This is a genomic window from Nonomuraea sp. NPDC003727 (assembly GCF_053586935.1).
Window position 1 is genome coordinate 1 of sequence record NZ_JBSFNE010000007.1, and the last position, 57153, is coordinate 57153.

General features: G+C 70.7%; 49 protein-coding genes and 1 riboswitch (1 of these 50 only partly in view). Of the genes, 30 read left to right on the forward strand and 19 right to left on the reverse strand.

The window, feature by feature from the left end; translation table 11 throughout:
• Nucleotides 1-335 precede the first annotated feature (335 nt).
• Together ACWDLG_RS18740 and mgrA are read left to right on the forward strand one after the other, a co-directional pair.
• Complete coding sequence (locus ACWDLG_RS18740) at nucleotides 336-2405, forward strand: S9 family peptidase (RefSeq protein WP_449921461.1); 2070 nt, start codon at nucleotides 336-338, stop codon at nucleotides 2403-2405.
• Nucleotides 2402-3397, forward strand: coding sequence for an L-glyceraldehyde 3-phosphate reductase (gene mgrA / locus ACWDLG_RS18745; RefSeq protein WP_449921464.1), 996 nt, complete (start codon nucleotides 2402-2404; stop codon nucleotides 3395-3397). Before ACWDLG_RS18740 ends, mgrA begins: the two co-directional genes overlap by 4 nt.
• A gap of 10 nt (nucleotides 3398-3407) precedes the next feature.
• Here the strand turns inward: mgrA and ACWDLG_RS18750 are convergent, their stop codons facing one another.
• Nucleotides 3408-5786, reverse strand: a complete 2379-nt coding sequence (locus ACWDLG_RS18750) for a flippase-like domain-containing protein (RefSeq protein ID WP_449921466.1) — start codon at nucleotides 5784-5786, stop codon at nucleotides 3408-3410.
• 210 nt (nucleotides 5787-5996) lie between these two features.
• Here ACWDLG_RS18750 and ACWDLG_RS18755 point away from each other — a divergent pair, with 210 nt between their 5' ends.
• The 4 genes from ACWDLG_RS18755 (at nucleotide 5997) to ACWDLG_RS18770 (ending at nucleotide 12685) form a co-directional block, all read left to right on the forward strand.
• Complete coding sequence (locus ACWDLG_RS18755; RefSeq protein ID WP_449921469.1) at nucleotides 5997-7304, forward strand: M28 family metallopeptidase; 1308 nt, start codon at nucleotides 5997-5999, stop codon at nucleotides 7302-7304.
• Nucleotides 7305-7409: 105 nt separating this feature from the next.
• On the forward strand, nucleotides 7410-8942 hold the full coding sequence (locus ACWDLG_RS18760) for a M28 family metallopeptidase (protein WP_449921472.1): 1533 nt from the start codon (nucleotides 7410-7412) through the stop codon (nucleotides 8940-8942).
• Nucleotides 8943-9022: 80 nt separating this feature from the next.
• On the forward strand, nucleotides 9023-10585 hold the full coding sequence (locus ACWDLG_RS18765) for a M28 family metallopeptidase (protein ID WP_449921474.1): 1563 nt from the start codon (nucleotides 9023-9025) through the stop codon (nucleotides 10583-10585).
• Between the two features lie 51 nt (nucleotides 10586-10636).
• Entirely contained in the window at nucleotides 10637-12685 is a 2049-nt protein-coding gene (locus ACWDLG_RS18770) for a molybdopterin-containing oxidoreductase family protein (RefSeq protein ID WP_449921477.1), read from the forward strand.
• Here the strand turns inward: ACWDLG_RS18770 and ACWDLG_RS18775 are convergent.
• Nucleotides 12653-13576, reverse strand: a complete 924-nt coding sequence (locus ACWDLG_RS18775; RefSeq protein ID WP_449921479.1) for an N-acetyltransferase family protein — start codon at nucleotides 13574-13576, stop codon at nucleotides 12653-12655. The two genes, ACWDLG_RS18770 and ACWDLG_RS18775, sit on opposite strands and share 33 nt — an antisense overlap.
• Before the next feature lie 87 nt (nucleotides 13577-13663).
• On the opposite strand from ACWDLG_RS18775, the gene ACWDLG_RS18780 reads away from it, so the two are divergent.
• Nucleotides 13664-14107 carry a hypothetical protein gene (locus tag ACWDLG_RS18780; RefSeq protein WP_354920034.1) on the forward strand — a complete coding sequence of 148 codons (444 nt, stop codon included), beginning with the start codon at nucleotides 13664-13666 and terminating at the stop codon, nucleotides 14105-14107.
• A gap of 70 nt (nucleotides 14108-14177) precedes the next feature.
• Here ACWDLG_RS18780 and ACWDLG_RS18785 read toward each other — a convergent pair whose 3' ends face one another.
• The 3 genes from ACWDLG_RS18785 to ACWDLG_RS18795 all read right to left on the reverse strand — a co-directional run bounded on the left by ACWDLG_RS18785 (nucleotide 14178) and on the right by ACWDLG_RS18795 (nucleotide 15799).
• Complete coding sequence (locus ACWDLG_RS18785; protein ID WP_449921481.1) at nucleotides 14178-14564, reverse strand: VOC family protein; 387 nt, start codon at nucleotides 14562-14564, stop codon at nucleotides 14178-14180.
• A gap of 9 nt (nucleotides 14565-14573) precedes the next feature.
• Nucleotides 14574-14897 carry a DMT family transporter gene (locus ACWDLG_RS18790; protein WP_354920028.1) on the reverse strand — a complete coding sequence of 108 codons (324 nt, stop codon included), beginning with the start codon at nucleotides 14895-14897 and terminating at the stop codon, nucleotides 14574-14576.
• Nucleotides 14898-14921: 24 nt separating this feature from the next.
• Nucleotides 14922-14982, reverse strand: a riboswitch (guanidine-III (ykkC-III) riboswitch).
• 10 nt (nucleotides 14983-14992) lie between these two features.
• Entirely contained in the window at nucleotides 14993-15799 is an 807-nt protein-coding gene (locus ACWDLG_RS18795) for a class I SAM-dependent methyltransferase (protein WP_449921484.1), read from the reverse strand.
• Nucleotides 15800-15898: 99 nt separating this feature from the next.
• Between ACWDLG_RS18795 and ACWDLG_RS18800 the strand changes: the two genes are divergently transcribed.
• The 5 genes from ACWDLG_RS18800 (at nucleotide 15899) to ACWDLG_RS18820 (ending at nucleotide 20590) form a co-directional block, all read left to right on the forward strand.
• Complete coding sequence (locus ACWDLG_RS18800) at nucleotides 15899-17704, forward strand: acyl-CoA dehydrogenase (RefSeq protein ID WP_449921486.1); 1806 nt, start codon at nucleotides 15899-15901, stop codon at nucleotides 17702-17704.
• Nucleotides 17705-17778: 74 nt separating this feature from the next.
• A complete protein-coding gene (locus tag ACWDLG_RS18805; protein WP_449921489.1) occupies nucleotides 17779-18675 on the forward strand; it encodes an MBL fold metallo-hydrolase in 897 nt (298 codons plus the stop codon).
• Nucleotides 18676-18741: 66 nt separating this feature from the next.
• Entirely contained in the window at nucleotides 18742-18966 is a 225-nt protein-coding gene (locus tag ACWDLG_RS18810; RefSeq protein WP_354920016.1) for a hypothetical protein, read from the forward strand.
• Between the two features lie 41 nt (nucleotides 18967-19007).
• Entirely contained in the window at nucleotides 19008-19511 is a 504-nt protein-coding gene (locus ACWDLG_RS18815; RefSeq protein ID WP_449921491.1) for an RNA polymerase sigma factor, read from the forward strand.
• Nucleotides 19508-20590, forward strand: coding sequence for a hypothetical protein (locus ACWDLG_RS18820; RefSeq protein ID WP_449921493.1), 1083 nt, complete (start codon nucleotides 19508-19510; stop codon nucleotides 20588-20590). The genes ACWDLG_RS18815 and ACWDLG_RS18820 overlap by 4 nt, the downstream gene beginning before the upstream one ends.
• Here ACWDLG_RS18820 and ACWDLG_RS18825 read toward each other — a convergent pair.
• The 4 genes from ACWDLG_RS18825 to pdhA form a co-directional block, all read right to left on the reverse strand.
• Entirely contained in the window at nucleotides 20587-20883 is a 297-nt protein-coding gene (locus ACWDLG_RS18825; RefSeq protein WP_449921495.1) for a Dabb family protein, read from the reverse strand. The two genes, ACWDLG_RS18820 and ACWDLG_RS18825, sit on opposite strands and share 4 nt — an antisense overlap.
• 62 nt (nucleotides 20884-20945) lie before the next feature.
• Nucleotides 20946-22469, reverse strand: a complete 1524-nt coding sequence (locus ACWDLG_RS18830) for a dihydrolipoamide acetyltransferase family protein (RefSeq protein ID WP_449921497.1) — start codon at nucleotides 22467-22469, stop codon at nucleotides 20946-20948.
• A gap of 14 nt (nucleotides 22470-22483) precedes the next feature.
• A complete protein-coding gene (locus tag ACWDLG_RS18835; RefSeq protein WP_449921498.1) occupies nucleotides 22484-23464 on the reverse strand; it encodes an alpha-ketoacid dehydrogenase subunit beta in 981 nt (326 codons plus the stop codon).
• Nucleotides 23461-24552 carry a pyruvate dehydrogenase (acetyl-transferring) E1 component subunit alpha gene (pdhA, locus tag ACWDLG_RS18840; RefSeq protein ID WP_449921500.1) on the reverse strand — a complete coding sequence of 364 codons (1092 nt, stop codon included), beginning with the start codon at nucleotides 24550-24552 and terminating at the stop codon, nucleotides 23461-23463. Before pdhA ends, ACWDLG_RS18835 begins: the two co-directional genes overlap by 4 nt.
• Nucleotides 24553-24948: 396 nt before the next feature.
• Here pdhA and purS point away from each other — a divergent pair, with 396 nt between their 5' ends.
• The 4 genes from purS to purL all read left to right on the forward strand — a co-directional run bounded on the left by purS (nucleotide 24949) and on the right by purL (nucleotide 28996).
• Nucleotides 24949-25194, forward strand: a complete 246-nt coding sequence (gene purS, locus ACWDLG_RS18845; RefSeq protein ID WP_449921503.1) for a phosphoribosylformylglycinamidine synthase subunit PurS — start codon at nucleotides 24949-24951, stop codon at nucleotides 25192-25194.
• A gap of 222 nt (nucleotides 25195-25416) precedes the next feature.
• Nucleotides 25417-25803 (forward strand): ATP-binding protein, encoded by a 387-nt coding sequence (locus ACWDLG_RS18850; protein ID WP_354920068.1) that lies wholly within the window; start codon nucleotides 25417-25419, stop codon nucleotides 25801-25803.
• Nucleotides 25804-26069: 266 nt separating this feature from the next.
• On the forward strand, nucleotides 26070-26753 hold the full coding sequence (gene purQ, locus ACWDLG_RS18855) for a phosphoribosylformylglycinamidine synthase subunit PurQ (RefSeq protein WP_449921505.1): 684 nt from the start codon (nucleotides 26070-26072) through the stop codon (nucleotides 26751-26753).
• On the forward strand, nucleotides 26750-28996 hold the full coding sequence (gene purL, locus ACWDLG_RS18860; RefSeq protein ID WP_449921507.1) for a phosphoribosylformylglycinamidine synthase subunit PurL: 2247 nt from the start codon (nucleotides 26750-26752) through the stop codon (nucleotides 28994-28996). Before purQ ends, purL begins: the two co-directional genes overlap by 4 nt.
• 102 nt (nucleotides 28997-29098) lie before the next feature.
• Here the strand turns inward: purL and ACWDLG_RS18865 are convergent, their stop codons facing one another.
• Nucleotides 29099-29998 (reverse strand): hypothetical protein, encoded by a 900-nt coding sequence (locus ACWDLG_RS18865; protein ID WP_449921510.1) that lies wholly within the window; start codon nucleotides 29996-29998, stop codon nucleotides 29099-29101.
• 262 nt (nucleotides 29999-30260) lie between these two features.
• Between ACWDLG_RS18865 and ACWDLG_RS18870 the strand changes: the two genes are divergently transcribed.
• The 4 genes from ACWDLG_RS18870 (at nucleotide 30261) to ACWDLG_RS18885 (ending at nucleotide 34873) form a co-directional block, all read left to right on the forward strand.
• Nucleotides 30261-32261, forward strand: a complete 2001-nt coding sequence (locus ACWDLG_RS18870; protein ID WP_449921513.1) for an adenylate/guanylate cyclase domain-containing protein — start codon at nucleotides 30261-30263, stop codon at nucleotides 32259-32261.
• The gene (locus ACWDLG_RS18875; protein ID WP_354919984.1) at nucleotides 32258-32920 is read left to right on the forward strand and encodes a Crp/Fnr family transcriptional regulator; all 663 of its coding nucleotides are present in this window, start codon (nucleotides 32258-32260) and stop codon (nucleotides 32918-32920) included. Before ACWDLG_RS18870 ends, ACWDLG_RS18875 begins: the two co-directional genes overlap by 4 nt.
• 73 nt (nucleotides 32921-32993) lie before the next feature.
• Entirely contained in the window at nucleotides 32994-34433 is a 1440-nt protein-coding gene (locus tag ACWDLG_RS18880) for an MFS transporter (protein WP_449921516.1), read from the forward strand.
• 62 nt (nucleotides 34434-34495) lie between these two features.
• Complete coding sequence (locus tag ACWDLG_RS18885) at nucleotides 34496-34873, forward strand: VOC family protein (protein ID WP_449921519.1); 378 nt, start codon at nucleotides 34496-34498, stop codon at nucleotides 34871-34873.
• 16 nt (nucleotides 34874-34889) lie between these two features.
• Here ACWDLG_RS18885 and ACWDLG_RS18890 read toward each other — a convergent pair whose 3' ends face one another.
• Together ACWDLG_RS18890 and ACWDLG_RS18895 are read right to left on the reverse strand one after the other, a co-directional pair.
• Nucleotides 34890-35636, reverse strand: coding sequence for a methylenetetrahydrofolate reductase (locus ACWDLG_RS18890; RefSeq protein WP_449921521.1), 747 nt, complete (start codon nucleotides 35634-35636; stop codon nucleotides 34890-34892).
• 10 nt (nucleotides 35637-35646) lie between these two features.
• On the reverse strand, nucleotides 35647-36300 hold the full coding sequence (locus ACWDLG_RS18895; RefSeq protein ID WP_449922137.1) for a TetR/AcrR family transcriptional regulator: 654 nt from the start codon (nucleotides 36298-36300) through the stop codon (nucleotides 35647-35649).
• A gap of 72 nt (nucleotides 36301-36372) precedes the next feature.
• On the opposite strand from ACWDLG_RS18895, the gene ACWDLG_RS18900 reads away from it, so the two are divergent.
• A complete protein-coding gene (locus ACWDLG_RS18900) occupies nucleotides 36373-37719 on the forward strand; it encodes an MFS transporter (RefSeq protein WP_449921524.1) in 1347 nt (448 codons plus the stop codon).
• On the opposite strand, the gene ACWDLG_RS18905 is transcribed toward ACWDLG_RS18900, so the two are convergent.
• Together ACWDLG_RS18905 and ACWDLG_RS18910 are read right to left on the reverse strand one after the other, a co-directional pair.
• Entirely contained in the window at nucleotides 37689-39563 is a 1875-nt protein-coding gene (locus tag ACWDLG_RS18905) for an ABC transporter ATP-binding protein (protein WP_449921526.1), read from the reverse strand. The genes ACWDLG_RS18900 and ACWDLG_RS18905 overlap by 31 nt on opposite strands.
• A gap of 144 nt (nucleotides 39564-39707) precedes the next feature.
• A complete protein-coding gene (locus tag ACWDLG_RS18910; protein WP_449921528.1) occupies nucleotides 39708-41753 on the reverse strand; it encodes a PhoX family protein in 2046 nt (681 codons plus the stop codon).
• Between the two features lie 112 nt (nucleotides 41754-41865).
• On the opposite strand from ACWDLG_RS18910, the gene ACWDLG_RS18915 reads away from it, so the two are divergent.
• Nucleotides 41866-42303 carry a sterol carrier family protein gene (locus ACWDLG_RS18915; RefSeq protein WP_354919965.1) on the forward strand — a complete coding sequence of 146 codons (438 nt, stop codon included), beginning with the start codon at nucleotides 41866-41868 and terminating at the stop codon, nucleotides 42301-42303.
• Here the strand turns inward: ACWDLG_RS18915 and ACWDLG_RS18920 are convergent.
• On the reverse strand, nucleotides 42300-44708 hold the full coding sequence (locus tag ACWDLG_RS18920; RefSeq protein WP_449921529.1) for a hypothetical protein: 2409 nt from the start codon (nucleotides 44706-44708) through the stop codon (nucleotides 42300-42302). The genes ACWDLG_RS18915 and ACWDLG_RS18920 overlap by 4 nt on opposite strands.
• Nucleotides 44709-45238: 530 nt before the next feature.
• Between ACWDLG_RS18920 and purF the strand changes: the two genes are divergently transcribed.
• Nucleotides 45239-46678 (forward strand): amidophosphoribosyltransferase, encoded by a 1440-nt coding sequence (gene purF, locus ACWDLG_RS18925; protein WP_354919959.1) that lies wholly within the window; start codon nucleotides 45239-45241, stop codon nucleotides 46676-46678.
• The gene (gene purM / locus ACWDLG_RS18930) at nucleotides 46675-47703 is read left to right on the forward strand and encodes a phosphoribosylformylglycinamidine cyclo-ligase (RefSeq protein ID WP_449921531.1); all 1029 of its coding nucleotides are present in this window, start codon (nucleotides 46675-46677) and stop codon (nucleotides 47701-47703) included. The genes purF and purM overlap by 4 nt, the downstream gene beginning before the upstream one ends.
• Nucleotides 47704-48166: 463 nt before the next feature.
• Here purM and ACWDLG_RS18935 read toward each other — a convergent pair whose 3' ends face one another.
• A complete protein-coding gene (locus ACWDLG_RS18935) occupies nucleotides 48167-48388 on the reverse strand; it encodes a DUF3073 domain-containing protein (RefSeq protein ID WP_354919953.1) in 222 nt (73 codons plus the stop codon).
• 148 nt (nucleotides 48389-48536) lie between these two features.
• Nucleotides 48537-49616: a Leu/Phe/Val dehydrogenase gene (locus tag ACWDLG_RS18940; RefSeq protein WP_354919950.1), complete on the reverse strand. Its 1080-nt coding sequence runs from the start codon at nucleotides 49614-49616 to the stop codon at nucleotides 48537-48539.
• Nucleotides 49617-49783: 167 nt separating this feature from the next.
• On the opposite strand from ACWDLG_RS18940, the gene ACWDLG_RS18945 reads away from it, so the two are divergent.
• Both ACWDLG_RS18945 and bldC read left to right on the forward strand, forming a co-directional pair.
• A complete protein-coding gene (locus ACWDLG_RS18945) occupies nucleotides 49784-50647 on the forward strand; it encodes a hypothetical protein (protein ID WP_354919947.1) in 864 nt (287 codons plus the stop codon).
• A 322-nt stretch (nucleotides 50648-50969) separates the two neighbouring features.
• The gene (bldC, locus tag ACWDLG_RS18950) at nucleotides 50970-51173 is read left to right on the forward strand and encodes a developmental transcriptional regulator BldC (protein ID WP_013133571.1); all 204 of its coding nucleotides are present in this window, start codon (nucleotides 50970-50972) and stop codon (nucleotides 51171-51173) included.
• Between the two features lie 247 nt (nucleotides 51174-51420).
• On the opposite strand, the gene ACWDLG_RS18955 is transcribed toward bldC, so the two are convergent.
• A complete protein-coding gene (locus tag ACWDLG_RS18955; RefSeq protein ID WP_354919944.1) occupies nucleotides 51421-52074 on the reverse strand; it encodes a TetR/AcrR family transcriptional regulator in 654 nt (217 codons plus the stop codon).
• Between the two features lie 110 nt (nucleotides 52075-52184).
• Between ACWDLG_RS18955 and ACWDLG_RS18960 the strand changes: the two genes are divergently transcribed.
• From ACWDLG_RS18960 to ACWDLG_RS18975, 4 genes are all read left to right on the forward strand, one after another.
• Nucleotides 52185-53225: a LacI family DNA-binding transcriptional regulator gene (locus ACWDLG_RS18960; RefSeq protein WP_354919941.1), complete on the forward strand. Its 1041-nt coding sequence runs from the start codon at nucleotides 52185-52187 to the stop codon at nucleotides 53223-53225.
• A gap of 83 nt (nucleotides 53226-53308) precedes the next feature.
• A complete protein-coding gene (locus ACWDLG_RS18965; protein WP_354919938.1) occupies nucleotides 53309-53557 on the forward strand; it encodes a hypothetical protein in 249 nt (82 codons plus the stop codon).
• 28 nt (nucleotides 53558-53585) lie between these two features.
• A complete protein-coding gene (locus ACWDLG_RS18970) occupies nucleotides 53586-54392 on the forward strand; it encodes an N-acetylmuramoyl-L-alanine amidase (protein ID WP_449921534.1) in 807 nt (268 codons plus the stop codon).
• A 13-nt stretch (nucleotides 54393-54405) separates the two neighbouring features.
• Complete coding sequence (locus ACWDLG_RS18975) at nucleotides 54406-56016, forward strand: beta-N-acetylhexosaminidase (protein ID WP_449921537.1); 1611 nt, start codon at nucleotides 54406-54408, stop codon at nucleotides 56014-56016.
• 75 nt (nucleotides 56017-56091) lie between these two features.
• On the opposite strand, the gene ACWDLG_RS18980 is transcribed toward ACWDLG_RS18975, so the two are convergent.
• Nucleotides 56092-57153 carry the 3' portion of an AMP-binding protein gene (locus ACWDLG_RS18980; RefSeq protein WP_449921539.1) on the reverse strand. 642 nt of this gene lie beyond the right edge of the window, so the window shows 1062 of its 1704 coding nt (coding positions 643-1704); the start codon falls outside the window, past its right edge; the stop codon is at nucleotides 56092-56094.

The following is a 57153-nucleotide window of genomic DNA, read 5'->3' on the forward strand; positions in this document are numbered from 1 at the left end:
TTAACACACTGTTGAGTTCTCAAGAAACGGACGCGTTCACCGTCAACCACCCGGCCGCACTCGCTTCGTTCGTTGTGTCTTAATTTTACCGTTTCGTCCGACTTGCTGTCAAACCGAGCGAACCGGCTACAATCTCGACCACCCCGCTTCCGGGGCAACCCCTCTAACTTACCAGCCCTCCGACCGTTTCACAAACCGATCTTCGGAACCGCTGCGTCAGTGGGGTTTGCCAGCCCTGGCGGTCTTGCCACTAGGTGGTTGCGCCGCGCCGCGCCGACTCCTCAAGATTAGCAGCGCTCCCGACCACTCGAGACGCGAAACGTAGACTCGGCGAGGTGAGCAGCCACATCCCGCCTCTGGCGAAGAAGGTTCCGAGCGAGCGCACCCATCACGGCGACACCGTGATCGACGAATACGCGTGGCTCACCAATAAGGAAGACCCTGACACGATCGCCTATCTCCAGCAGGAGAACGACTATCTCAAGCAGGAGACCACCCACCTCGACGAGCTCCAGGAGCAGGTCTTCCAGGAGATCAAGGGGCGCACGCAGGAGACCGACCTGTCGGTTCCCAGCCGCAAGGGCGCCTGGTGGTACTTCTCGCGCACCCAGGAGGGCAAGCAGTACGGCATCTCCTGCAGGGTGCCCGCCGACGGCGACACCCCTCCGGAGGTCACCACCGACGCCACGCTCCCCGGCGAGCAGGTCCTGCTGGACGGCAACGAGCTGGCGGGCGACAACGACTTCTTCTCGATCGGCACCAGCGCCGTCACTCCGGACGGCAAGCTCCTCGCCTACTCCACCGACTACAAGGGCGACGAGCGGTTCACGCTGACGTTCAAGGACCTGGAGACGGGTGAGAAGCTCGCCGACGAGATCAGCGGCGTCTTCTACGGCGGCGCCTGGTCGGCCGACGGCACCACGTTCTTCTACACCAGGGTGGACGACGCCTGGCGCCCCTACCAGGTCCACCGCCACGTCCTCGGCACCGACGCCGCCGACGACGTGCTGGTCTACGAGGAGTCCGACGAGCGCTTCTGGGTCGGCATCGGCCTGACGCGCAGCGAGAAGTACCTCGTCCTGGGTGCCGGCAGCAAGATCACCAGCGAGGTCCGGATCCTCGACGCCGAGGACCCGACCGGCGAGTTCAGGGTCGTGCGCCCCCGCGTCACGGGCGTCGAGTACGGCGTCGAGCACGCCGGCGACCGCTTCTTCGTCCTCCACAACGAGCACGCGGAGAACTTCGAGCTCGCCACCGCGCCGCTCGACGACCCCGGGTCGTGGACGCCGCTCATCCCGCACCGCGAGGACACCCGCCTGCTGGAGATCGACGCGTTCGCCACCCACGCCGTCGTCCACTTCCGCCGCAGCGGCCTGACCGGCATCCGCGTCCTGCCCTACCCCCTGGAGGGCGGGCAGAGCGAGCCCTACGAGATCGAGTTTCCCGAGCCCCTCTACGACGTGGCGCCCGCGGGCAACCCCGAGTTCGCCACCGAACGGCTGCGCCTCGGCTACACCAGCATGGTGACCCCGCCGAGCGTCTACGACTACGACCTCGAGACGCGGCGGCTCATCCTCCTCAAGCAGCGCCCCGTGCTCGGCGGCTACGACCCCTCCGACTACGAGCAGTTCAGGGAGTGGGCGACCGCGGACGACGGCACCAAGGTGCCGATCTCTATCGTGAAGCGGAAGGACGCCGCCAGGCCCGCCCCCACCCTCCTGTACGGCTACGGCAGCTACGAGACCTCGATGGACCCGAGCTTCTCCGTCGCCAGGCTCAGCCTCCTCGACCGCGGTTTCGCCTTCGCGATCGCGCACGTGAGGGGTGGCGGCGAGATGGGCCGCCGGTGGTACGAGGAGGGCAAGCTCACCAGGAAGAAGAACACCTTCACCGACTTCGTGGCCGCCGCGCGGCACCTCAAGGCGTCCGGCTGGAGCGAGCGGATCGTCGCCAGGGGCGGTTCGGCGGGTGGCCTGCTGATGGGCGCGGTGGCCAACCTGGCCCCGGAGGAGTTCGCCGGCGTGGTGGCCGAGGTGCCGTTCGTCGACGCGCTCAACACCATCCTCGACCCGTCGCTGCCTCTGACCGTCATCGAGTGGGACGAGTGGGGCGACCCGCTGCACAACGCCGACGTCTACGCCTACATGAAGGAGTACTCCCCCTACGAGAACGTCGCGGCGACGACCTACCCGCCGATCCTGGCGATCACCAGCCTGAACGACACCAGGGTGCTCTACCACGAGCCCGCCAAGTGGATCGCGCGGCTGCGGGCGACCGCGCAGGGCGGGCCGTTCCTGCTGAAGACGGAGATGGGCGCGGGTCACGGCGGCCGCAGCGGTCGCTACGACGCGTGGAAGGAGGAGGCGTTCGCGCTGTCCTGGATCATCGAGAGGGGAACCCGGTGAGCTACGCGGCGGCCGATGACCGCTACGAGAAGATGCCCTACGTCCGCAGCGGCCGTAGCGGGCTCAGGCTGCCCCAGGTCTCGCTCGGCCTGTGGCACAACTTCGGCGACGACCGGCCGATCGAGATCTCGCGTGCCATCCTGCGCAGCGCCTTCGACCGCGGGGTGACCCACTTCGACCTGGCCAACAACTACGGCGTGCCGTACGGCTCGGCGGAGCGCAACTTCGGTGCCGTCTTCGCCCAGGACTTCCGCTCCTACCGCGACGAGCTGGTCATCTCGACCAAGGCCGGCTACGACATGTGGCCGGGCCCCTACGGGGAGTGGGGATCGCGCAAGTACGTGCTGGCCAGTCTCGACCAGTCGCTGCGGCGGATGGGCCTGGAGTACGTCGACATCTTCTACAGCCACCGTCCCGATCCGGAGACGCCGCTGGAGGAGACGATGGGCGCGTTGGACACAGCGGTGCGCTCGGGCAGGGCGCTGTACGCGGGCATCTCCAACTACTCGGCCGAGCAGACCACGCAGGCGGCGCGGATCATGCGGGAGCTGGGCACGCCGCTGCTGATCCACCAGCCGTCGTACTCGATGATCAACAGGTGGATCGAGGACGGGCTGCTGGACACGCTGGAGGACGAGGGGATCGGCTGCATCGTCTACTCCCCGCTGGCCCAGGGGCTGCTGACCGACCGCTACCTGGAGGGCGTGCCGGCCGGTTCGCGGGCGGCGACGAGCAGGTTCCTGTCGGCGGACCGGATCGACCGCGAGCTGGCGCGCGACCTCAACGAGATCGCGAGCGCGCGCGGCCAGTCGCTGGCGCAGATGGCGCTGTCGTGGGTGCTGAGGGACCCGCGGGTGACCAGCGTGCTGATCGGGGCGAGCAGCGTGGGCCAGCTGGAGGCCAACCTGGCGGCGGTGGACGGGCCGGCGTTCACGGAGGACGAGCTCGAGCAGATCGACAAGATCACGGGCTTCGCCTCGACCGCGTCGTGACGACCCCCGATCACAGAGCCTCGTGCCGCTGGAGGTAGGTGAAGGCGGCCCAGCCGGGTAGCACCGGCAGCCAGAAGGTGAGCAGCCGGTAGAGGAGCACCGCGGAGGTCGCGTACTCCGCGGGCACTCCGGCCACCGTCAGGCCGACGGCGAGCGACGCCTCGACCGCGCCCAGACCGCCAGGGGTGGGCGCGGCCGAGCCGATCGCGTTGGCGGTGAGGTACACGACGGCGACGGTGGTGAAACTGGTGTCGCCGCCGAAGGCGCGCACGCAGCCGTAGAGGCAGACCACGAACGCCAGCGACAGGCAGATGATGCCGCCGAACCCTTCGGTGATCTTGCGGGGTGACTGGAGGACGTCGAGCAGGCGCGGCACGACGTTGGCGAACAGCGAGCGCAGCCGCTTGGTGATGATCCTGCGCAGGGGCGGCACGCCGAGCACGACCACCATGAGGACGGCGACGGCGAGCACGACGGCGAGCAGCCCCCGCGAGGGTGTGAACGACGTGGTCGCGCTCGACCCGGTGATGTAGGCGAACAGCAGCAGCAGCCCGATGTGGCTGGCCAGGCCGATGACCTGGGAGGCGCCGATGCTGGCGACCGCCAGCGCCGGCGGCACCCCGCGCTTCTGCAGGTAGCGCGTGTTGATCGCGACGCCGCCCACCGCGGGCGGGGTGACCAGCTTGACGAAGGACGAGGCGAACTGCACGAGCACGGTACGGCCGAGCGGCAGCGGCTCGGGCACGAACCCTCTGATCATGAGCGCGGCGGCGACGAAGCTGAGCCCGGCGGCGGCGAACGCGAGGACGCCCCACTCCCACTTGGCCGTGGTGATGACCTGGAGCAGGTTGACCTTGCTGAGCTGCGAGAGCAGGAAGTAGGCGGCCAGGGTGCTGGCGATGATGGTGACGAGGGTGCGCGGCCGGAACCGCTCCAGCCGTACTTCTTCGACCTCGGCCTGCGGCGTCAGCGCCTCGATCTGCTCCCTGATGGCCGGCAGCAGCTCCTTCTGCTTGTTCAGGGCGGCCCTGGTCGGCCTGGTCAGCGCGATGCGCTGGAGCAGGGGCAGCGCGCTGACGAGCGCGTCGTTGCCGAGCACGGAGGCGGCGGCCTTGACCGAGCGTTCGGGCCCGACGCGGAGCGCGAGGTAGGTCAGCAGCTGCGCGATGTCGATGCGGAGCAGCAGGTCGCCAGCCGCGACCTCGCCGCTGCGCGGGTCGGTGAGGACGACGCGGCCGTCGCGGTCGAGGTGGATGCTGTCGCCGGTGAGCCGCCGGTGGGCCAGGCGCTGCATGCGGAGCAGCAGCACCTGCTCCCAGATCTGGGCCAGCAGGTCGTCGTCGAGCTCGCTGTCCTTGACGTCGTCGAGGGGGCGGGTCTCCAGGTGCTCGTAGGCGAGGAGGGCGGCCTCGGTGCCGATCTCGCTGGTGCCGAGCAGGCGCGGGGTGTTGGCGCCCGCCGCCTGGGTCGCGTAGGCCATGAGCGCCTCGCGTTCGAGCTCGGCGCGGAGCGAGCGGATGGCCCGGCGCCTGGTCTCGGAGTGGAGCCTGATGCGCCGCCACAGCCGGTACGGCAGGCCGGCCACCTGGCGGTCGCGGTCGAGCACGGTGACGTCGAGGCTGGTGCCGTCGGACAGGCCGACGGCGTAGCGGCGGCTGCCCTGGTGGTCGTCGTCGATCCGCCTGGCGGAGACGGGCGAGAAGGACAGCTTGCGTAGCGCGGAGATGACGGCGTTGCCCGGCGGGCGGGTGTTGGGGCTGCCGACGCCGTAGAGGGTGCCGTAGCCGACGGCCATGCCGAACAGGACGGTCACGATGGCGCTCGGCAGCGTGATCTGCTTGCCGGTGAACAGCGCGAAGATCGACAGCGCGGTCACCGTCCACATGAGCGCCCGCCATGTGGGGCGTCTGGAGATGCGGACGGCGGTGGCGTAGGCGATCACGGAGCTGAGCAGCGCGTTCAGCGGTTCGAGGTCGCGGCCGCCGGTCAGCAGGGTCGCCAGGTCGCCGGGGCCGTTGGTGACCAGCCACTGGCCGATCAGGTAGGAGCCGGCCATGCCGATGATGGCGGCGATCAGGCCTTCGGCGACGCGCAGGCCGTCACGGTGGAAGACCCGTTCGACGGCGAACGCGGCGGGCACGACCAGGACGGCCGCGCCGCTCAGGAAGGTGGCGATACGGGTCAGGAGGGCGGGCGCGCGGTCGGTGCCCTGGGTGACGTCCTGTTCGAGGCCGATGAGCGTCTGCTGGGCCACGAGCATGAGCAGGATGACCGCGGTGAGCGCGAGCAGGGTGGCCAGGAAGCGGAGCGCGTCGGACGGGCGGCGCAGCCGCTGCGGCAGCAGTGGTTCGACGACGAACACGGCCGGTTCGTCGCGCGCCTCAGACACGACTGGACGCTCCTTCGCGGAGTCCGCCGATTTCTCGCTTTCCCTGATGTCTGCCACCGACAGCGATTCTGCACCTTTCCCGGGTGACCGTGCGATCTCCAGCTTCCAGTGTCCGTCCACCCCACCGCGGCCACTGCCCCGGGTAACGTCTCTACCAGCAACGACGTGCCTTGCCATACCCGGTGGTGAAAGCTTGCCACTCTGTGCGGCATGATCACCCATTTGCTCGTCGCCTGCGCCGTGGCCCTGCCCGGCGCCCCTCTCGCCGAAGATGTACAGATCGCCAACATTCTCGGCCATCTGCGAGCATTCCAGGCAATCGCCGACGCCCACGGCGGTAACAGAGCGGCGGGAACTCCAGGCTATGACGCTTCGGCCGACTATGTGGCGGCGCGCCTGCGTGAGGCGGGATACGACGTCGAGCAGCAATTCTTTCAATTCGATCACTACCGGGAACTGTTCCCGGCCCGGCTGGTGGCGGATGGAAAGGATGTCGGAAAGATCACAACGCTGTCCTTTTCGGCGAGTGGCGACGTCACCGGACGCCCCCAACCGGCGGGAACGGGCTGCCTGAACGCCGACTTCACCGATTTCCCCGCAGGCGGGGTCGCGGTGGTCGACAGGGGTGGCTGCACGTTCGCCGCCAAGGCGGCCAACGCCACGGCGGCGGGCGCGGGCGCGCTGGTGGTCGTCAACCAGGGTGGCACGTTCGCCGGCAGCACGGGTGCTCCTCAGCGCATTCCCGTGGTGGGCGTCGACGCGACGACCGGCATGGAGGTGGCGGACGCCCGGCAGCTGCGGGTGGCGACCAGCACCGACACCACGCGGCAGATCACGAGCAACGTGATCGCGCAGACGAAGGGCGGCGCGTCCGACGACGTGGTGATGGTCGGCGCCCATCTCGACTCGGTACGGCAGGGCCCCGGCATCAACGACAACGGCTCGGGCAGCGCGGCCGTCCTGGAGGTCGCCCTGAAGATGGCCGCCTACCAGCCCGAGCGGGCGGTCCGCTTCGCCTGGTGGGGCGCCGAGGAGCTGGGACTGCTCGGATCGACGTACTACGTGAGCTCCCTCTCACCGGAGGAGCGCGAGAAAATCACGATGTACCTGAACTTCGACATGATCGCCTCTCCCAACCACACGTTCGGGATCTACGACGGCGACGACTCCGACGGGGTGGGCGAGGGCCCGGGACCGGAGGGGTCGGCCGAGATCGAGCAGGAGTTCGTGCGGTTCTTCGCGGAGCGCGGCCTGCCGTACAAGGGGACCGACTTCAGCGGGCGCTCGGACTACGGGCCGTTCGTCGGCGTCGGAATACCGGCGGGCGGGCTGTTCACCGGCGCCGAGACGGAGAAGACCGAGCGGGAGGCGAAGCTGTTCGGCGGGCAGGCGGGTGCCCCGATGGACACGTGCTACCACCAGGCCTGCGACACCACGCAGAACATCGACGCGCACGCATTGGACGTGTCCGCCGACGCGATGGCGACGGTGATCACCGAGTTGGCCTGGCGTCGATAACGAAATGCATTCGGGATCTTTCCGATAAAGGGTCGCCAATATACCTTTCCGAGCATGCACTTAGCCGTCGAGGACAAGCATTTTCATTCTCCGAGGAGAGCACGTATGCGTTCCCGTCTGGGCAAGGGCCTGCTGGCCGCGGTTCTCGTCGCACCTCTGACGCTCACCGGCACCGCCCACGCGGACGCGCCCGCCAACACGGTGCGCAAGCTCGTGAACGCGGTCAAGGGCGAGAATGTCAAGCGCCATCTACAGGTGCTCGACCTCATCGGAAAGGCCAACGGCAACACCCGCGTGGACGGCACGCGCGGCTACGAACTGTCTCGCGACTACGTGGCCACCCTGCTGCGGCTCGCGGGCTACAAGGTGACGGTCCAGCCGTTCGAGTTCGAGTTCGAGGGCTACAAGACGCCGCCGGTCCTGCAGCGGACCGCTCCAGAGCCGAAGTCGTTCGCCCACGTGACGGAGTTCACCGAGGTGGACGCGAGCGCCGCCGGTACGGTCACCGCCCCGGTGCAGCCGGTCGACGTCGTGCTGCCGCCGCCGGCGACCCCCGGCTCGACCTCGGGGTGCGAGGCGAGCGACTTCGCGAACTTCACCAGGGGCAACATCGCCCTCGTTCAGCGCGGCACCTGCAACTTCGCCGACAAGGTGGCCAACGCCGTCGCCGCTGGCGCCTCCGCGGTGATCATCTTCAATGAGGGCCAGCCCGGCCGGACGACGGCCCGGGTGAACCCGGGCATCGGCGAGAACGTGCCGGTGCCCGTCTTCTTCACCAGCTTCGCGGTCGGCGACGAGCTGGCCGCCAAGCCGGGCACCACGGTGAAGGTGTCGTTCGACAAGCTGGTCGAGACGCGGACCACCTACAACGTGATCGCCGAGTCCCGGTGGGGCGACGGCGGCAACGTCGTGATGGCGGGCGCGCACCTCGACTCGGTCCAGCCGGGCCCCGGCATCAACGACAACGGCTCGGGCGCCGGCGGCGTACTGGAGGTGGCGCTGCGACTGGCCGCGCACCGGCCGGCCAACAAGGTCCGCTTCGGGTTCTGGGGCGGCGAGGAGTTCGGGCTGCTCGGGTCCAACCACTACGTGGCGAACCTGACCGAGCAGGAGAAGGCGGACATCGCCCTCTACCTCAACTTCGACATGATCGCCTCGCCGAACTTCACCTACGGCGTGTACGACGGCGACGGCGACGCCTTCGGCGTGCCGGGACCCGAGGGCTCGGCGCAGGTCGAGAAGGCCTTCCAGGACTTCTACACCGCGCGTGGCCTGCGGTCCAAGCCGAGCGAGTTCGACGGCAGGTCCGACTACAAGGCCTTCATCGACGCGGGCATCCCCGGCGGCGGCCTGTTCACCGGCGCGGAGAAGATCAAGACCGCGGAGGAGGTCGCGATCTGGGGCGGCACCGCGGGGATCGAGTACGACCCCTGCTACCACGCCCCCTGCGACACCATCAAGAACATCGACGACACCGCGCTCGACGTCAACTCCGACGCGATCGCCACGCTGGTCGGCACCTACGCCTTCGACGCGAGCGCCGTCAACGGCCTCAGGGCGGCGGGCCCCCGCACGACCGCGGGCGTGGCCCGCGCCACCGGCGACGGCCACGACCACGACAAGGTCGAGCTGAGCTAGATCCCACCGGCGGCCCGTCGACAGCTCGGCGGGCCGCCGCTCGTGTGCTCTCGGGGGACCAACCGTCATCGAGGAGTCTCATGAGTCATCGCCGGAAGAAGGGCCTGCTCAGCGCCGCGCTGGCCACGGCCATCCTCATCACGCCTCTGGCAGCCTCGGGAACGGCGCACGCCGACCCGAACAACAACTCGGTCCGCAAGCTCGTCAAGGCCGTCGACGGCCGGAACGTCAAGAAGCACCTCAAGGTGCTCGACCTGATCGCCAAAGCCAACGGCAACACCCGCGTGGACGGCACGCGGGGCTTCGAGCTGTCGCGTGACTACGTGTCCGCCCTGCTGCGGCTGGCCGGATACCAGGTCTCGACGCAGAAGTTCACCTTCGAGAACGAGGAGTTCAAGACCAAGCCGGTCTTCGAGCGCAAGTCACCGAACCCGAAGGTCTACGCGCTCGGCCTCGACTGGATCCCGTCGGGCCACACCGCCGAGGGCAGCTTCACCGCCAAGATCCAGCCTGTCGACGTGCAGATCCCGCCGGGGCCGGCGCCCAGCTCCTCCACCTCGGGGTGCGAGCCGGCCGACTTCGCCGGGTTCACCGCGGGCGACTTCGCGCTGATCCAGCGCGGCACCTGCAGTTTCGCGATCAAGGTGGCCAACGCCAAGGCCGCGGGCGCCACCGGCGTCGTGCTGTTCAACGAGGGGCAGCCGGGCCGTACCGAGGCCGACGTCAACCCCGACCTGGGTGGCCGGCAGGACATCCCGGTGCTGTTCACCAGCTTCTGGGAGGGCAGGGACCTGGCGGCCACGCCCGGCGCGGAGGTGGGCTTCACCTTCTCGTGGGAGACGGAGGTCAAGACCTACGAGTCGTACAACGTGCTGGCCGAGTCGCGGCACGGCCGCGCGGACAAGGTCGTGATGGTCGGCGGTCACCTCGACTCGGTCGAGGACGGCCCCGGCATCAACGACAACGGCTCGGGTGCCGGAGCGATCCTGGAGGTGGCGCTCCGGATGGCCAAGGCGAAGCCGGAGAACAAGGTCCGCTTCGCCTTCTGGGGCGGCGAGGAGTTCGGCCTGCTCGGCGCCGAGCACTACGTGGCGAACCTGACCGAGCAGGAGAAGGCGAACATCGCCCTCTACCTGAACTTCGACATGATCGCCTCGCCGAACTTCGTCTACCACGTCTACGACGGCGACGACTCCGACGGCGTGGGCGCGGGCCCTGGCCCCGAGGGCTCGGCGCAGATCGAGAAGTACTTCGAGCAGTTCTACGCCGGGCGCGATCTCGCCTTCAAGGGCACCGACTTCGACGGCCGCTCCGACTACGGGCCGTTCATCGCGGTCGGGATCCCCGCCGGCGGCCTGTTCACGGGGGCGGAGAAGCGCAAGACGCCCGAGGAGGTCGCCCTGTGGGGCGGTACGGCGGGCGAGCGCTACGACCGGTGCTACCACCAGGCCTGCGACACCATCAAGAACATCAGCGACACGGCGCTCGACGTCAACGCCGACGCCATCGCCACGGTCGTGGGCACCTACGCCTTCGACTCCTCGTTGACCAACGGGCCGCACACGCCCGCCGTCACCTCCAAGGCCACCACCTCTCACGGCAAGGGCGCGCACGGGCTCGACGCGCCCAAGGCGCTGAGCTGACGCTGCCGGGCGCAGCGTCCCGGTGGGGGCGCTGCGCCTACACTCGATGCCATGTCGGCCAAGTCGGGAAAGTCGGGGACGTCGGGAAAGTCGGGGGAGCTGCGGGTTCTGGGGGCGTGTCCGCTTGACTGCCCCGACACGTGCTCCTGGGTCGTGACCGTCCAGGACGGCCAGGCCGTCAAAATGCGCGGCAATCCCGACCAGCCGTACACCCGGGGCGCCCTGTGCGTGAAGGTCAACCGGTACCTCGAACACACCAGGGCCGACGACAGGATCCTGTATCCGCTGCGCCGTACGGGGCCGAAGGGCTCGGGCCGGTTCGAGCGGATCACCTGGGACGAGGCGCTCGACGAGATCGCCACCAGGCTGCGCGCGATCGTGGACGAGCACGGCGGCGAGGCGATCTGGCCCTACCTCGGCACCGGCTCGCTCGGCTACCTGCAGGGCTGCGAGGGCGTGGCGGGACGCAGGTTCTGGAACGTGCTCGGCGCGGGCAAGCACTCCCTCAACATCTGCTCGGTCGCCGGGAGCCTCGGCCTGGCGCGCACCCAGGGCACCGCGGGCGGCATGGACCCGGAGAACTTCGCCCAGGCCAGGCTGATCATCCTCTGGGGCACCAACACCCTGACGAGCGGCCACCACCTGTGGAAGTTCATCCAGGACGGCCGGGCGGCCGGCGCCTACGTGGTGGCGATCGACCCGATCCGCACCAGGACGGCCGACCAGGCCGACGAGCACCTGGCGATCAGGCCGGGCACGGACGCGGCGCTGGCGCTCGGGCTGCTCAACGTCGTGCTGGCGGAGAACGCCCAGGACGAGGAGTACCTGGCGCAGCACACCGAGGGCTGGGCGGAGTTCCGGGCGGAGATCGAGGAGTGGCCGGTCGAGCGGGCCGCCGAGGTCACCGGGATCCCGGCCGAGGCCGTCCACAGCCTGGGGATACGGCTGGCGCGCACCCGCCCGACCGCGATCCGCGCCACCATGGGCATCCAGCGGCACGAGGGCGGCGGCACGGCGATGCGGACGATCGCCGCCATCCCCGGCGTCACGGGCGACTGGCGCCACCCGGGCGGCGGCGTCGCCTACTCCACCACCGGCCACGTCCGCCTGAACATCGACCGCCGCTTCGACCTGCTGGCCGGTCCGGTCAGGACCAGGTTCATGACCCGCCTGGCCGCCGACCTCGACGACGTGAAGTGCCTGTGGGTCTACCTGGCCAACCCGGTGGGCTCCACCTCCGACTCCAACAGGATCAGGCGCAAGCTGCTGCGGGAGGACCTGTTCACGGTCGTCATGGAGCAGTTCCCCACCGACACGGTGGACTACGCCGACATCGTGCTGCCGGCCACCATGCAGACCGAGCACATGGACCTGCACGCCGGCTACGGCCACATGTACCTGATGTGGAACGAGCCCGCCGTCGCGCCCGCGGGCGAGGCCCTGTCCACCACCGAGACCTTCCGCCGCCTGGCCGCCCACATGGGCATGACCGAGCCGTCGCTGTACGACTCCGACCTGGAGCTGGCCGCCGAGCTGCTGTCCAGCGGCCACCCGTCCCTCGACGGCATCACGCTCGACCGCCTGCGCAAGGAGGGCTGGGTGCGGATGAGCTACCCGACGCCCTTCGCGCCCTTCGCCGAGGGCTTCCCCACCCCGTCGGGCCGGCTGCGCTTCCCCCGGCGCGGCAAGGCCTACGTGCCCTCCCTCTCCGCCCGTGCCAATCCGGCGGGCGACAAGCTGACCCTGATCACGCCGGCCTCGCACACCTTCCTCAACACCACGTTCGGCAACAACCCCGAGCTGCTGCGCAGGGCCAAGGACCCCGTCGTCCTGGTCAACCCCGCCGACGCGCACGCCAGGGGCCTGTCCACGGGCCAGCGCGTCAGGGTGGTCAACCACAACGGCTACTTCCTGGCCGACGTGGAGGTCAGCGACCGCGTCGCCAAGGGCGTGGTGGCCAGCCCCAAGGGCAGGTGGCCCAAGCACACCATCGGCGGCTCGAACCCGAACGCCGTGGTGGACGAGCGCGACGCCGACATGGGCAGGGGCGCCGTCTACCACGACAACCTAGTCGAGCTGGAGCTTGAACCCCTCGTGTGACTGGGCGTAGCCGAGGGAGCGGTAGAAGCGGTGCGCGTCCTCGCGCCGCTTGTCGGAGGTGAGCTGCACCATCGCGCAACCGCGCGCCCTGCCTCTGGTGTGCGCCCACTCCATCATCTTGCGGCCCCAGCCCTGCCCGCGCAGCTGGGCGGCGATCCGCACCGCCTCGACCTGCAGGCGGGTGGCGCCGCGCCGGGAGATGCCCGGGATGTAGGTGAGCTGCATGGTGCCGACGACCTCCCCCTTCAGCTCCAGCACGATCAGCTCGTTGTTGGGGTCGGCGTCGATGGCCTCGAAGGCGGCCCGGTGGTCGTCGCCGTACTCCCCCGTCCTGGCGGCGGAGATCGCGTCGTCGGTGATGAGCGCGACGATGACGGGCACGTCGGCGGCGCGTGCCGTACGGAAGACCAGGGAGAGCACGTAGTGCGACTCCATCAGGTCCGGGTTGGACGGCAGCGCCATGACCTTGCCCGAGGGGATGAAGCCCCTGCGCGTGTAGAGCGCGCGGGCCGCGGTGTTGGCGTCGACGGCCCACAGGCCGATCTCCTCGGCGTCGCGGGCGCGGGCCCAGGCGACGACCTCGTCGAGCAGGCGGTCCGCCTGCCCCTGACCTCTCGCTTCGGGGGCGACCCACATCGACACCAGGTGCACGTGTCCGGGGTGCTCCTCGAAACCGCAGGCCAGCCCGGTGTCCTGGCCGTCACGGGTGGCGACGAACCAGGCGGAGCCGGGGGCGGCAAGCCGCTCGGCCCACTTGTCCTCGGGGAAGGCGGATTCCTTGGCGTGGGTGGAGGCGAAGGCGTCGGGGGCGTCGGCCAGCGCGCGCAGCCTGATCGCCCTGAGCCGGTCGGTCTCGTCGGCGCCGAGACGCTCGATGCGGAGTTCCTGCATGCCCGAAATCATGGCAGGCCGGCCTCCGGGGACTCTCAGGGTGATTCCCCGATGTGAACAGGGGCCGCCGAACGGCACTCTGGCTACATGAACGAGCTCTCCCGACGCGAAGAACTGTCGTTGTCGGGCGCCGCGCTGCGTGGCGCCCCTTGGAAGGCCGCCGCCGTGGGCGGTGGCGTGGTGGCCGCCGCGAGCTACGGCATGGGCGTGATCCTGCCGGGCCCGGCCGACCTGCCGTGGGCCCTCGGGCTCGGCGTCAGCCTGTTCGCCCTGATCGCGGCCATCGGCGCGATCGCCAAGCCGGAGGAGGGCGACCGGGTCACCCGGCAGGCGCGCCACTGGTCGCTGCGCCACCCGTGGAAGTTCGCCCTGCTGCCCGCCGGCATCACGGCGGTCGCCACCTACCCGATCCAGCTGGTCATCGACGGCGAGGGCATCTTCGGCGCCGCCTGGGACGCGCTGTGGGGCGGCGCGCTGGTGTACCTCATCGCGGGCATCCTGACGCTGACCATGAAGGGCAGGGCGCGCTAGCCGTTCGACCCTTCGAGAGAGCGGCGCACGGTGCGTGGGCGGCGCCGCCGCCCACGCACCGCCGGCGGCCTCACGCCGACGCCGCGTCCTTCTCGGCCTGCGAGCGGCAGACGCAGAACTCGTTGCCCTCCGGGTCGAGCATGGTCACCCAGCCGGTGCCGTCAGGATTGCGGTGGTCCTGGTGGACTGTCGCGCCGAGACCCAGCAGGCGCTCGACCTCCTCGTCGCGCGAGCTGCCGTCGATGCCGTTGACGTCGAGGTGGACCCTGTTCTTCACCGTCTTGCCCTCGGGCACCTTGATGAACAGCACGAACGGGTCCTGGTGGGTGCGGATCGCGACCTCGTCGTCACCGGGCGCGCAGTCACCCCACAGCGGCAGGCCCGTGGCCTTGCTCCACCAGGTGGCGAGCTCGTACGGGTCCGCGGCGTCGACGGTCACGGCGTGGATCTCAATCATGCGGCAAGGCTAGTGGCCGGCCCCGGCGAGATTGAGACCGACGACCCCGACCAGGATGAGCGCGATCGAGCCCAGTTTGACCGCCGACACGTCGTCGCCCAACATCAGCATGCCGAGCGTGGCCGTACCGACGGCGCCGATGCCCGTCCACACCGCGTAGGCCGTACCGACCTCCAGGCTCTTGAGCGCGAAGGCGAGCGCGCCGAAGCTCAGCACGGCGAAGACGAGGAAGCTCACCGCCCACCACACGTGCGAGAAGCCGTCGCTCATCTTCAGCGAGTAGGCCATGGCGACCTCGAGCAGGCCGGCGGCGACGAGAATGACCCAAGCCATGCGAAGCACTCCTTCTGTCGTAGGGGTGCGTCGTCTTGGCTTTCCGGGTACGGCGCGTCTCGTCCGGGAGCGGGTCGCTCACTCATCCCAACGGTTCAGGTGGCGCGCCGATTCCACCAGAGCGTGACCCAGCGGTCGCGGGGCACCGGCCACATGCCCATCGACATGGCCGTCTCGGCCACCTCCTCCGCCCGCGAAGGCTCGAGGCAGGCCCGGTGGCAGACGCTGGCGGCCAGTTCCTCGATCGTGTCGAAGCGTTCGATGGGTGCCTCCCGCTCCTCCACCCGCACCTCGAAGCCGAGCGCGGCGGCCAGCGCCACCGCGTCCTCCGCGATAGGCCGGACCGGGCGCCTGATCCCGTGGAAGTGCTCCCACAGCGGGCTCATCCAGCTCATCGGATGGCGGTGCGGAAGCTCGACGACCACCCTGCGGGTGGCGTGGGCGTCGAGGGCGCGCAGGAACACCGCCAGGTCAGGAACGTTGTAGACGACGTGCGCGGCCACCGCGACGTCGGCCGTGCCGGCCTCCTCGGCGACCTGCGGCCACCTGCCCTCGACGGTCGTCACGCGGACGCCGGCCTTGTCCGCCCTGACGGTGAGCTCGCCGAGCATCGCGGCCGAGGTGTCGACGGCGATCAGCTCGCCGATCCTGTCGGCCAGCGGGAGGGAGGCCGCGCCAGGCCCCGAGCCCACGTCCAGCAGCGTCCCGCCCTCGGGCAGGGCCTCGGCCACCCGGTCCAGGGTCGGCCCGCCGGGCTCGGCCAGCGCGCGGTCGGTCCTGGCCGCGAAACGGGTGGGTGAGTGGCCCCAGGGGTCGACGGGCGCCTTCGCCAGGATTTCCGGCGGAATGGCCCATGACTCCAGGTTTCGCCGCCATCGTTCGTTCAGCGCCTCGGCATCCATGTGACGAGAGTATGTGCTTAGCGGAGGTTACCCATGGGTAGCATTGGGAGTAAGGTTACTCGCCAGTACTAACGCCCCCGGTTCAAGGAGACAGCGGCCATGGGCCACTACAAGAGCAACGTGCGGGACCTGGAGTTCAACCTCTTCGAGGTCTTCGGTCGCCGCGAGATCCTCGGTAACGGCCCGTTCTCGGAAGTGGACGAGGACGTCGCCCGCAGCATCCTCGACGAGGTCAACAGGCTCGCCACGGGTGTGCTGGCCGACTCCTTCGAGGAGGGTGACCGCACGCCTCCGGTCTTCGACCCGGCCGCCTCGACGGTGACCGTACCCGCCGGCGTGAAGAAGTCGTTCAAGGCGCTCATGGACGGCGGATGGGCGCACCTCGACCTGCCCGCCGAGCTCGGCGGGCCCGGTGTCCCCCGCTCGCTGGCGTGGTCGGCCGCCGAGATGATCCTGGGCGCCAACCCGGCTCTCTACATGTACGCCGCGGGCCCCAACTTCGCCTACACGCTGTGGAAGGTCGGCACCCCCGACCAGCAGCGGTTCGCCGAGCTGGCGATCGAGAACAACTGGGGCGCCACCATGGTGCTGACCGAGCCCGACGCGGGCTCCGACGTCGGCGCCGGGCGCGCCCGCGCCATCCAGCAGCCCGACGGCACCTGGCACATCGAAGGCGTCAAGCGCTTCATCACCAGCGCCGAGCACGACATGGCCGACAACATCTTCCACCTGGTGCTGGCCAGGCCCGAGGGCGCGGGCCCCGGCACCAAGGGCCTGTCGATGTTCCTGGTGCCCAAGTACCACGTGAACCTGGAGAACGGCGAGCTCGGCGAGCGCAACGGCGTCTACGTCACCAACGTCGAGAAGAAGATGGGCCTGAAGGTCTCCACGACCTGCGAGCTGACCTTCGGCGACAAGCACCCGGCGATCGGCACGCTGGTCGGCGACGTGCACGAGGGCATCAGGCAGATGTTCATGGTGATCGAGCACGCCCGGATGATGGTCGGCACCAAGGCCATCGCGACGCTGTCGACCGGTTACCTCAACGCGCTGGAGTACGCCAAGTCCCGCCTCCAGGGCGCCGACCTGACCCAGATGGCCGACAAGTCCGCGCCGCGCGTGACCATCACCCACCACCCCGACGTGCGCCGCGAGCTGATGCTGCAGAAGTCGTACGCCGAGGGCATGCGCGCGCTGGTCCTCTACACGGCCACCTTCCAGGACGCCCTGCTGGTCAACCCCGGCGACGAGCACGCCGAGGCGATGAACGACCTGCTGCTGCCCGTGGTCAAGGGCGTCGGCTCCGAGCGCTCCTATGAGCTGCTGTCGCGCTCGCTGCAGACGCTGGGCGGCTCGGGCTACCTGCAGGACTACCCGATCGAGCAGTACATCCGCGACGCGAAGATCGACTCCCTGTACGAGGGCACGACCGCGATCCAGGGCCTCGACCTGTTCTTCCGCAAGATCCTGCGCAACCAGGGCGCGGCGGTCGGCTCCCTCATGGCCGAGATCAACGCCTTCGCCGCCTCCGAGGCCGGCAACGGCAGGCTCAAGCAGGAGCGCAGGCTTCTCGCCCAGGCCGCCGCCGACGTCAAGGCCATGGGCGACACGTTGGCGGGCTGGGCGCTGGGCTCGCTGGAGGCGCAGCGCGAGATCTACAAGGTCGGGCTCAACACCACGCGCTTCCTGCTGTCGCTCGGCGACCTGATCATCGGCTGGCTGCTGCTGCGCCAGGCGGAGATCGCGCTGGCCCGGCTGGCCGAGGGCGAGGACCCGTTCTACCAGGGCAAGGTGGCGGGGGCGTCGTTCTTCGCGACGACCGTGCTGCCGCGCCTGGCCGCCGAGCGGGCCGTGCTGGAGAGCACCGGCCTCGACCTGATGGACCTGCCGGAAGAGGCGTTCTAGACCACCTGCTCCCGCGGCAGGTCCGGAAGGCCGTCCACCCGCGCGGTGGGCGGCCTTCCGTGTACCTTCACGACATGTCCCCACGTGTCGAAGAGGTGTCCGAGGGCGTCTACGCCTACATCCAGCCCGACGGGAGCTGGTGGATCAACAACACCGGGTTCCTGGCCGGACGCAGGGGCGTCATCTCCATCGACGCCTGCTCCACCGAGCGCCGCACCCGCGCCTACCGCGAGGCCATCGCCCAGGTCTCCGACCGGCCGATCACCACGCTGGTCAACACTCACCACCACGGCGACCACACCTTCGGCAACCACCTGTTCCCTGAGGCGACGATCGTGGCGCACGAGCGGACCAGGGAGCGGATCCTCGCCGACGGGGTGCCCACCTACCTGGGCGCGTGGTCTCCCGACGTCGAATGGGGCACGCTCGATCCCGTGCCGCCGTTCCTCACCTACACCGACGGCGTCACCCTCTACTCCGACGAGCTGCGCTGCGAGGTCAGGCACGTCGGGTTCGCCGCGCACACCACCAACGACTCCTACGTGTGGATCCCGTCGCGCAAGGTGCTGTTCGCGGGCGACCTGGTCTTCAACGGCGGCACGCCGTTCGTGCTGATGGGCTCGGTGGACGGCGCGCTGGCCGCGCTCGACCAGCTGGAGGCGCTCGGCGCGGAGACGATCGTGCCGGGGCACGGCGACGTGTGCGGCCCCTCGGCGATCGACACGGTGCGCGGCTACCTGCGGTTCGTCCGGCAGACCGCCGAGGCGGGGATGGCGGCCGGGCTGTCGCCGCTGGAGCTGGCCCGGCAGACCGATCTCGGCGAGTACGGCACGCTGGTCGACGGCGAGCGCATCGTCGGCAACCTGCACCGGGCCTACGCCGACGCCACCGGCGGCGACGTCGACCTGGCGGCCGCCGTCCTCGACATGATCGCCTTCAACGGCGGGCGACCGCTGACGTGTCACGCCTGAGGGTGTGATCTTCACCAGGAGGGTATGACCGTCTCCGTACGTGGTCTTTACCCTCCGGAGGTCGTCATGGGTGTCGGGGTCAGCATCTTCTTCCTCACGCTCGGCGCCATCCTCCGTTTCGCCATCGAGCCCGACGTGTTCGGCAGCGCCGTCCACATGGACAGGATCGGTGTCATCTTCATGATCGTCGGTGGGGTCGGCGTGGTGCTGAGCATCGTGCTGGCCCCGCGCCGCGGCCACACCTCCGAGGACCGGCTGATGCACCGGGAGAACAACCCGCCCGAAGTCTGAAATCGTCGGGAAGGACCGGCCCGCTGCGGGCAATCAAGGGTGTGATCACCGCTCCAGGCGTCTTCGAGGCCGTCTTCGACGCCCACTTCGAGGAGATCCGGCGCTACATCGGGCGCAGGCTCGACCTCGACGTGGCCGAGGACCTCGCCGCGGAGACCTTCCTCATCGCCTTCCGGCAGCGCGACCGCTTCGACTCCGCCCTCGGAGAGGTCAGGCCGTGGCTGTACGGCATCGCGACCAACCTCATCGGCCGCCATCGCCGCGCCGAGGTGCGCAGGTACCGCGCGATGGCCAGGTCAGGGCCGCCACCCGACGACGAGGGGCACGACCAGCGGATCGTGGACAGGCTCACCGCCGACGTGCGGGCCGACCGGCTGGCGGGGGCGCTGGCGCGGCTGTCACCCGGTGAGCGTGACGTGGTGCTGCTCGTCGCGTACGGCGGGCTGACATACGACGAGGTGGCCACGGCGCTCAAGATCGCCACGGGGACGGTCGCCTCCCGGTTGAGCAGGGCCAGGACCAAGCTGCGTGAGGTGATGGGATGAACGAGTTCCAGGTCATCGACTCGGTGATGCCGGACGTGCCGCCCGCCTCGCCCGAACAGCTCGCGGCGACACGGGACCGGGTCCTGTCCAGGCAGGCGCTCCCCCCGGCCGTCCAACCGCGGCGCGCGAGCGGCCGATGGGCGGGATGGTGGGCGTGGACGGGGACGGCGCTCGCGGCGGCGGCCGTCGTCCTCGTCGTCGGCGCGGTGGCGGCCCTGATCCCGCGGGCGGACGAGCAGCCGGCCGCGGTCCCCCCGCTGCGGAAGCTGGAGGTGGCGGCGGCCAGACTGGCGGCCACACCGGAGGCGAAGGGCCGCTACTGGCGGCAGGACTCCGAACGGGTCGTCCGGCTGAAGGGGGACGGGTACCTCGTCGAGGAACGGGCCGTCGAGTCGCTCGCCTTCGGGCCCAGCCAGGAGGTCTACAGCTGGCACGAGCCGGTGTCGGCGAAGCCGTACGGGGAGGCGGCCAGGAAGGCCTGGAAGCGGGCGGGCTCGCCGAGGCTGTGTCCCGCGCGAGGATGTGACCCGAACCTGCCCGCCTACCCGACGACGGACCTGCGCCGGAGCCTGACCCTGGCCGACGGGCTGGAGCCGACGCTGACGGAGCTGCGGAACCTGCCCGACGAGCCCGGCGCCCTGCGGGCCAGGCTGCTGGAGAGCTACGACCCCGGCCGGACCCCCCGCCGCGAGGAGTGGCTGGAGCGGGCGGCCTTCTCCCTCGTCACGCGCGTCCCTGCCACACCCGCCACGAGGGCCGCGGCCTACCTCCTGCTGGCGAAGGTGCCGGGGGTGACGGTGCTCGACCGGGTGCCGGGCGACTTCGGGCTGCGCGGCATCGCCCTGCAGTCCCTCAACGGGACGCAGGTGGTGATCGACCCCGCGACCGGGGAACTGCTCGGAACGCAGCAGTTGCCTCCCGCGCAGGCGACGATCGACCCGCTGACGGGGAAGGTGCTCAGCGTGTCGCGGCCGCCCGACGGGGTTCCGTATGCGGCGACCATCGTCACGAAGGCGGGGTGGACCGACGTGCGGCCGGTGCCGCCCCCCGGCTGCCGCAAGTGCTCCGCGCGGCTCTAGACCTCGAACTGGATGGCGGTGCGAGCCTTCCTGATCGGGACGATGTGCTCGTTGATGACGGCGTGGTGCTGCGGGTGGTCGCGGTAGACCTCGAAGTCGGCGACCGAGTCGAACTCGGCGACGATGCCGAAGTCGGCGTTGCCCGCGCCGGCGAGGCCGAGGTCGCTGCCGAGCTCGTAGCGGCGCAGCTCGGGGATCACGGCGGGCAGGGCGGCCAGGCCCTTCTCGACGGCGGCCTTCTGCTCCTCGGTGGCGGCGTCGGTCCAGGTCAACAGCACGATGTGACGGATCATGGCTTCAGCCTAGCCGTGGGGCGGGCGCCGGTGACCGGCGCCCGCCCGTCGGCGTCCTGAGCTCAGCTCCAGGCCAGCATGCGCAGCGGGTCCTCGAGCATCGCGCCGACGTCGCGCAGGAACAGCGAGCCGAGCTCGCCGTCGACGATCCGGTGATCGAACGACAGCGCGAGCGTGGTCACCTTCCTGACCGCCAGCTGCCCGTCCACCACCCACGGCGCGTCCTTGACCTGGCCGAAGGCCAGGATCGCCGACTCGCCGGGGTTGAGTATCGGGGTGCCGGTGTCGACGCCGAACACGCCCACGTTGGTGATCGTGATCGTGCCGCCGGCCATCTCGGCCGGTTGCGTACGGCCCGCCCGTGCCGTCTCCGTCAGCTCGCCCAGCGCCCTGCCCAGGCCCGGCAGGTCGAGCGTGTGGGCGGACTTGATGTTCGGCACGACCAGCCCGCGCGGTGTGGCGGCGGCGATGCCGAGGTTCACGTAGTGCTTGACCACGATCTCCTGGGCGGCCTCGTCCCACGCCGAGTTGATCATCGGATAGCGGCGGGCGGCCACCAGGACCGCCTTGGCCACCAGCAGCAGCGGCGAGACCCTGACCTCGGCGAAGTCGGGAAGCTGCTTGAGCCGCTGGACGGCCGCCATCGTCTCGGTGACGTCCACCTGCAGGAACTCGGTGACGTGCGGCGCGGTGAAGGCGCTGGCGACCATCGCCTGCGCGGTCATCTTCCGCACGCCCTTGACGGGGATGCGCTCCTCCCCGTCCCGCGGCGCGAGGCGGGCGGGCTCGGCGGTCCGCGGCGCGGTGGCGGCCTGCGCGGCGGCATGCACGTCGTCGCGGGTGATGGAGCCCTGCGGGCCCGTGCCGCGCAGCGTCGCCAGGTCCACACCCAGGTCCTTGGCCAGCTTGCGGACCGGCGGCTTGGCGAGCGGGGTCACCCGTCCCCCGGCGGGCCAGGGTTCGGGCAGCGGCTGGGCGGCGCCGGGCCCGGGGACGGCCACCCGCTCGGGGTTGGCCACCGAAGCAGCGGGCGGCATCGAAGCAGCGGGCGGCGCCGGAGCAGCAGGCGGCGCCGGAGCCCGGACGGCCTGCGGCCCGGCGGGGGCGGAGGTGGAGGCGGCGGGAGGCGTGGTGGCCTTCTTACGGGGACGGCGCTTGGCCGCACCGGCCTTGACGCCGTAGCCGACCAGGACGGGAGTGCGCTCCTCCTTGGGCGCGGGGCTGCCGTGCACGCCCGGCTCGACGGCGCCCTCGGCGGGCGGGCTCGGCACCATGTCGTCGGCCAGTGCGGCGGCCCGGCCGGCCGGCTCCCCGGGGGCGGGCGCCGCCGTACCTGCGGGAGCGGGCTCGTCGGTGTCGACCGCGATGATCGGCACGCCGACGTCGACCGTCCGCCCCTCCTCCGCCATCAGCTCGGCGACGACGCCGGCCCAGGGGGACGGCAGCTCGACGATCGACTTGGCCGTCTCGATCTCCACGACGATCTGGTTGACCTTGACGGAGTCGCCCGGTTTGACGTGCCAGCGGACGATCTCGGCCTCGGTGAGGCCCTCTCCCACGTCGGGGAGCTTGAATTCACGACGCATTCGAGATCCCCCTCTCAGTAGGTGAAGGTACGATCGACGGCATCGAGGATCCTGTCCAGGTCGGGCAGGTAGTGCTCCTCCAGCTTCGACGGCGGGTAGGGGGTGGAGAAGCCGCCGACCCGCAGCACGGGGGACTCCAGGTGGTAGAAGCACTCCTCGGTGATCCTGGCCGCGAGCTCGGCGCCGAAGCCGTTGTAGACCGGCGCCTCGTGGACGACCACCGCCCTGCCCGTCCTGCGCACCGACTCCATGACCGTGGGGAAGTCGAGCGGGTTGAGCGAGCGCAGGTCGACCACCTGGACGGAACGGCCGTCCTCCTGGGCGGACGCGGCGGCCTCCAGGCAGGTCTTGACCATGGGCCCGTAGGCGAACAGCGTGACGTCGTCGCCCGGCCGTACCACGGCGGCCCGGTCGAAGGGGGCCCACCAGTCGGTGGCGGTGGTGTCGACGTCGGCCTTCTCCCAGTAGCGGCGTTTGGGCTCGAAGAAGATCACCGGGTCGTCGCTGCGGATGGCCTGCTGGATCATCGTGTAGGCGTCGGCCGGGTTGCTGCAGGCGACCACGCGCAGGCCGCCGGTGTGTGTGAAGTGCGCCTCGGGGGACTCGCTGTGGTGCTCGACCGCGCCGATGCCGCCGCCGCACGGGATGCGGACCACGACGGGCAGCTTGATGGCGCCCAGCGAGCGCAGCGGCATCTTGGCCAGCTGGGTGATGATCTGGTCGGCGGCCGGGAAGACGAACCCGTCGAACTGGATCTCGCAGACCGGCCGGTAGCCGCGCAGGGCCAGGCCGATGGCGGTGCCGATGATGCCCGACTCGGCCAGCGGGGTGTCGATGACGCGGTCCTCGCCGAAGTCCTTCTGCAGGCCGTCGGTCACGCGGAAGACGCCGCCGAGCTTGCCGACGTCCTCGCCCATGATGAGGACCTTCGGGTCGTCCTCCATCGCCCTGCGCAGGCCCTCGTTGATCGCCTTCGAGAGGGTCAGCATGGTCATGACTGGAAGCCCTCCAGGTAGGCGGCGTACTGGGCGCGCTCCTGCTCCATCAGCGCGTGGGGTTCCCTGTAGACGTGGTCGAAGATGTCGAGCGGCCCGGGGTCGGGCATCTCCAGGCAGCGCCTGCGCAGGTCGGCGCCGAGGTCCTCGGCCTCCGCGTCGATGGAGTCGAAGAACTCCTGGTCGGCCAGCTCGTTCTTGAACAGGTACGCCTTGAGGCGCTCGATCGGGTCCTTGAGCTTCCACGCCTCCAGCTCGCTGGCCACCCGGTAGCGGGTCGGGTCGTCGGTCGTGGTGTGCGCGCCCATCCGGTAGGTGAAGGCCTCGATCAGTGTCGGCCCCTGGCCGGTCCTCGCGGCTTCCAGGGCCTTCCTCGTGACGGCCAGGCAGGCGAAGACGTCGTTGCCGTCCACCCGGATGCCGGGGAAGCCGAACCCCGACGCCCTCCGGTAGAGCGGGATGCGCGTCTGCTTCTCCAGCGGCTCGGAGATCGCCCACTGGTTGTTCTGGCAGAAGAAGACGATCGGGGCGTTGAACACGCTGGCCCAGATGAACGACTCGTTGACGTCGCCCTGGGAGGTGGCGCCGTCGCCGAAGTAGGCGATCGTGGCGGCGTTGGCGCCGTCGCGCTGGATGCCCATGGCGTAGCCGACCGCGTGGAGGGTCTGGCTGCCGATGACGATCGTGTAGAGGTGGAAGTTGTGCTCGGACGGGTCCCACCCGCCGTGGTTGACCCCTCTGAACAGGCCCAGCAGCTTCACCGGGTCGACGTCGCGGCACCAGGCGACGCCGTGCTCGCGGTAGGTGGGGAAGGCCATGTCGGCGTCGGTGAGCGCCCTGCCCGAGCCGATCTGCGCGGCCTCCTGGCCGAGCAGCGAGGCCCAGATGCCCAGTTCGCCCTGGCGCTGCAGGGCCACGGCCTCCAGGTCCACGCGGCGGACGAGCACCAGGTCGCGGTACAGCGACCTCACGTCGTCGGGCGTCAGGTCGATGTCATAGTCGGGGTGCTCGATCCGCTCCCCTTCGGGGGTGAGCAACTGCACGAGCTCTGGGGGTGCTTCTGCACCACGAGAGGCGTCGACGGTCACGTGCCACTCCTGTGCGGTCGGGGCCGGTTCGCTGGGGTTGCCATACTTTTCCCGGCCTTTCTGGCGTACGGCCCATCTGGTGGTGGTTCGTACGCGTTTGGGGACATGGTGGCAGAGGTCACAGCCCTACGCGCAAGCCCCATGTCCTCCCCGTTCCCGGTGGATCGTGCACGAACCTTCCCGGCGGGGATCACGTTGGCAGCCGTCCGGATCCCCAACGGCAGGTCAAGAGAGCCCAGCCCCGCGCCAACCCCGCGCCCGACACGCGGGCCGGTCTCGTCAGAGGCGGTGTGGGGCCGGATGGAGAGGTCGGAGGCAGGGGTGGGGCGGGTTCACCACGGGCGGGGCGTTAGGCTGAACGCCGCAACCCCGTACCTCAGCTTCAGGAGGAGCGCCGTGGCGCGCGTCATCGTCGACGTCATGCTCAAGCCGGAAATCCTCGACCCGCAGGGCCAGGCCATCGCCCGCGCGCTGCCGCGCCTGGGCTTCTCCGGCGTCTCCCAGGTGCGCCAGGGCAAGCGGTTCGAGCTCGAAGTGGAGGGCGTCGCCGACGAGGCGGCCCTCGCGGAGGTCCGGAAGATGGCCGAGACCCTGCTGGCCAACACGGTGATCGAGGAGTACACCGTGCGGGTCGAGGGGTAGAACGGCACATTTGGCGGCCAGAAATCACCATCGCGGTTTAAAGCCGGGTTTGGCCGTGCCACAATCCCACGGGCTTACCAACACTAAATAACAACAACGTGATTTTGCGGTTAGCCCTGATTTCACGGGGAAACCTCCTCCAGGTGAGATTCCCGCACTCGGAGGAGTCCGGTGGACATTGAGTTCTCGTTGGCGCTGCCGCGGGATGCGATCGGCATACCGATGGTCAGACGGGTGCTAGGTGACGCGATGCGCTCACTCAGCGTGAGCGAGAGCTGCATCTCCGACATGCTGCTGGCCGTGTCGGAAGCCTGCTCCAACGCGGTGCGCCATGGCGGTCCCGCCAACAGGTACGAGGTCAGCGCGTCCATCGGCTACGGCCGCTGCGACGTGAAGGTGGCCGACGCGGGCACCGGCCTGCCGTCGATGCCGCTGCACTACCCGCCGCCCGAGACGGAGAACGGTCGCGGTCTGCTCATCATGCGCTCCGTCGTCGACGAGATCTCCTTCGGCATCACGCCCGGCCGCGGCACCACCGTCCACCTGCGCAAGCACCTGGCGTGGGACCACGAGGAAGGCGCCCGCCCCCGCGAGCTCGCCGCCGTCTGATCCGCTTCCCCCGTCAGGTCCCGATCGGGCTTCCCCGCAGGCCCTGATCCGCTTCCCTTCCCAGGTCCTGGTCCGGCTCCCCCGCAGGTCCTGATCCGCTTCCCCGCAGGTCCCTGAGCCGCTTCCCCGCAGGTCGGCCGCCTTCCTGACAGGCCGCGAGAGGGCATCGGGCAGCAGCCGATACCCTGGAGGCACCGCCGCAGACCGCCGTCCACACCATGAGACGGTGGCGTGGCGTGCGCATTCCTCCGGAGGGGACGAAAGTCATGAGCGCTGCCCGTGTGGGCGTTGTCACGTTTCCAGGAACTCTCGACGACCAGGACGCAGCCCGTGCCGTACGGCTGGCGGGCGCGGAGGCGGTGCCGCTCTGGCACGGCGACCACGATCTGAAGGGAGTCGACGCGGTCTTCCTGCCCGGCGGCTTCTCCTACGGCGACTACCTGCGCTGCGGCGCGATCTCGCGGTTCGCCCCGATCATGGAGGAGCTCGTCCCCGCCGCCCGCGGCGGGCTGCCGGTGCTCGGCACGTGCAACGGCTTCCAGATCCTGTGCGAGGCGCACCTGCTGCCCGGCGCACTCACCCGCAACGCCTCCCTGCATTACGTCTGCCGCGACCAGCGCGTCAAGGTCGAGACGAACGCGACGGCCTGGACCGCCGACTACGCGCCCGGCCAGGAGATCGTGCTGCCGGTCAAGCACGGCGAGGGGCGCTACGTCGCCTCGGCCGAGACGCTCCAGGAGCTGGAGGCCAACGGCCAGGTGGTCTTCCGCTACCTCGGCGGCAACCCCAACGGCTCGCTCGACGACATCGCGGGCATCTGCAACGAGGCGGGCAACATCGTCGGTCTCATGCCGCATCCGGAACACGCGGTCGAGGAACTGGTCGGCGCCCCCAGCACCGACGGCCTCGGCTTCTTCACCTCCATCCTCAAGAAGCTGGTGAACGCATGAGCCTCGACACGGTGAAGCGAGCCGCGGACACGCCCGACGAGGCGATGCCGTTCGCCGAGCTGGGAATGAAGCAGGACGAGTACGACAGGGTCCGCGAGATCCTCGGCCGCCGTCCCACCTCCTCCGAGCTGGCCATCTACTCGGTCATGTGGTCCGAGCACTGCTCGTACAAGTCGTCCAAGGTGCACCTGCGCCAGTTCGCCAGCAAGGCGCCCGCGTCCGAGGCGCTGCTGGTCGGCATGGGCGAGAACGCCGGCGTCGTCGACATCGGCGACGGCTGGGCCGCCACCTTCAAGATCGAGTCGCACAACCACCCGTCGTACGTCGAGCCGCACCAGGGCGCGGCGACCGGCGTCGGCGGCATCGTGCGCGACATCATGTCGATGGGCGCGCGCCCGATCGCGGTCATGGACGCGCTGCGCTTCGGCGGCGCCGACCAGGCCGACACCCGGCGCGTGCTGCCCGGCGTCGTCGAGGGCATCTCCTCCTACGGCAACTGCCTGGGCCTGCCCAACATCGGCGGCGAGGTCGTCTTCGACCCCTGCTACATCGGCAACCCGCTGGTCAACGCGCTCTGCGTGGGCCTGCTGCGCAAGGACCAGATCAAGCTGGCCACCGCGCCTGGACCGGGCAACAAGGTCGTGCTCTTCGGCGCCTCCACCGGCCCCGACGGCATCGGCGGCGCCTCGGTGCTGGCCTCGGCGACGTTCGAGGACGAGTCCTCGGCCAAGCGGCCCGCCGTCCAGGTGGGCGACCCGTTCATGGAGAAGCTGCTCATCGAGTGCTGCCTGGAGCTGTACGCGGCCGACGTGGTCGTGGGCATCCAGGACCTCGGCGCGGCGGGCGTCTCCTGCGCCACCACCGAGCTGGCCGCCAAGGGCACCGGCGGCATGCACGTCGACCTCAACCTGGTCCCGCTCCGCGACCCCTCGCTCAGGCCCGAGGAGATCCTGATGAGCGAGTCGCAGGAGCGGATGATGGCCGTGGTGGCCCCGTCCGACATCCCCGCCTTCATGGCGATCTGCGAGAAGTGGGACGTGCCCGCCGTCGTGATCGGCGAGGTGACCGACACCGGCAGGCTCGTGATGACCTGGGACGGTTCGGTCATCGTCGACATCCCGCCGGGCACCGCGGCCGACGAGGGCCCCGTCTACGAGCGGCCCTTCCACGAGCCCGCGGGCCAGGCCGCGCTGAACGAGGTCGTCGACCTGCCGCGGCCCGCCGACCTGAAGGCCACGCTGCTCCAGCTGCTCGGCTCGCCCAACCTCGCCTCCAAGGAGTGGGTGACCTCCCAGTACGACAGGTACGTCCGCTCCAACACGGTGCTCGCCCAGCCCGCCGACGCCGGCATGCTGCGCATCTCCGAGGTCATGGAGGGCGCCACGCCGACGACCCGCGGCATCGCGCTGGCCACCGACGGCAACGGCCGCTACGCCAAGCTCGACCCCTACGCGGGTGCCCAGCTGGCGCTGGCCGAGGCGTACCGGAACGTCGCGGTGACGGGCGCGCGGCCGCTCGCCGTCACCAATTGCCTCAACTTCGGCTCCCCCGAGGACCCGGAGGTCATGTGGCAGTTCGCCGAGGCCGTCCGCGGGCTCGCCGACGCCTGCCGGACCCTCGGCGTCCCGGTGACCGGCGGCAACGTGTCCTTCTACAACCAGACCGGCGCGGCGGCCATCCACCCGACGCCCGTCGTGGGCGTGCTCGGCGTCATCGACGACGTCGCCAAGCGTGTCCGCTCCGGGTTCACCGAGCCGGGTCTGCGCATCGCGCTGCTCGGCGAGACCCGCGACGAGTTCGGCGGTTCGGAGTGGGCGCGCGTCGCCCACGACCACCTCGGCGGCCTGCCGCCGGAGGTGGACCTGGTGGCCGAGCAGGGCCTGGCCTCCGTCATGGTCGAGGCGGCCGCGAAGGGCCTGGTGGCCGGCTCGCACGACCTGTCCGACGGCGGCCTGGCGATCGCGCTGGCCGAGGCGTGCCTGGCCCAGGGGGTCGGCGCGAAGGTCGCGCTGCCCGAAGACGCGTTCGTCGCCCTGTTCAGCGAGTCGTCGGCGCGGGCGCTGGTGGCGGTGAAGGCCGAGCACTTCGAGGAGTTCGCGGCGCTGTGCGCGTCGTTCGAGGTGCCCTGCTACGGGCTCGGCGAGACCGGCGGCGAGTCGCTGGTGGTGGAGGGCGCCTTCGAGGTGCCCGTCTCCGAGCTGCGCGAGGTCCACACGGGCGCGCTGCCCGCGCTGTTCGGCTGAGGTTCCTTCGTTCGCGGGGGCCGGTACGGCATGCCGTACCGGCCCCCGCGGCGTTCCTCCTGCGCGGTTCCTCCTGCGCGGCGTTCCTACTTGGCGGCGTTCCTACTTGGCGGCGCAGATCGCGTAGACCGTGCCGCCCCTGCCGCCGCCGGAGCCCTGGCCGGTGACGGTCTTGGTGTCCGTGCCCGGCGTGGTGGCCGTCTGCGGCGCGAGGTCGTTGCCGTGGCTGCCGCCGCTCAGCTCGACCTCCCAGCCCGTCGGGGTGCCGCCGGAGACCGACGGCGCGCTGGTCGTGACGGTGCCGTTGACGCCGGAGAAGCCGCCGCCCGTGGCCACCGAATCGGCCGGGCAGGAGACGGATCCTTCCTTGCCGCTGAAGTTCTTGCTCACGACGACGATCGACTTGATGCCGCCCGCGTCGCCCTTGTCGCCCTTCGGACCGGCGGGACCCTGCGGCCCCGCGGGGCCGGTGTCGCCCTTCGGACCCTCGGGGCCCTTCTCGCCGGGCTTGCCCTGCGGCCCCGCGGGACCGGTCTCACCCTTCGGACCCTGCTCGCCAGGCTTGCCCTGCGGCCCGGTCTCACCCTTGGGACCCTGCTCGCCCTTCTCACCAGGCTTGCCCTGCTGACCGGCGGGACCGGTCTCCCCCTTGGGACCCTGGGGGCCGGGCTTGCCGTCGACGCCGTTCTTGCCGGCCGGGCCCGCCGGACCCTGGGGACCGGTCTCGCCCTTCGGACCCGCCGGACCCTGCGGGCCCTGCTCGCGCGTGCCGGCCAGCCCGTTGGGGGACGATCCCCCGATCAGCACCCTGATCTCCGTCGTCCGGCACGGCGTCGCCGGGTTGACGATCCGGGCGTAGCGGGTCTTCTTGTGCACGCAGGCGTGCACCTCGTTGGCGGCGGACGACGCGGTGGCGACGCCACCGATGGTGAACAGCGAAGCGGCGAGCGCTCCGACGGTGGCGAGGGTGAGCGCGCGCCCACCGCGAACCTTGATTGCCACGGCATACCTTCCAGATGGAACAGAGATGGTGCGCATGTTGTGCATGAGGTTCACGCTTCAACCGTTCCAAGGGATTACGCCACTACATAACGTGTATGTCACGAAACGGAGGGTGACAGGCGAGATTGACCGGCGGTCAGCCGTCGGCGGAAACCGCGAACACTCTCGGAGCGGTCACGAGCGACCAGGCCCCGGGCAGACCAACGCGCCGAGCCGGTGAATCGACGCCTTGGATTCCTCCCGGGCGTGGGGATAATCGTCCGTGAACACCTACCTGCCGCCCGCCAGCCAGCCCGTCAGAGCGGTGGTGTGGGCGATTCACCTGGTCCTGCCGCTGCTCGGGCTGTGGCTGCTGCTCGCCGACCCGGGCGGCATCAACGTGAGGTGGCAGCACAACCCCAGCCACTTCTGGATGATCCTCGTCGTGGCCGGCATCAACGTGGTGCTGGGCCTGATGATCAGCGAGGCGGCGCGCAGGCGGGAGGACGCGCGGCTGTTCCTGGTGTCGATGGTGTTCCTGAGCAGCGCGGGCTTCTTCTTCCTGCACGGCCTGGCGACGCCGCAGATCATCCTCGCGGCGCCCTCCCTCGGGTTCGACGTCGGCCAGCAGGTCGGGCTGACGGTGGCGGCCGTCTTCGCCTTCGCGTCGGCGTTCCCGCTCGGCGAGGGGCAGGCCAGGACGGTACTGGCGGCGCAGGACCTGATCAGAGCGGTCCTGCTGGGAATCATGGTGATGTGGGGCGTGGCCTCGCTGGTGCCCGGACTGACGCCGCTGAGCAGGCCGCCGGCGGAGGCGCCCATCCCGTGGTTCGGCTGGTTCTCGGTGCCCGGCATGGTGTTGTTCGTCGCGGCCGGCGTCATGATGTTCCTCCTGCACCGCAGGCGGCGCTCGGCGATCCTGGTGAGCCTGATGACCGCCTACGCGCTGCTGGCCGAGGCCATGATCGCGGGGATGTCCCAGCTCAACTGGCACCTGTCGTGGTGGGAGTGGCACATCCTGCTGACACTGGCCTTCGTCTTCGTCGCCTACAGCGCCTACCTGCAGTTCCGGCGCGAGGGGTCGAGCGCCGGCCTGTTCGACTCGGTGGCGCTGTCGGCGACGGTGGTCAGGATCCAGGCGCAGTACGAGCAGGCGCTGGAGGAGCTGGTCGAGCACGTCCGCAAGGGCACCAAGCTGCCTGCCGTACGGCTGGCGGGGCGCTTCCAGCTGACCGAGGGCCAGGCGGCGGTCCTCGACCGCGCAGGAGAGGCGCTGGCCAGCGAGCGCGAGCTGTCCGAGCGCCTCGCGGCGCTCGTCGACGTCGGGACGCAGACGAGGGTACGGCTGGCCGAGTCCGACCTGCTGACCGGCGCCCTGGAGCGGGTACGGCAGGCGTACGGCGACGTGCGCATCGGCCTGGTCGCCGACGGCAGGGTGAGCATCGGCTCGCGCGAGTACGTCTTCGACGGCACCGCGCCCATCAGGCGCGAGGGCCTGGTCGCCTATCCGCTGACCGTGAAGGGGCATCTGGCGGGCGCGCTGGAGGTGCCGCTCGGCCGTACCGCGCAGGACGAGGCCCTGGCCTCGACCCTGGCCAGCCAGCTGTCGATCTCGCTGGAGAACGCCCGCCTGTACGCCGAGCTCGACACGCTGTTCCGGCAGTACATGTCGCCCGACGTCGCCAACCGCCTGCTGGCCGACCCCGGGCAGGCCGCGCTCGGCGGTGAGCTGCGCGAGCTGACGGCGCTGTTCGCCGACCTCAAGGGGTTCACCACGTTCTCCGAGCGGGTCACGCCCGGGGAGATCGTCGAGATGCTGAACCGCTATCACACCGCGGCCGTGCCCTGCATCCTCGGCAACGGCGGCACGATCGTGCAGTTCGTGGGCGACGCGCTGCTCGCGCTCTTCAACGCGCCCGCCACCCAGGAGGACCACGCGCTGGCCGCGTGCCGGGCCGCCCTGGCCATGCAGGAGGCGGCCAGGCAAGTCGCCGCCGACGGCTGGCCGACCTTCAGGGTCGGCATCAACACCGGCATGGCGCTGGTCGGCAACATCGGCAGCCCGGAGCTGAGGGGCTTCAACGCCATGGGCGACGCGGTGAACGTCGCGGCCAGGCTGGAGGCCATGGCGGAGCCCGGCACGGTGGTGATCGGCGCCACGACTCTGGCCCAGCTCGGCGCCGGCGTGACGGCCACACCTCTCGGGGCGCTGCGGTTGAAGGGGAAGGAACAGGAGGTGGAGGCCTACGTGCTGGCGGCCCTGCCCCGCATAATCGGGTCATGACCGCAGAGGCCGGAGAGTTCCTGTCCATGCTGACCCCTGACGAGACCGAGGCCCTGAAGGCCGCCGGTCGCCCCAGACGCTGGGAGCGGGGCGAGGTGCTGATGACGGAGGGAGACACCTCCGACTGGGTGCTGCTGCTGCTCGAAGGGCGGGTCAAGGTGTCCTCCCACACCAGCGGCGGGACGGAGGTCGTGCTGGCGGTGCGCGGGCCCGGCGGGCTGATCGGCGACATGTCGGCCATCGACGGCTCGCCCCGCTCGGCGACCGTCACGGCGCTGGAGCCGGTGGCGGGGGTGGTGGTCCGCGACTTCGCCGGGTTCCTGCGGGCGCACGGGCGGGTGGCGGTGCTGCTGATGCAGCTGGTCACCGGGCGGCTGAGAGACGCGGACCGCAAGCGGGTCGAGTACGGCGCGTTCGACACGACGGGGCGGGTGGCGACACGGCTGGTGGAGCTGGCCGAGCGGTACGGCGAGCAGACGAGCACCGGGCTGCGGGTCGCGCTGCCGCTGTCGCAGGACGAGCTCGCGGGGTGGACGGGCGCGTCCAGGGAGGCGGTCAGCAAGGCGCTGCGGACGTTGCGCGACCGGGGGCTGATCGAGACGGGGCGGCGCCGGGTGGTGATCCACGACCTGGAGGGCCTGCGCAAACGCGCCCGTTGACGGCATCGCTTCTCGCGCGTGGCTCGGGGGTGGCGGGATCAAGCGGACGTACGTCGTACGTCATAGTGGGAGCATGGTCGCCGTCTCCCCCGACTACGCCCGCCGACTCCGTTACGCCTGGCGTGTCTGCTCGGTGACCAGCCTCGGCCTGGTGCTGATCGGGATCGCCGGCAGCACGCTCAACGTCGCCCTCCCGGCCGTCGTCCGCCACTTCCATGCCACCCCCTTCGAGTCGGGCTGGATCCTGCTCTCCTTCCTCCTGGTCAACACCGCCAGCCTGGTCTTCTTCGGCAGGATCGCCGATCTGCTCGGCCGCAGGGAGGTCTACCTGGCCGGGTTCGCGCTGTTCACGGTCGGCTCGCTGCTGGCGGGCCTCGCGCCCGGCGTCTGGTTCCTGGTCGCGATGCGGGTGTTACAGGCAATCGGCTCGGCGATGATCCTGGCCAACGGGACAGTGATCATCACGGCCGCCTTCCCGCCGGACCGCCTCAGCCAGGGCATGGGCGTCTACATCGGCACGCTGTCCATCGCGCAGCTCGCCGGGCCGACCGTCGGCGGCCTGATCGCCGAGGCGGCCGGCTGGCAGTGGATCTTCTGGGTGAACGTCCCCGCGGGGGTGATCGCGCTGGTCTGGGGGGCGCTCACGCTGCGCGGGATGCCGCGAGGGCCGCGTGAGCCCGTGGACGCGCTCGGCAACCTGCTCATCTTCGCCACGCTGACCGCGCTCCTCCTGGCGCTGTCCGAGATCGGCAACGGCGGTCCCGTCGTGGTCGTGGGCGCGGTGGTGGCCGCGGTGCTGGCACCGCTCGTCCTCCTGGTCGAACGGCGGGCCGCGCATCCAGTGCTCGACCTGCGGCTGTTCGGCGGCCGGATGCTGGCGTGGGCCAACCTGGCCTCCTTCTGCAACGCGCTGGCCAGGGCGGCGCTGATCCTCCTGGTGGCGCTGCACTTCCAGGCGGCCCGCGGCGTCGACGCGTTCACCGCCGGTCTGACCGTGCTGCCGGTTCCCGTCGGGATGGCGCTCGCCTCCCCCGTCGCGGGCGTGCTGGGGCGGCGCGTCTCGCCGTACGCGCTGTCGATCGGGGGGTCGCTGTTCAGCGCGGCCGGCCTGGCGGTCCTGATGGCGACGGCCCGGCCCGGCACGCCGTACTGGATCATCGGGGTGGGGCTCTTCCTGGCCGGATGCGGCAGCGGCACGTTCCTGACCGGGAACACCACGCAGGTGATGAGCGCCCTGCCGGCGGGGAGCCTGGGCGTGGTGAACGGCTTCCGGCTCATGGTGATGAATGTCGGGATCGTGCTCAGCGTGGGCCTGTCGCTGAGCGTGCTGACCAGCGCGGTCGCTCCGTCGTTGCGCGCGCAGGTGTACGCGGGCACGCTGTCGCGGCTGTCGCCGGTGGCGGTGGAGCAGTTGATGGCCGGGTTCCGGCTGACGTACGGCGTGCTGTTCGGGGTGGCGCTGGCGGGCGCCGTGTTCGCGGCACTGGCCCGCGGCCCCCGCGCCGTACGATGAACGGCCATGAAGATCGTGCGACGACGGGATCGCCGGCGCGCGGCACACGGGAAGAAGGGCTGATGACGCACCACAGCAGGTTGCACCTGGCCGTGATCGACGTGCCTGGGGACGAGCACGACGAGGCGCTGGCGTTCTGGCGAGGCGCGACGGGGCACGAGCTGCCCCGCATTCCCCAGCATCCCGAGTTCCACGGCGGCATGCTGCCCGGCCAGGAGTTCGGGCTCCTGGTGCAGCGGCTGGACGACGGGGGGCCCCGCGTGCACCTCGACTTCCACACCGACGACCTGGAGGCCGAGGTCTCGCGGCTGGAAGGGTTGGGTGCGACCCGCGTCCGGCAGGCCCCCAACTGGTGGGTGATGCGGGACCCGGCGGGCCAGCCGTTCTGCGTGGTGAAGGATCCCGGGATCAACGCCGACAACGCCCGCCGGTGGGACTGAGCGCCCGACCGGCCGCTCAGAGGGTGTCGTGGAGGCGGGACTCGACGTCGCGGTAGCGGGTGACAGGGATGAGATGCACGCCGTCGAAGGCGCCGGAGTCACGGATCCTGAGGACATGCTCACAGGCCGCCTCCACGCCCGCCATCCGGTCGTCGCCCAGGCGCTCCACCAGCTCCTCGGGGATGTCGATGTCGGGAATGGCCGCGGCGAGCCGCTGGGCGTGGGACTGGCTGGCCAGCACCATCACCCCGGCGTAGACGGGCACGTCGACGGGGTTGGCCTCGCGCCACCTGAGCAGCGCGTCGAGCGAGAAGCTGACCTGGACGAAGAGGAAGTCGGCCGTGCGCTTCCACGCGGGCAGCGGCCGCAGCCCCGCCGCCGCGCCGACGCGGAACGCCGGCGAGAACTCCCTGGCCTCCTCGATCATCGAGCGGACCGTCAGGTCGCTGGTCCTGTTGCCGCTCGTGGGCTTGTCGCCGTAGACGAACAGGAAGTGATCGACCCCGTAGGCGGCCGCGGTCAGCAGGTCGCGGCGCAGGCCGAGCAGGTTGCGGTCGCGCGAGTTGAGGCAGGCGATGCTGCGCCCGCCCATGGCCTGGACCTCGTGCGCGACGGCGACGCTGGAGACCGTCGCCCTGCCGATGTGGTTGTCGGGGATGAGGAAGGAATGGGCGAGCTTGCCCAGGGTGCCGATCTGGTGCCGGACGTGCGTGAGGTCGGGCTTGGTAGGCGGTTCGATCTCGCAGACCAGCTGGAAAGTCATGCCCGGCAGCCTATCGGCGGGCGGCCAGCGCGACGACGCCGCCGAGTACGAGATCGACGCCGAAGCTGTCGTAGAACTCCTCGCTGACACCCTCGACCATGGGCCGCGCCATCGCCACCAGGTTCGGGTAGGTGTCGGCGGGCAGCGACTGCAGGCCCAGCCGCTTGACCCTGAGCAGCTCGGTGATCTCCTCCGGCGTACGGCCGGGCCGGAAGTGGACGGGCGCGTCGGCGATGGAGATGGCGCTCTGCAGCAGGTACTTGGTGATCAGGCAGCTTTCTTCCTGGCTGAACCCGGCCGAGTGGGCCAGGCCGAGCGCCCGGTCCCAGACGGTGAGGAAGCTGGGCACGGTGGTCTGGTCGATCTGTTCAAGCACGTTCTTGGCGCAGGGATAGCGGCGCAGCGTCCTGATCAGTCCGAGGACGAGGTCGCGTAGCTCCTGGTGCCACGGGCGGTCGCCGGCGTCCTTGGGGGTGAACCCGGCGATCAGGTGATCGGCCATGCCGATCAACAGCTGCTCCTTGTTCTTGAAGTGCCAGTACAGCGCCATCGGCGTGACCCCGAGGTCGGTGGCGAGCCGCCGGATGGTCACCGCGTCGAGCCCCTCGGCGTCGCCGATCTCCAACGCCTTCTCGACGATCGCCTCAGCGGTCAGTTTTCCCATCACGGTTGACAACTATACGCCGTACAAGTTCAACTGTACGGCGTACAAGTACGGCGTATAGGAGGCTATGCGATGAGATGGTGGGCGCTGGCCGCGGTGACCCTCGGCACGTTCATGACGTATCTGGACAACAACATCGTCAACGTGGCCCTCCCGACGATCCAGCGGGACCTGGGGTTGACGCTGTCCGGCCTGGAGTGGGTGGCGACCGGGTACATGCTGGTGTTCGCCGGGCTCATGCTGGTCGGCGGGCGGCTGGCCGACGTGCTCGGCAGGCGGACGACGTTCCTGAGCGGGCTCGCCGTCTTCACGCTCTCGTCGCTGGGGGCGGGACTGGCCGCCGACGGCGGCACGCTGATCGCCGCGCGGGCCGTCCAGGGCGTCGGCGCGGCCCTGCTCACCCCGACCGCGCTGGCGCTCATCTCCGCCACCTTCCGCGACCCGCGCGAGCGCGGGACCGCGGTCGGCATCTGGACCGCGTCAGGCGCGCTGTCGATGGCGCTCGGACCCGCGACGGGCGGCTTCATCAGCGAGCACCTGCACTGGGGCTGGATCTACCTGATCAACGTGCCGGTCGGCGTGGGCACGCTCGCGCTGGCCGTGTGGGCCATCAGGCCCGACGCCGAGCGCGTGCGCCGCGCGCTCGACCTGCCCGGCCTGGCCACCTCCGCGATCACGCTCTTCGCCCTGACGTACGCGCTCATCGAGGGATGGACGCTTCCGCTCGCCGCCGTCACGGTACTCTCCGCCGTCGCGTTCGTGGTCGTCGAGAGCAGGTCGGCCGAGCCGATGATCGACCTGAGCCTCTTCAGGAACCGGGTCTTCACCGGCGGGACGCTCGCGATGGGCCTGTGGTCCTTCGGGGTGTTCGGCATCTACTTCTTCAGCGCCCTGTGGCTGCAGAACTCCCTGGGCTTCTCCCCCGTCGAGGCCGGCGCCGCGTTCGTCCCGATGGCCCTGCTCATGGCGGCCGTCGCGATCCAGGCGCAGCGGCTGGCCCGCCTCCTCGGCAACGGCCGCACGGTCGCCCTCGGCCTGGCGCTCATGGCGACGGCCGTGCTCGGCATCTCGTTCGTCGGCGCGGGCGGCGGCTACCTCGACGTCCTGCCCTGGTTCCTCCTGTACGGCCTGGGCGGCGGCATGCTGGTCCCGCTGACCACGATGATCCTCGGCGCGCTCCCCCAGGACAGAGCGGGCGTGGCCGCCGGCGTCCTGAACGTCTCCCGCGAGGTGTTCGGCCTGCTGGGCATCACCGTCCTGGGCGCCATCCTCAACGCCAGGCAGGTCGCCACCGGCTTCCTGCCCGCCTACCAGTCCACCCTGGTGATCGCCGCGGTCATCGTGGCCGTGGGCATCCCCGTCAGCCTCTACTCGCTGCGCCGTACGGCTCAGGCGGCGATGGCGGGCGCCTCGAACTGAGTCCTGTGGAGCTCGGCGTACCTGCCTCCGGCGGCCAGCAGGGTGGCGTGCGTCCCGCGCTCCACCACGCGGCCGTCCTCGACGACCAGGATGAGGTCGGCCGCGCGGACGGTGGACAGCCGGTGCGCGATGACGATCGCGGTCCTGCCGGCCAGCGCCTCGCCGAGGGCTTCCTGCACCGCCGCCTCGGACGTCGAGTCTAGGTGGGCGGTCGCCTCGTCGAGGATGACCACCCTGGGGCGGGCCAGCAGCAGGCGGGCGATCGTGAGGCGCTGCCGTTCACCGCCCGACAGCCGGTAGCCGCGCTCGCCCACCACCGTGTCCAGCCCGTCGGGCAGCGACTCGATGAGGCCGGCGAGCCTCGCCCTGCGCAGCGCGTCCCAGATCTCGTCCTCGGCGGCCTCGGGGCGGGCCAGCAGCAGGTTCGCCCTGATCGTGTCGTGGAAGAGGTGGCCGTCCTGGGTGACCATGCCGAGGGTGTCCCTGATGGAGTCGGCCGTCAGGTCGCGCACGTCCACCCCGCCCAGCTTCACCGCCCCCTCGTCCACGTCGTAGAGCCGCGGCAGCAGCTGGGCGATCGTGGACTTGCCCGCCCCCGACGAGCCGACGAGGGCGACCATCTGGCCAGGCTCGGCGCGGAAGGAGACGTCGTGCAGCACCTCGACGCCGCCGCGCGAGTCGAGGGTGGCGACCTCCTCGAGGGAGGCCAGCGACACCTTGTCGGCCGAGGGGTAGGCGAAGCGCACGCCGTCGAACTCCACCGACACCGGGCCGTCGGGCACCGCACGGGCGCCGGGCTTCTCCTTGATGAGCGGCTCCAGGTCGAGCACCTCGAAGACGCGCTCGAAGCTGACCAGCGCGCTCATGACGTCGACCCTGGCGCTGGCCAGCGCGGTCAGCGGGGAGTAGAGCCTGGTCAGCAGCAGGGCCAGGGCGACCACCGAGCCGGGGTCGAGCCGGCCGGCGAGGGCGTAGAAGCCGCCGAGGCCGTACACCAGGGCCAGGGCCAGCGCCGAGACCAGGGTCAGCGCCGTGACGAACAGTGACTGGGTCATGGCGGTGCGGACGCCGATGTCGCGCACCCTGCCGGCCCGGGCGGCAAAGTCCGCCGACTCCGTGGCCGGGCGGCCGAACAGCTTGACCAGCGTCGCGCCCGGAGCGGAGAACCGCTCGGTCATCTGGGTGCCCATGGCGGCGTTGTGGTCGGCGGCCTCGCGGCGCAGCCGGGCGATGCGTCCGCCCATGCGCCGGGCCGGCAGCACGAAGACGGGCAGCAGGAGCAGCGCGAGCAGGGTGATCTGCCAGGAGATGCCGATCATGACGATCAGGGTCAGCACCAGGGTGACGACGTTGCCCGCGACGCTGGAGACGATGTCGGTGAAGGCGCGCTGGGCGCCGATCACGTCGTTGTTGAGGCGGGAGACCAGCGCGCCGGTGCGGGTGCGGGTGAAGAAGGCGATCGGCATGCGCTGGACGTGGTCGAACACGGCGGTGCGCAGGTCGAGGATGAGGCCTTCGCCGATGCCGGCGGACAGGTAGCGGGTGAGCAGTCCGAGGCCCGCCTCGGCCAGCGCCAGCACGGCGATGAGCGCGGCCAGCTCCAGGACCACGTCGAAGGGTTCGGCCTTGACGATGGCGTCGACGACCCGGCCGGCCAGGACGGGGGCCGCGACGGCCAGCGCGGCCATGACGATGCTGAGGAGGAGGAACTGGGCAAGTCGGGCCCGGTGCGGCCGGGCGAAACCACCGATCCTGCGGAGGGTGGCCAGCGAGAAGGGGCGGCGCTCATGCCGGGCGTTCATGGCGCCGTAGAGCTGGTTCCAGGCGGTGACTTCCATGTCCATGGGGACGACGGTAAAAGGTCAAGTTCACTTGAGGTCAAGCCCGCCACGCCCGGAAGAGCCGCCGGAGGACGCCTTTCCAGGAAGGTCCGGGGACGACGCCAGCCCGTGACCCCGGAAGGTCACGGGCTGGCAGATGCCGACCGGCTAGGAGCCGATCTTCTCGCCGTCCACGTGCCACGTCACCGCCACCGCCGGCCGCGGCTGCGCCGCGCCGCCGTCGGGCCAGTGGCTGGCCGGGGCCTCGGGCGAGGCGCCGTCCACCTCGCCCGGGTGCTGCACCGCGACGAACACGCTGCGCTGGTCCTGGGTGACCATCGGCCCGCACGTCTCGGCGCCGACCGGCACGGTCAGGAACTGGCGGACGTAACCGCGCTCCTTGCCCTGCACCGGCATGACGAACAGCCCGTCGTTCTTCTTCAGCGCGTTACCGTCGGTGGAGATCCACAGGTTGCCGTCCCTGTCGAACGCCAGGTTGTCGGGGCAGGAGATCGGCGAGACCTTGGTCTTGTCGAACCCGGCGAAGTAGGTCGCCGCGTCGTTCGGGTCACCGCAGACCAGCGGGAGCGACCAGGCGAAGGTCGTCGACGCGGCGTCGTCGCGGCGCTCCACGATCTCCAGCACGTGCCCGTGCTTGTTGGAGGGACGCGGGTTGGCCTCGTCCACCTGCGCGGCGGTCCGGTTGGAGTTGTTGGTGAGCGCCACGTAGACGGCCTTGTTGACCGGGTTGCGCTCGATGTCCTCGGGCCGGTCCATCTTGGTGGCGCCGACCTTGTCGGCCGCGACGCGGGTGAAGATCAGCACCTCGGCCGCGCTCATGCCGTCCACGAAGCTCTTGTCGCCGCTGACCAGCGGGATCCACTGGCCAGAGCCGTCGAAGGCGCCGTCGGAGGGCAGCTTGCCCGAGCCGTCGATCTCCGCGGCGGGGCTGTCGCCGGTGAACTTGGCGACGTAGAGGGTGCCCTCGTCGAGGAGCCTGCGGTTGTGCCGGTCGAAACCGGGGATGTAGCGCTCCTTGGACACGAACTTGTAGATGTACTCGAAGCGCGAGTCGTCACCCATGTAGACCGCCAGGCGGCCGTCCTTGGTCAGGGTGGTGTTGGCGGCCTCGTGCTTGAAGCGGCCGAGCGCGGTCCGCTTGATCGGGGTGGAGTCGGGGTCGAACGGGTCGATCTCGACGATCCATCCGAAGCGGTTGGCCTCGTGCGGGTGCTTGGCCAGGTCGAAGCGCTCCTCGACCCGGTCCCACCGGCGACCGCCCGACGCGCTGGTCGGCAGCGTGTACCGGGTCACCTTCGGGTCGTTCTTGTCGCCGTTGACGAAGTACTGGTCGAAGTTCTCCTCGGCGGTCAGCACGGTCCCCCACGGGGTGGTGCCGCCGGCGCAGTTGTTGAGCATGCCGACCGGCGTGGTGCCGTCCTTGTCGGCGCCCGTCTTCAGCAGCTCGTGACCGGCGGCCGGGCCGCTGAAACGCATGGGCGTCTGAGCGGTGATGCGCCGGTTGTAGCGGCGGCGACCGTTGGTGACCAGCTTCCACTGGCCGGTGTTGCCCACCCGTTCGATCTCCACGACGGAGCCGCCGTGCGCGGCCAGCCCGATCCTGATCTGCTCCTCGGTGGCGGCGGCGCCGCCGGTGTAGCCGCGGAACATGAGGTTCTCGTCGGAGTACTCGTGGTTGACCCACAGCAGCGCGCGGTGGCGGCCCATCGGGAACATGGTCACGAAGTCGCAGTTGTAGCCGAACTGCTTGCTCTGCGCCTCAGCCGTCTGGTTGTCGAAGTCGAACGCCGGGGCGTCCGGCAGCACGGGGTCGCCCCAGCGCACCACGACCGACGAGGAGTAGCCGTCGGGGACGGTCAACGCGTCCTCGGTGTTGGGCGCCACCGGGGTGAAGGTCAGCCGACCACGCCCGAACTCGGGGTCACCATGCTGTCCGGCGATCTCGGGGTCGGCGAAGGCCGGTACGGCTCCCGCGCCCACGACCAGCGCGCCGAGAGCGCCCACGCCACCCGCGCGCAGAACGCCACGACGCGACAGAGCCTGCGCGGCGATGTCACCGAAATAGGTGTTGTCACTGATGTTGGCGACTTCGTGTGCGCACGCGTTGCCGCAACGGAATTGGCACGTCAGGGCACTTCGACCGCTCTTGTGCGGGGTCGAGAGCAACGGCAGCAGCCTGCCCGGGTTAGGCACGGGTCCTCCAGATTCATGCGGTCGTTCCGCCGGGACGCTACGGCGAGCGCTGAAACCTGAGGTGAACGACGACCGCCTCCCCGATGAACCCTTCCCGCGAGACAATAAGGGAATGCCGCCCCGCAAGATGGATCAGGACAAGCTCAGATCCGCCCTCGACGCCCAACTGGTCGCGCTCGACGAGCCGCCGTTCGACGGGCCCGCCTCCGCTCTCGCCGACGCGTGTGTCGCGGCCGTCATGACCGCCTACGACAAGGGGCGCAAGCCGGAGCGGGAGGCGGGGCGCTTCGCCGTACGGCACCTGCTCGACCGGCTGGTCGAGAAGGCGCCCGGCCGGACGGTCGAGGTGCGGGTGCCGCCGTACGCGGCCGTGCAGTGCGTGGAGGGCCCCCGGCACACCAGGGGCACCCCGCCGAACGTGGTCGAGACCGACCCGCGCACCTGGCTCGAACTGGCGATCGGCCGCGTCACCTGGTCGGAGGCCATGGCGAGGGGCGCCGTCCTGGCGAGCGGCGCCCGCGCCGACCTGTCCGACCACCTACCGGTCTAGCGGATCCACGGGATCTTGTTCTCCACGCACTGCTCGGCCAGCCGCTGCGGCAGGTTCGCGCACTCGGCGAAGTAGTTGGACACCCACACGGCCGCGCCCACGGCCAGCACCAGCGTGAGCACGCTGAGGCCGATGCCGGTCCACGCCTTGCCCTTGCCGCCGCCCTTGGCGAGGGCGACCACGCCGAGGACGATGCCGACCAGGGCGGTCAGCACGCCGGTGAAGCAGACGAACAGCAGGAACAGGCTCGCGATCCCGAGCACCAGCGAGGCGGTGGCCAGACCGCTGCCCGGCCTGGCGGGACGCCAGTCGCCACCTTGGTACGGCACGGGGCCGCCGGGAGGCGGCGGGTAGGCGACTCCCCCTGCGGGGGCGGCGTAGGGCGAGGTCGGCTCGGCGCCTGACGGTCCCTCTGGTCGGGCTCCCGGCCCGTAGGGGCCGCCCGGCGCGCCGCCGTAGGGGCCGCCGCCGGGAGGGGTTCCCGGTCCGTAGGGTCCGCCGCCACCGGGCGCACCGCCGTAGGGCCCACCACCGGGAGTGCCGCCTGGAGGGCCGCCGGGGGTGCCGCCGCCGGGGCCGCCGCTCTCGTGCTCGCCGCTTCCCGAGGAGGCACCCGCCGCGCCTGGAGTTCCGGGGCCGCCCGGCGTGCCGGGACCGCCCGGAGCGCCAGGGCCGCCCGGGGTCCCAGGGGTGCCCGGAGTCCCGGGAGCGCCTGGCGCGCCGGAGCCTCCCGGAGTGCCGGAGCCTCCCGGCGTGCCCGATGCGCCCCCGCCGGGAGCTTCGCTGGAGAACGCGCCGGCGACGTAGCCGCCGGCGCCCGCCTTTCCGGCGACCGACGGGCCCCACGGGAAGTCGCGCCCGAACCCGCCGCCGGCCGGGCCGGCGCTCTGCGGTCCGCTCCCCGAACCGAAGGGCCGGGAGCCACCACCAGCCGGACCGGCGGACTGCGGCCCGCTGCCACCGGAGCCGAAGGGACGAGGTCCACCACCGGCCGGACCGGCGGACTGCGGCCCACTACCTCCCGAACCGAAGGGACGAGGTCCACCACCGGCGGACTGCGGCCCGCTGCCCCCCGAACCGAAAGGACGCGGTCCACCACCGGCCGGAGACTGCGGCCCGCTTCCGGGACCGAAAGGCCGGGTGCCCCCACCGGCCGGACCGGCGGACTGCGGCCCGCTACCTGCCGAACCGAAGGGCCGGGAACCGCCGTAGGGGGCCGTCCCCTGCTGGGGGCCGCCGTAGTGGCCGCCGCCCGCCGGACCCGCACCGTACGGCGCGCCTTCCTCGCGGGATTCACGGTCTTCGAGGGATTCGCGGTACGGCGTGGCGCCCGTGCCACCGGGAGTGCCCGACGGGTACTCCTTGGGCCCGCCCGCGTACGGCGAAGCGCTCGGGAAGGCGGTCGGGGTGGTGTCGTCGTCCGAGACCGGATGCGCGGGCTGGCCGTACGGCGGCGTGGACGGGGTGGGAGGGTCGTAGCGGGACGGGCTGGACGGCAGCGGCACCTCACGCGTCTGGTCCTCGGCCGACCATCCCGGGTAGGAGGGCGTCGCGCCCGGCACCTGGTAGGGCTGCTGCGGGCTGGGCTCAGGCCGGCCCCAATCGGTGAACGTCTGCGTGCGGTCGGCGTCCTCGCTGCCCCAGTCGGACGACCACCGGGTGCCGGAGGGCTCGCCCTGGCTCGGCGAGGGAACCTCGGGTGCCTCCGGCAAATCGGGGTGGCCGGGCCCGGGAGCCGGCGGGGGCTCGGGAGCGTCCGGCTGCGACGGGAACGAGGGCGGCCCCGGCACGACGGGCGGTTCGGGCGCGATCGGCGGCTCGGGGGAGACCGGCCGTCCCGGCTCGACGGGCGGCACGGGCGTGAACGGCGGCTCGGGAGTGACCGGCTCGCCGGGCTCGATGGGCGGCTCCGGAGTGACCGGCTCTCCCGGCTCGGCGGGCTGCTCGGGGCTGACGGGCTCTCCCGGCTCGTCCGGCTGTCGCGGCGTGCCGGGCTCCTCCGCCGCGAACGACCGCCCCGACACGAACGGCCGCTCCGATGCGAACGGCTGCTCCGATACGAACGGCTGCTCCGGCGTGGCGGGCGGCTCGGAAGCGGGTCGCTCGGGCTCGTAACGCCCCGACCACTCCTGGCGTCCCTGTTCGGGCTCGGACAGGTCGGGCCATCCGGAGTCGTCGGTGTAGCGGCCCCCCGACCACGCCGACTGCTCGGACGGCGTGGGCGTGCCGAAGGGCTCGCGCGTACCGCGACCGCCCCACGCCGACTCCGCGGACGAGGCCCCGGTCGACCAGTCGGCCTCGTCGGACGACCACCGCGAGGCCGCCTCCGCCGAGGTCCACGGGGAGTACCCCTCGCTCGGCTCCCCCTGCCGCGCCGGATGGTCGGGCGCGGGCCAGACGGGCACGTCGGGACCGCGCTCGTGGGAGGCGCCCCACCCGGCTTCCGCCCCCGGGGAGGCCGGCGGCTCGGGCGCGATCGGCTCTCCGTGCGGCGTCGTGGACGCCTCGTCAGGCCAGGGCGCCGCCTCTGGCGCTGAGGTTGGCTCGGAGGCGCTCGGCTCGGAGCTCGGCTCGGTCGGATCACCCGTGGGCTCGCCCTGCGGGTCCTGCCCCGGCCGAGGGTGATTGGGGTCTCGAGGTGTGGTCACGGTCTACGTCTCCCCCGACGTGTCGGCATGCCGGAACCTCCCCACACTCCCCCGGATTACCCTCACGAAACGGTGCGACACGGCAAAAGAGTGGCGATCCTTGGGTCACAGTGCGCCAAGCGCCCAGGGCAAGACGAGTGCATGCCGCTTTCCTCGGCCAGACGGCCCATCGCAACCTCACCGGCGAGATCATCCGAGAAGGATCCAGCACGGGACGAACCGGCCATCTGATGTGATCAGGGCCCCGGGTGTGCGAGCAGAGTTGTCGCCGACCTAAACTGAACCACGTGCTGAAGGGCGACGGCCGACTGGGCCACGACCTGGACCCCGATGACCGCGCACCGAAGGACGCCTGTGGCGTCTTCGGCGTCTGGGCGCCAGGCGAAGAAGTCTCCAAACTCACCTACTACGGGCTGTACGCGTTGCAGCACCGCGGACAGGAGTCCGCGGGCATCGCGGTCAGCGAAGGCAGCCGCATCCTCGTCTACAAGGACATGGGCCTGGTCGCCCAGGTCTTCGACGAGTCGGTGCTCGGCACGCTCCGCGGGCATATCGCGGTCGGCCACTGCCGCTACTCCACGACCGGTTCGAGCGTGTGGGAGAACGCGCAGCCCACGCTGAGCTCGACCGACGTGGGTGGCCTGGCGCTCGCCCACAACGGCAACCTGATCAACACCCCCGAGCTGGCCGAGCGCCTCGCCCCGGGGGTGACCAGGGCGACCACCGACACCGAGGTCCTGACCAACCTGCTCGCCCAGGACCGCACCCGCTCCATCGAGGACGCCGCCGCCGAGCTGCTTCCGCAGGTCAAGGGCGCCTACTCGCTGGTCTTCATGGACGAGAAGACCCTCTACGCCGCCCGAGACCCGCAGGGCATCCGCCCGCTGGTGCTCGGCCGCCTGGAGCGCGGCTGGGTGGTGGCCTCCGAGACCGCCGCCCTCGACATCGTGGGCGCCACGTTCGTGCGCGAGGTCGAGCCGGGCGAGTTGCTGACGATCGACGAGGGCGGGGTGCGTTCGCGCAGGTTCGCCCTCGCCGAGCCGAAGGGCTGCCTGTTCGAGTACGTCTACCTCGCCCGCCCCGACACCACGATCGCGGGCCGTGGCGTACAGACGACCAGGGTCGAGGTGGGCCGCATCCTGGCCCGCGAGCACCCCGTCGAGGCCGACCTGGTCATCCCGACCCCCGAGTCCGGCACGCCCGCCGCCGTCGGCTACGCCGAGGAGAGCGGCATCCCGTACGGCCAGGGCCTGGTGAAGAACTCCTACGTCGGCCGGACCTTCATCCAGCCGTCGCAGACCATCCGCCAGCTCGGCATCCGCCTGAAGCTCAACCCGCTCAGGGAAGTCGTGGCGGGCAAGCGCCTGGTCGTCGTGGATGACTCGATCGTGCGCGGCAACACGCAGCGGCAGATCGTCCGCATGCTGCGCGAGGCGGGCGCGCGTGAGGTGCACGTGCGCATCTCCTCGCCGCCCGTCGCCTGGCCCTGCTTCTACGGCATCGACTTCGCCACGCGCGCCGAGCTCATCGCGGGCTCGCTCAGCGTCGAGGAGATCCGCCAGTCGCTCGGCGCCGACTCCCTCGGCTACATCTCGCTCGAGGGCCTCACCAAGGCGACCACGATTCCCGCCGAGCGCCTGTGCAGGGCCTGCTTCGACGGCTCGTACCCGATCCCGATCGACCAGGACAACGTCGGCAAGTACGTACTGGAGAGTTCGCCCAAGTGAGCACCTACGAGGCCGCAGGCGTCGACATCGAGGCGGGCGAGCGCGCCGTCGAGCTGATGAAGGACAAGGTCGCGCGCTCGCGGCGGCCGGAGGTGGTGGACGACGCCAGCGGGTTCGCGGGGCTGTTCGACGCCTCCGCGCTGCTGCGCTACCGGCGGCCGCTGCTGGCGACCTCCACCGACGGCGTCGGCACCAAGGTCATGCTGGCCCAGCAGTACGGCAAGCACGACACGATCGGCATCGACCTGGTCGGCATGGTCCTCGACGACCTGGTGGTGTGCGGCGCCGAGCCGCTGTTCATGACCGACTACATCGCCTGCGGCAAGGTGGTGCCTGAGCGCATCGCCGAGATCGTCGGCGGCGTCGCCGAGGGCTGCCGCCTGGCGGGGGCGGCCCTGGTCGGCGGCGAGACGGCCGAGCACCCCGGCGCGATGGGTGCCGACGAGTACGACCTGGCGGGCGCTGGCACCGGCGTCGTCGAGGCCGACGCGATGCTCGGCGCCGACCGCGTCCGCGCGGGCGACGTGGTGCTGGGCCTGGCCTCGTCCGGCGTCCACTCCAACGGCTATTCGCTGGTACGGCACGTCATCAAGCAGGCGGGGCTGTCCCTCGACACCGAGGTGCCGGAGTTCGGCCGCCCGCTCGGCGAGGAACTGCTGGAGCCGACGCGGATCTACGCGCTCGACTGCCTGGAGCTCGCCCGCACGGTCGAGGTGCACGCCTACGCGCACATCACCGGCGGCGGCGTCGAGGGCAACCTGTCGAGGTCGCTGCCCGGGCACCTCGACGCGCTGCTCGACCGCTCGTCGTGGACGGTGCCGGCGGTGTTCGAGCTGCTGGCGCGACACGGCGGCATCGGGCAGCAGGCGATGGACCGCACGTTCAACCTGGGCGTCGGCATGGCGGCAATCGTCCCGGCCGAGGCGGCCGACCCGGCGATCAAGCTGCTGGCGGCGCGCGGGCTTGACGCTTGGGTGCTCGGCGAGGTCGTGGCGGACGGCACCGGCCAGGCGCGCTACCGCTGACCCACGCCGGTCCGCGATGCCCGGCACCTCGGGCGGCGGGCGACGTCGATCACCCCCGGCCGGGCTCCTGACCGAAGGAGCCCGGCCGCGGCACGTCTAGGTTGGTTTACCGGTCGGCATCGCAGAGGTGGGGCCGCTGGGGGCTCCCGGCGGGTCCTGCGGGCCACCTGGCCGGAAGGAGCGAAGCCGGTCACCCGAGAAAAGCGGCCCTGACCACACCGACCGGGCACACGGGACGGCAAGCCGAGCCCCCAGGCGGGGCGGCAAACAGGCGGCGCGGCAAGCCAGGCGGCGCGGCAAGCCAGGCGGCGCGGCAAGCCAGGCGGCGCGGCGGGCCGGGAGGAGCGCGGTCGGCGGGCCGGCGCTACGGCGTCCAGCGCTCAAGGAGTCCCGGGTACGAGCGGAAACGCGGAAGTGCCCCACGGGCAGTTCGCCCGTGGGGCCCATCCTGACAACAGGTCAGCTATCGACGCCCGGACGGCCGGTCGTCGTCTTCGTCGCCGTAGTCGTCGGCGTAATCGGCATAGCGATCCGCCAGCTCATCGTTGAGGTCGTCGGCGTCATTGTGGTTGGAGTCAGAGACTCCGAGCTCGTTGCGAAGACGCTCAAGATCCGTGCCACCGCTGTTGTACTTCAGCTGGCGAGCAACCTTGACCTGCTTGGCCTTTGCTCGGCCGCGCCCCATTGGCTCGACCCCCTCGTGTGGGGTCGTCCCCGACCCCTCGTCGCTAACGCACCACATACTGACGCCGTGACTCGGGCGCCAGTCTCTCGTTCGCCTATTACCGTACCTGTTTTGCGCTCAGCTCGGTACGTCGTATGGTCGCGGGACGTCAGCCGCCCAACCAGATGGCTCGAATTCGCCCGACTTCCGACATTCTGCGCTCAGCCAGCCTATCCGCTGCCACAGCCGGTGGCACGCCTTCCTCGGCGGCGATCCCGAAAATCTTGAGCGTGGTGTCGAAGATCTGGCTCGCCTTGGCCCGTGCCCGCTCCATGTCGAAGCCCTGGATCTCGTCGGCGACCTGGATGACGCCGCCGGAGTTGACCACGTAGTCGGGGGCGTAGAGGATCCCGCGGTCGGCGAGCTGCTTCTCCACTCCCGCGTGGGCGAGCTGGTTGTTCGCGCCACCGCACACGATCTTCGCCCGGAGGCCGGCGACCGTGGGGTCGTCGAGGGCCCCGCCGAGCGCGCAGGGGGCGTAGACGTCGATGTCGGCGGCGGTCAGCTCGGCGGCGGAGGCCACGGCCTCGACCGAGGGGTGGCGCTGCCGTACTCGCTCGACGGCGGCGGCGTTGACGTCGCAGACGACGACCTCGGCGCCGTCCTCGACGAGGTGCTCGACGAGGCGGTGGCCCACCTTGCCGACGCCCTCGACGCCGACCCGCTTGCCGCGCAGCGACGCCGTACCCCAGAGGAAGGAGGCGGAGGCGCGCATGCCCTGGAAGACGCCGAACGCGGTGAGGATGGAGGAGTCGCCCGCGCCGCCGTTGGCGACCGTGCGACCGGTGACGAAGCGGCTCTCGCGGGCCACGAGGTCCATGTCCTCGCTGAAGGTGCCCACGTCGCAGGCGGTGTAGTAGCGGCCGTTCAGCGACTGGACGAAACGGCCGTAGGCGCGCAGCAGCGCCTCGCTCTTCATCGTGGCGGGGTCGCCGATGATGACGGCCTTGCCGCCGCCGAGGTCGAGCCCGGCCAGCGCGTTCTTGTAGGCCATGCCCTTGGAGAGGTTGAGCACGTCGGCCAGCGCGGCCTGCTCGCTCTCGTACGGGTAGAACCTGGTGCCCCCGAGTGCGGGGCCGAGCGCGGTGTTGTAGATGGCGATGATGGCACGCAGCCCGCTCTGCTCGTCGGCGCAGAAGACGACCTGCTCATGCGTGTCCTTGTGGGACACCCCGAAGACGTCGGTCACGGTAGTGACTCCCTGTCCGGTCCGCCGCCCCTTCGCGGCGGAGATCCTCTCAGGGTAGAGGTCGTGGAGGTATGTCGTCGCCTCAGGAGTGAGGCAAGTGGGCAGGTCGCGAAGGTCGGTGCGACCACAACGGTGCAAGCGGGTTGTCTTCGTGACACGATGCCACCGTGCTGCCCTATGCCGCTTACCTTCGTGTCTACGAGCCGCTGACCGCGTTTCCGGAGCCGGACCGCGCCGCCTGGGCCGAGTACGCGGACTCACGCGTCCGTCCGCGCAGGGCCACCGCGCTCGAGGCCGAGCACGGCGAGTCCATCCGACGGCTGCTCGCCAAGCCTCCCCATCCCGCTCCGGCCCAGGAGAGCCCCAACGCCTATCTCCGGCGTGTCGAGGACCGTCTCTATGTCTGCCCATGGCAGAGCCGGTTGCGCTCGTGGCTGGCGTTCTCAGAGTTTCGCGGGAGCGCTCCGGTGAAACTGCTCGACAACTTCGTGCCGCAGACGATCGCCGAGCAGACGGCCGACGACTTCGACAGGTACAAGCGTCAGGGCGGCTCGGCCGCGCTGCGCACCCACATCAGGACGACGAAGTGGAACGTGCCGCCCGCCTGGTTCGTGCCGTTCGACGGCAACGAGCGGTGGCTGGTGCTGGGCAAGCCGGCCAACGGCCAGGACACGACCACGACCACGGGGCGTAACCTCATCTACGTCACCTCCATGGCGCAGGCCAGGCGGCGCTCGGCCCGCGCGCTGCAGGTCATCCGCAGGCACGTGGGCGAGGTGGCCACCGGCATCGAGGTCGAGGAGATCGCCAGGTGGCTGGAGGAGTTCCATCCCCACTCGCTGGTCGAGCTCGACTACGGCGGCCTGGTCCACCTCATGGACGACGATGCGTTGCAGGCCGACCAGTCGGTGGCCGAGCTGTCGGCGGCGCTCACGGGTCTGGACACGGGTCAAGAAGAACTTGCCTTTGCCATGTATCAACGCGTGATCTTGCGGTGGAAGCAAATGCAACTTCTGGAATCTGCCAACTGAACCCCAAAACAACGGTCTGACCTGCATGAGTAGGTCACGTGTCGCGGCTGCTGGCTTCTGCGAACTGAGTAGTTTGCCGTTTTCACTGCGATACCACGAAACGTGTCGCTAGAATCACCGAGCGTGACATCGCCACAGGGGCGGGCAGTTGGGTCAAAGAAGGGCTCGCCAATCGCTCTACGTGGCGGTATGGTCACTTCGGGTGATGCCGCCTATGGTCCAGAAAAGCCGCACGCACTGGGCCATAGAGGGACATCCGTGACACGCGCAGAAGCAGTCGCAGGATCGCTGAGCCGGTCCACACGGAGGAGAGGCCGCACAAATGTCAGCTCGTACACCCGAGGCCGAGCCACTGCTCACGCCCGCCGAGGTCGCGACCATGTTCAGGGTCGACCCCAAGACCGTCACGCGGTGGGCCAAGGCGGGTAAGTTGACGTCGATTCGCACCCTGGGGGGACACCGGCGTTACCGGGAGACCGAGGTTCGCGCCCTGCTCGCGGGCATCCCGCAGCAGCGTTCGGAGTGAGTCCGGGGTCGTCACGATCCTCAGGGGGGTTCACGGTGGGCCTGGGTCCACGGCCCGGTCCACCCGCGTGACGACGTCAAGTCCCCAGCGCGTCGGGGGACGCAAACGGGAGTTGGCGCCGCCCGCCCGGCGCCATTCTTCCACCCCACTCAACGGCGGGAAGCGTGCGCGAGGTCCACCACCTGGTACGGTCCCCCACGGCCTGTCGGCCACGGTGGATGCGACCCGCCATGAACCAGGCCATGAATCAGGCCAGGTCGAGCAGCAACCGCTCGACGCCCTGGTCGTAGACGGCGGCCACGCCGAGCAGCGCCACCATGTGGTCGACGAGCATCTTCTCGAGCGTGGCACGGTCGATGTCGCGATGCTCGAGCCAGTCGAGGCCCGCGGTCTCCACGGAGGCGATCCACGAGCGCACGGTCGTGCGCAGTACCGGGCTCGGCTCGTCGACCCGCATCTGCTTCTGGATCATCAGGAACAGCCGCTGCCGTACGCCGTCGACGATCTCGCCGACCTCGCCCGCGCGGTTGGCGGGCCCGCCCCGCAACAGCGCCGCGAACCCCGCGGCGTGCTCCTCGACGAAGTCGAAGTAGCGCCGCAGCCCGAGGGCCAGCTGCTCCAGCGGCCTGCCGCCGTCCTGCGGCCGCAGGCGCGACTCCAGCTGCTCGGCCGCGCTCCTGAGCGCGGCCACGTAGAGCTCCTGCTTGCCGCCGAAGTAGTGGTAGACGAGGGCACGCGAGGCACCCGCGGCCGAGGCGACGTCGTCGATCGAGACGTCCTCGGCATCATGCTTGCTGAACAGCTCCAGGGCGGCCGCCATGAGCTCTTCGCGGCGCCGGTCCACGCTCAGTCTGCGCCGCGCAGGACGGGTGCCGCTGCCTGCGGATTTCCCGGGTGTCACACCTGCACACTAGCGGAGCCGATGCCGAATAACGCTCGGGCCCGTACCCTGCCGCGTCCTCGATCGTTTGGTGAGACAGGTGCCCATCCAACGCATCGCGGGGGAGACACATGTCAGGACCGCCAGTCAACACAACCGTCGTCGGGGCAGTGGACACGCTGCCCCGCCCTAGACCCACCATCCGGAATGTCGCCGAACGTGCCGGCGTCTCCAAATCGCTGGTGTCGCTCGTGCTTCGCGGATCTCCGCACGTCAGCGAGCATCGCCGGCAAGCCGTACTGCAGGCCGCTCGTGAGCTCGGCTACCGCCCCAACGCCGTGGCGCGCAGTCTCGTCGAGGGCCGCACGCACCTCGTCGGCGCGCTCGTCGCCGACCTGCACAACCCTTTCTACGCCGAGTTCCTGGACGGCCTGCAGGAGAGCCTGCACGGCGACGGTCTCAGGATGCTGATCGGCAACAGCCAGTGGGACCCGGCCTTCGAGGACGAAGCCGTTGAAGCGTTCCTCGAACTGAGGGTGGACGGACTGGTGCTGCTCGGCATCGCTCCGACCAGCGAAACCCTCATCGAGGCGACCTCCTACACTCCCACGGTCGTCGTAGGGGAACGTGACATCGAGCTCGACAACGTCGACATCGTGGTCGACGACGACCAGCTCGGCGCCCGCCTGGCCATCGACCACCTGGTCGAGCTCGGCCACAAGCGGATCGCGCACATCGAGGGCACGCGCTCGTCACGCTGCGAGGGCTACCTGGTCGCGATGCGGCGCCACGCGCTGGCGCCGTACATCATGGTCGAGCACGGTGAAAGCACCGAGGAGGGTGGCAGGCGCACCGCACGCGCGCTGCTGACCCGCGATCCCCGGCCCACCGCCATCTTCGCCGCCAACGACGTCGTCGCGCTCGGCGTGCTGTCGGCGGCCAGCGAGCTCGGGCTGCGCGTGCCCGAGGACCTGTCCGTGGTCGGTTACGACAACACCCATCTGTCTGCCGTCCACCACATCTCACTCACCTCCGTCGACCAGCCCAGGCGAACCATGGGCCGATCGGCGGCCGCACTGCTCAGCGACCGGATCCAGGATCCCGGTAAGGTCGCCAGGCTGCGTCAGGTCACACCGGAGCTGATCGTACGGCGGAGCACAGGCCCCGCCTAAAGATTGGTCAAACACCGGGGCGCCCTCCCGCCTCGGTTGTTAACTCGGACGGGTCACTGCTGTATCTGACCCGGGGGACAGTCATGCGTGATCCAGAACTTGTGTCATGCGCCCAGCGCGCGGCGGCCGAGCTCGAGCGCGCCTGGGCGCACTGGCGCGCGGAACGCGGGCGGGGAACGGACGGCGGGGCCGAGTCGGTGGCCAGTTACGTGGCCCACTCCCTCGACCATCCATGGGGCCGCCCACGCGTCGTCCTGGGCCTCGACGCCGAGGACGCGAGGGAACTCGCCGCCCTGCTGCAGCGGCAGGAAGTCGGCGAACACGTCTGGTGACCTCGCGGCGTCACGTATTTTGGAGCGCATGCGTGTTCTAGCCGCTTCCACTCTCGCCCTTCTCGGCCTGTCCGCCGCCGCCTGCGGCAGCGACGCCGGCGGTGAGAGAGTCGCCGCACCCGTGGAGACCCGACCGGCCGCCGCTGCCGCCGCCGCGGCGGTGGCCGTCCGCGACAAGCCGCTCGACGGCAAGGTCATCGTGGTCGACCCGGGCCACAACGGGGGCAACGCCAAGCACCCGAAAGCCATCAACCGCCAGGTCAACGTCCTGACCCAGTGGAAGCCCTGCGACACCACGGGCACCGCCACCAACAACGGCTACAGCGAGGCCGCCTTCGCCTGGGACGTCTCCCAGCGCCTGGTGAAGATCCTCGAAGAGCGGGGCGCCACCGTGAAGCTGACCCGCAAGAACAACACGAGCGTCGGGCCCTGCATCACCGAACGGGCCGCCATCGGCAACAAGGCCAAGGCGGACGCGGCGATCTCGGTGCACGCCGACGGCTCCGCCCCGGCCAACCACGGCTTCCACGTCATCATGCCCAAGAAGATCAACGGCCCCGTCGACCCCGTCGTCGACGACTCGCGCCGGCTCGGCCTCGCGGTGCGTGACGCGTTCAAGAAGGAGACGGGCCTGCCGTACTCCACCTACATCGGGGCGAAGGCGCTCAGCTTCCGCGACGACCTCGGCGGGCTCAACCTGTCGACGGTCCCGAAGATCTTCATCGAGTCCGGCAACATGCGCAACGCGGGCGAGGCCGCCAAGTTCCAGGACCCCGCGTTCCGGCAGCAGATCGCGCAGGGCCTGGCGAACGGTTTGCAAAACTATTTGAAGTGACATCATTTGCGGCATGAACACGCTGCTGCCTCGCCCGACTGTTCTGTCCGCGCTGTCCGGCTCCTACGAGCTCACCGTCGGGGCCACCGTTTCGGGGCCCGCCGACCTGGCCGACGCCGTACGGCGGGCGCTGCCGATCCTCGACCTGCGCCCCGGTGACACGGGCGCCGTCGACGTCAGGCTGGACCCCGCGCTCGGCGAGGAGGCCTACCGCCTGGTCGTCGGCTCCCGCGGCGTCGAGATCACCGCGGGCGGCAGGGCAGGCGCGTTCTACGCGGCGCAGTCGCTGCACCAGTTGCTTCCCGACGCGACCTACCGCAGTGCCGTACCGGCCGCGGCGTGGGTGGTGCCGGGCGTGCGCGTCGAGGACTCTCCCGCCCACAGCTGGCGCGGGCTGCACCTGGACGTGGCGCGGCACTTCCTGCCCAAGCGGGAGGTCCTGCGGGCGATCGATCTGATGGCCGTGCACAAGCTCAACCGGCTCCACCTGCACCTGGTCGACGACCAGGGCTGGCGGGTGGAGAGCAGGGCCTACCCGCGCCTGCAGGAGGTCGCCTCCCACCGGGCGCGCACCGCCACCAACTACTTCCGCGACGAGTCGACCTACGACGGGATCCCGCACGGCGGCTACTACACGCTCGACGACCTGGCCGAGATCGCGCAGTACGCCAGGGAGCGCCAGATCGTGGTGGTCCCCGAGATCGACGTGCCCGGCCACGCGAGCGCCATCCTGGCCGCCTACCCGGCGCTGGGGGCGACGGGCGAGCCGTTCGAGGTGCTCGACCGGTGGGGCATCTCCCCCGCCATCCTGTCGCCGCTGCCGGCGACCGTCGACTTCCTCACCACGATCTTCGACGAGCTGCTGGGGGCGCTGGGCGAGACGCCGTACGTGCACGTCGGCGGCGACGAGTGCGTGCTCGACGACTGGGAGGCCTCGGCGGAGATCAGCGCCTACCGCGAGTCGCTCGGGCTCGCCGACGTGGGCGCGCTGCACGCCTGGTTCCTGCGGCGACTGGCCGACGTGCTGGCCGAGCGCGGCGCGCGGGCGGTGGTGTGGGACGAGGCGTTCGTCAGCGGCACGCTCCGCCAGGACACGCTGGTCATGCCGTGGCGCGGCATGGGCGTGGGCCGCAGGGCCGCCGCCGCCGGGCACTCGGTGATCGCGACCCCCGTCTTCCCGCTGTACTTCGACTACGCCGAGGCCTCGTCCTCCGACGAGCCCATGGCCATCGGCGACACGATCACGGTGACGGACGTCGCCTCCTTCGAGCCCGCGCCGTCCTCGTGGGCGCCGGAGGAGCGGGAGCGGGTGGTCGGCCTGCAGGGGCAGCTGTGGAGCGAGCGCATCCCCGACGCCCGGATCCTCGACTACCGGGCGTGGCCGCGGACGTGCGCGCTGGCCGAGGTGGCGTGGAGCGGGGAGGCCGGCTCCGACTTCATGGCACGGCTGGAGCGGCACCTGGGGCGGCTCGACGCGCTCGGCGTGGAGTACCGGCCGCTGTCGGGGCCGCGCCCGTGGCAGAAGGGGCGCCCGCACCGGCCCGCGACGGTGCAGGTGGCGTCGGCGATGGAGCGCCTGGACGAGAAGACGCAGTCGGCCACCTCGACCCGGCCCAGCATCTGAGGGCAAGCTCGCTCGGGGGGCCTCCCGGCCCCCCTCACCTCCCCGGTGACCACCATGCCACCGCGGCTCCGAGCGTCACGAGCGCAGTTCGGGGAACTGGTCGTCCCGCCACTCGGGCAGAGCGCTCTGTCCCGACGCTGCCTGCTCCTCCCGGCCGCGCAGCTCCACCCGCCGGATCTTCCCCGACACCGTCTTCGGCAGCTCGAAGAACTCCAGCCGGCGCACCCGCTGGTACGGCGGCAGCTTCTCCCTGGCGTGGCGCAGGATCGCCAGCGCGGTCTCCCTGCCGGGCTCCCAGCCGGGCGCCAGCGCCACGTACGCCTTGGGCACCGCCAGCCGTACCTCGTCGGGGGACGGCACGACGGCCGCCTCCGCCACGGCCGGGTGCTCGATGAGCACGCTCTCCAGCTCGAAGGGCGAGATCTTGTAGTCGGAGGCCTTGAACACGTCGTCGGTGCGCCCGACGTAGAAGATGTAGCCGTCGGCGTCGCGGGCGGCCACGTCACCGGTGTGGTAGTAGCCGCCGGCCATGGCCTCGGCGTGGCGCCGCTCGTCGCCCTGGTAGCCGGTCATGAGCGAGACCGGCCTGCGGCTCAGGTCGATGCAGATCTCGCCCTCGTCGGCGGGCTCGCCCGTGATGGGATCGACCAGCACCACCGGCACGCCCGGCGCCGGCAGCCCCATCGAGCCGGGTTTGACCGGCATGCCGGGAATGTTGCCGACCGACAGCGTGGTCTCGGTCTGGCCGAAGCCGTCGCGCAGGGTCAGGCCCCAGTGGTGCTGGACCTGTTCGATCACCTCGGGGTTCAGCGGCTCGCCGGCCGACACCGCCTCGCGCAGCCGCCCGGGGCCGCCCGACAGGTCGGCCTTGATCAGCATCCGCCAGACGGTGGGCGGCGCGCAGAACGTCGTCACCTCGGCCCGCCGGATCTGGTCGAGCAGGGCGGCGGGGTCGAACCTGCCGTAGTTGTAGACGAAGATCGTCGCCTGGGCGATCCACGGCGCGAAGAAGCAGCTCCACGCGTGCTTCGCCCAGCCGGGCGAGCTGATGTTCAGGTGGACGTCGCCGGGTCGCAGGCCGATCCAGTAGGTCGTCGACAGGTGTCCGACGGGATAGGAGACCTGGGTGTGCTCGAC

Excerpts from the sequence above, each read along its gene's own strand:
- ACWDLG_RS18755 (WP_449921469.1), top strand. The coding sequence starts at position 5,997 with ATGATCACCCATTTGCTCGTCGCCTGCGCCGTGGCCCTGCCCGGCGCC.
- ACWDLG_RS18760 (WP_449921472.1), top strand. The coding sequence starts at position 7,410 with ATGCGTTCCCGTCTGGGCAAGGGCCTGCTGGCCGCGGTTCTCGTCGCA.
- ACWDLG_RS18765 (WP_449921474.1), top strand. The coding sequence starts at position 9,023 with ATGAGTCATCGCCGGAAGAAGGGCCTGCTCAGCGCCGCGCTGGCCACG.
- ACWDLG_RS18770 (WP_449921477.1), top strand. The coding sequence starts at position 10,637 with ATGTCGGCCAAGTCGGGAAAGTCGGGGACGTCGGGAAAGTCGGGGGAG.
- ACWDLG_RS18775 (WP_449921479.1), bottom strand. The coding sequence starts at position 13,576 with ATGCAGGAACTCCGCATCGAGCGTCTCGGCGCCGACGAGACCGACCGG.
- ACWDLG_RS18780 (WP_354920034.1), top strand. The coding sequence starts at position 13,664 with ATGAACGAGCTCTCCCGACGCGAAGAACTGTCGTTGTCGGGCGCCGCG.
- ACWDLG_RS18785 (WP_449921481.1), bottom strand. The coding sequence starts at position 14,564 with ATGATTGAGATCCACGCCGTGACCGTCGACGCCGCGGACCCGTACGAG.
- ACWDLG_RS18790 (WP_354920028.1), bottom strand. The coding sequence starts at position 14,897 with ATGGCTTGGGTCATTCTCGTCGCCGCCGGCCTGCTCGAGGTCGCCATG.
- ACWDLG_RS18795 (WP_449921484.1), bottom strand. The coding sequence starts at position 15,799 with ATGGATGCCGAGGCGCTGAACGAACGATGGCGGCGAAACCTGGAGTCA.
- ACWDLG_RS18800 (WP_449921486.1), top strand. The coding sequence starts at position 15,899 with ATGGGCCACTACAAGAGCAACGTGCGGGACCTGGAGTTCAACCTCTTC.
- ACWDLG_RS18805 (WP_449921489.1), top strand. The coding sequence starts at position 17,779 with ATGTCCCCACGTGTCGAAGAGGTGTCCGAGGGCGTCTACGCCTACATC.
- ACWDLG_RS18810 (WP_354920016.1), top strand. The coding sequence starts at position 18,742 with ATGGGTGTCGGGGTCAGCATCTTCTTCCTCACGCTCGGCGCCATCCTC.
- ACWDLG_RS18820 (WP_449921493.1), top strand. The coding sequence starts at position 19,508 with ATGAACGAGTTCCAGGTCATCGACTCGGTGATGCCGGACGTGCCGCCC.
- ACWDLG_RS18825 (WP_449921495.1), bottom strand. The coding sequence starts at position 20,883 with ATGATCCGTCACATCGTGCTGTTGACCTGGACCGACGCCGCCACCGAG.
- ACWDLG_RS18830 (WP_449921497.1), bottom strand. The coding sequence starts at position 22,469 with ATGCGTCGTGAATTCAAGCTCCCCGACGTGGGAGAGGGCCTCACCGAG.
- ACWDLG_RS18835 (WP_449921498.1), bottom strand. The coding sequence starts at position 23,464 with ATGACCATGCTGACCCTCTCGAAGGCGATCAACGAGGGCCTGCGCAGG.
- ACWDLG_RS18850 (WP_354920068.1), top strand. The coding sequence starts at position 25,417 with ATGGTCAGACGGGTGCTAGGTGACGCGATGCGCTCACTCAGCGTGAGC.
- purQ (WP_449921505.1), top strand. The coding sequence starts at position 26,070 with ATGAGCGCTGCCCGTGTGGGCGTTGTCACGTTTCCAGGAACTCTCGAC.
- purL (WP_449921507.1), top strand. The coding sequence starts at position 26,750 with ATGAGCCTCGACACGGTGAAGCGAGCCGCGGACACGCCCGACGAGGCG.
- ACWDLG_RS18875 (WP_354919984.1), top strand. The coding sequence starts at position 32,258 with ATGACCGCAGAGGCCGGAGAGTTCCTGTCCATGCTGACCCCTGACGAG.
- ACWDLG_RS18880 (WP_449921516.1), top strand. The coding sequence starts at position 32,994 with ATGGTCGCCGTCTCCCCCGACTACGCCCGCCGACTCCGTTACGCCTGG.
- ACWDLG_RS18885 (WP_449921519.1), top strand. The coding sequence starts at position 34,496 with ATGACGCACCACAGCAGGTTGCACCTGGCCGTGATCGACGTGCCTGGG.
- ACWDLG_RS18890 (WP_449921521.1), bottom strand. The coding sequence starts at position 35,636 with ATGACTTTCCAGCTGGTCTGCGAGATCGAACCGCCTACCAAGCCCGAC.
- ACWDLG_RS18895 (WP_449922137.1), bottom strand. The coding sequence starts at position 36,300 with ATGGGAAAACTGACCGCTGAGGCGATCGTCGAGAAGGCGTTGGAGATC.
- ACWDLG_RS18900 (WP_449921524.1), top strand. The coding sequence starts at position 36,373 with ATGAGATGGTGGGCGCTGGCCGCGGTGACCCTCGGCACGTTCATGACG.
- ACWDLG_RS18905 (WP_449921526.1), bottom strand. The coding sequence starts at position 39,563 with ATGGACATGGAAGTCACCGCCTGGAACCAGCTCTACGGCGCCATGAAC.
- ACWDLG_RS18915 (WP_354919965.1), top strand. The coding sequence starts at position 41,866 with ATGCCGCCCCGCAAGATGGATCAGGACAAGCTCAGATCCGCCCTCGAC.
- ACWDLG_RS18935 (WP_354919953.1), bottom strand. The coding sequence starts at position 48,388 with ATGGGGCGCGGCCGAGCAAAGGCCAAGCAGGTCAAGGTTGCTCGCCAG.
- bldC (WP_013133571.1), top strand. The coding sequence starts at position 50,970 with ATGTCAGCTCGTACACCCGAGGCCGAGCCACTGCTCACGCCCGCCGAG.
- ACWDLG_RS18960 (WP_354919941.1), top strand. The coding sequence starts at position 52,185 with ATGTCAGGACCGCCAGTCAACACAACCGTCGTCGGGGCAGTGGACACG.
- ACWDLG_RS18965 (WP_354919938.1), top strand. The coding sequence starts at position 53,309 with ATGCGTGATCCAGAACTTGTGTCATGCGCCCAGCGCGCGGCGGCCGAG.
- ACWDLG_RS18970 (WP_449921534.1), top strand. The coding sequence starts at position 53,586 with ATGCGTGTTCTAGCCGCTTCCACTCTCGCCCTTCTCGGCCTGTCCGCC.
- ACWDLG_RS18975 (WP_449921537.1), top strand. The coding sequence starts at position 54,406 with ATGAACACGCTGCTGCCTCGCCCGACTGTTCTGTCCGCGCTGTCCGGC.